The sequence below is a fragment of the Flavobacterium sp. 1 genome, from assembly GCF_002797935.1.
In the GTDB taxonomy this organism is placed as follows: Bacteria; Bacteroidota; Bacteroidia; order Flavobacteriales; family Flavobacteriaceae; genus Flavobacterium.
In genome coordinates, this window is record NZ_PGER01000001.1 from 2,191,511 (window position 1) to 2,249,181 (window position 57,671).

Genomic DNA, 57,671 nt, shown 5'->3' on the forward strand with positions numbered 1-57,671 from the left:
TTTCTTGGACCGCCAACATAGTCAAAATGATAATATATTCCGTAACCTCCTTTATGCAAGGGTTTTATTGGATCTGGTAGCTTACGGACATTTCCCCAATTATCATCACAAAACAGTAAAATTACGTCATCGGGAACTCGCATTCCCTGATCATAATATTCCTGAACCTCTTTGTATAAAGCCCAAACCTGCGAAGTTTTTTCAGCTTTTTGTTTAGTTATTTTTTCAATAATCTGACGCTGATTTTTTACGATATTCTCCAGTAAACTGATGTTGGTACCTTCGCTCATTGCTTCATCGCCATCGCCGCGCATCCCTATCGTGACTAATTTTTCCCAATTCTTGCTGCGTTCGATTCCAGTTTTCCAGAATTCATCTAAAACGGTTTTATTTTTGGAATAATCCCAAACATTCGGAAGGTTATTCTTTTGAATATATCGCTTCCAATCTTGTTGTGCCAAAGCCATTGGTTCGTGGTGAGATGTTCCCATTACAATCCCCATTTCATTTGCCAGTGGACCATTGTTGCTATCATCATCATAGAACGCATTTCCCCACATAGCGGGCCACATATAATTTGCTTTGAGACGAAGAAGCAATTCAAAAATTTTTTCGTAAAACTGACTATTAAATCCTCCAAAAGTAGCTTTGCTCCAACCGCTTAAAGCTGGCGCTTCATCATTCAAAAAAATTCCTCTATACTTCACCGCTGGTTCACCATCAGTATAAATCCCTTTTTTAAAATATAGATTCTCCTTATGTTCGACTGGCACATCTGCCCAATAATACCAAGGCGAAACACCTATCTGACGAGATAATTCGTAAATGCCATAAATGGTTCCTCGCTTGTCACTTCCTGCAATAATAATAGCCTCCTCTACTCCTTTGAAAGGATTTTTAACACTTTGAATAATAAATTTTTCATTTTTGCCTTTCAATTCTTTACCATCAATTTTTCTTTGTTTTATTAAATCATCAATTACCGAATTAGTGCCAATTGTTCCAATGATAATAAATGCAGATGAAGGGCTGTTAATTTGACTGAAAATAGCAGGTTTTTCTCCTGTTACTTTTTCAAAATCAGCCTGCAGATTGTTCACTGCACGTACAACACCTTTGTCGGCACCACTATTGACAAACAAAGAAAGCCGTAACGATTTTTCCTTGAGAACAACAGCATCCGGCTTTTTTTCGGTCGTGATAAAAGGTTCGGCTGCTTTTAATGGGCTAAAAAAGCAGATTGTGATAAGTGTTAAAATAAATTTTGCTAAAACTTTCATTGTACTTCTTTTAAAATTTATTGTGATAATCCGTTGGATGAAATAACTATTAGATGCTATTGTATGTTTTTATGCAATTCATTCAAATATACCAAATAATTCAGACAACACAATCGGTTGTTTTTATTATTTTTAAAATATAAAAAATAAGTTGTCAAAATACTAATTTTAAAAAAAACTCCCTTCAATGCCTTTTGAAGAGAGTTAATAATGATTTAAAAATCGGAGGTGAACCTTTAAAGATTCATCTTTTTGGCATCTGCTACAAATTGTGCTAAACCAATATCCGTCAAAGGATGTTTTAACAAACCTTTGATTGCTGAAAGTGGTCCAGTCATCACATCCGATCCAACTTTTGCACAATCTACAATATGCATAGTATGCCTGATTGAGGCTGAAAGAATCTGTGTTTGATAATCGTAATTATCATAAATCTCTCTGATTTCAGAAATTAAATGTATACCGTCTGTTGAAATATCATCTAATCTTCCTAAGAAAGGAGAAACATAAGTTGCTCCAGCTTTAGCCGCCAAAAGTGCCTGACCAGCTGAGAATACCAAAGTAACATTAGTTCTGATTCCTTTTGAGGAAAAATATTTACAAGCTTTGATTCCATCTGCAATCATAGGTAATTTTACCACAATCTGCGGATGTAAGGCAGCAAGCTCCTCACCTTCTCTTACCATTCCGTCATAATCTGTTGAAATAACTTCGGCAGAAACATCTCCTTCAACAATATTGCAAATATCAAGGTAATGCTGCAGAATATTCTCTTTTCCAGTAATTCCTTCTTTAGCCATCAAAGACGGATTTGTCGTAACTCCATCTAAAACGCCCAATGACTGAGCTTCTTTGATATCTCCTAAGTTGGCTGTATCTATAAAAAATTTCATTCTCTTTTAGTTTTTTGGTTATTAAATTGATTGCAAATAGTATTTTTATAATTAGTTTTTCTAAAAAAAATAGAGTTGAAAACTCGTTCTTCAACCCTATTTTTTTTAGAAAAACTAATCAATAAAATTTTAAATATATTGATTAATAATATTTTCGAACAATTCTTGCTTTCCGCTTTTAAGATTTAATTCTCCATTTTCTTGCGCAATTTTATATAATGCCTGTAAATCTAATTTTCCTTCTTCAAAAGCCTTTCCGTTTCCAGAATCAAAAGAACTGTATCTTTCTGTTCTTAATTTTTCGTAAGGAGATGAAGTGATAATTTTATCAGCAGTCAATAAAGCTCTTGCAAAAGTATCTGCTCCGCCAATGTGTGCTAAGAAAACATCTTCCATGTCTGTAGAATTTCTTCTGATTTTAGCATCAAAATTAACTCCTCCTCCTTGTAAACCGCCAGCTTTCAAGAATACCAGCATAGCTTCTGTAGTTTCCTGAATATTGTTTGGGAACTGATCTGTATCCCAGCCATTCTGGTAATCTCCTCTATTTGCATCTAAACTTCCTAACATTCCAGCTTTGGCAGCCACTTCAATTTCATGCTGAAAAGTATGCTGTGCCAATGTCGCGTGGTTTACCTCGATGTTCATTTTGAAATCTTTCTCCAAACCGTATTGACGTAAAAATCCAATAGCAGTAGCACAATCAAAATCATATTGGTGTTTTGATGGCTCCATTGGTTTTGGCTCAATAAAGAAATTTCCTTTGAATCCTTGTGCTCTTGCATAATCTCTAGCTTGTGCCAAAAATTGCCCCATGTGATCCAATTCTCTTCCCATATCCGTGTTTAGCAAAGTCATATAACCTTCACGTCCTCCCCAAAAAACATAGTTTTCTCCTCCTAATGCAATAGTAGCATCCAAAGCCAATTTTACTTGTCCTCCAGCTCTTGCTAATACATTAAAATCAGGATTAGTTGCCGCACCATTCATATAACGCGGGTTAGAAAAACAATTTGCTGTTCCCCAAAGCAATTTTACTCCAGAAGCCGCTTGCTTTTCTTTCAAATAATCTGTGATGGTAGCTAATCTGCTTTCTGATTCTGCGAAAGTTGCACCTTCTCTAACTAAGTCATAATCGTGAAAACAATAGTGACCAAAACCCATTTTTGTAATGAATTCAAAAGCAGCATCAGCTTTCTCTTTTGCAGCTTCAATCGCATCAGCAGGCTGATCCCATGCAAAATGCTGTGTTCCTGGTCCAAAAGGATCGCTCCCTTGTCCGCAGAAAGTATGCCAGTAAGCAATTGCAAATCTAAAATGCTCGCGCATTGTTTTTCCAGCTACAACTTGGTCTGGATTGTAATATTTAAAAGCCAAAGGATTATCGGATTCTTTTCCCTCAAATTTAATTTGTCCGATACCTTTATAGTACTCTTTGTTTCCTAAAACTATCATTTCTCTACTATTTATTTGTTAATATTAATTCTAATTCTTTTTTCCATTTTTGATAAGCTTGTTGATATGGTTCGCTATTTTGCAAAGGCAAAAACGTCATTACATGATCATTTTTTGAAATATTTGAACCAAATTTTTCAAAATCACCATCAGTTAAGCCCACTGCTCTTGCTGCTCCTACTGCTCCTGTTGTATTGTAGATTTCGATTTCGTGACCAATTAAAGAGGCAACAGTATTTGAAAATATTTCTGAACGAAATAAATTATCATTCCCTGCACGAATCACACCAATTGTTGCATTGTCCTCTTTTAAACATTCCATACCGTACACAAAAGAAAAAGCAATTCCTTCTAAAGCCGCTCTGAATAAATGAGAATTACTGTGAATGTTTAAATTTAGATTTAAAAAATGTGTCCCAATATTTTTGTTGTTAAACATACGCTCAACACCATTTCCAAACGGAATTACGACTAAACCTTCGGAGCCAATTTCAATTTTAGCAGCTTTATGATTCATAGATTCGTATGTTTCGTCTCCCATATTGTTACGCAGCCATCGATACTGAATTCCAGCACCATTGATATTTAATAATTTACCGATTCGAGGATTTTTTTCTTCAAAATTAACATGCACAAAATTATTTACGCGTGTACTTTTTCCAATTGTGGCATCGGTTACGGCATAAAAAACACCTGAAGTTCCACCTGTTGCCGCTACTTCACCCGGATTTAAAACATTTAATGAAAGTGCATTATTAGGCTGATCTCCTGCTCTGTAAACTACAGGAATACCAACAGGAAGTCCAGATTCTTTTGATGCTTTTTCACTCAGTACACCTTGATTTGTAAAGTTTTCTACAATATTTGGAGTCAATGATCGGTCTATTCCATAGTAATCTAATAACCAATCCGCTACTTTATTTTCTTTGTAGTCCCAAAGCATTCCTTCGGACAGACCATTTTTTGTGGTCGTGATTTCATTAGTAAGCTTATAAGCTATGTAATCGCCAGGGAGCATATATTTATGAACTTTACTGTAAATTTCGGGTTCATTTTCTTTTACCCATTTTAATTTTGAGGCTGTAAAATTTCCTGGAGAATTCAATAAATGACTCATGCATTTTTCCTGTCCCAATTCGGCAAAAGCTTTGTTGCCAATTTCTACCGCCCTGCTGTCGCACCAGATAATAGCATTTCGCAGCGAATCACCATTATCATCAACAATAACCAATCCATGCATCTGATACGAAATACCAATACCTTGAATTTTTGAAGCGTCAATATTAGCTTCACGAATGGCTCTCTTGGTTGCCACGCATATATGCTGCCACCAAATTTCCGGATCCTGTTCTGCCCAATCCGAGTGCAGAGAAACGATCTCCATTTCGTTTTGAGGTTCATTCAAAACAATTACTTTTTTTCCTGTTGCTGCTTCAACTAAGGCTGCCTTAACCGAAGAACTTCCAATGTCATATCCTATATAATACATAACTTTATAATGATTCTCTTAATATTAAATTTGTTGGCACATAACATTGAACTATTTCGTCATGTGTGATAAATGCTGCTGCTTTTGTTCCTAATGCCGCAAAATCAGTTGATACAACTGAAATTCCTTTATATATAAATTTCTTCATTGGCGTTTCGTTGTATGATAAAAAACCAACATCTGTTCCAGGCTCTAAATTCTTCTCTTTGCATTGTTCTAAAAAATGTCCCAAAATCCTGTCGCTTACACTTATATAGGCAATTCCTTTTTTTATGCTAAACTCTTTTGGATCTTTGATTATTTTATAGTCAAAATCATAATCCACACAGAATTTCTTAAAATACACAACTGTTTCTTTCGGATGACTTGTATAATCAGGAAATACAAACTGTATATTTTTATATTTCCTAAACAAATCAACCGCCTGTGTCAAAGACTCGTAAAATGCTTTTCCAAAATCTTGAAAAATATAATTATTCTCTTTTTTCGAATGTACATTCCAATCAATCAGCAGTAACTTATCATTTGAAATTACTGAGAGCGTTGGGACTATTTCTTTATGATCAAAATTCATGACCACATACTTATAATATTTTCCGACGCTGTTATTAATTATCGTTTTAAAAACATCTATGTTATAATGATGAAACTGTACATCAGTAATCACATTATCAGCCAGATTATTTACAAAAGAATGATATAAAACTTCTTTATACGCTTTGAAAGTATCCAAAACCAAAAGCACTTTTCTCGTTTCGCCTGAAACATAATACCCTTTATTAGGAACTGACTCAATAGCTTTTTGCTCTTTTAATATCGAATACGCTTTAAAAACGGTATCTCTTGACAGCTGATTTGTTTTACAGATGCTATTAACCGACGGCAGTAATTCTCCTTTCTGTAATATGCTCTCTGCTATTGCATTAATGATTCCGTTTACCAATTGCTGGTATTTTGGGATATCACTTTCATGATTAATAACAAAGACAAATTTTTCTTGATTTTCGTCTATCATACTGTTCTGTTCTGGTATGCTAAACTAATTATTTTTATCCAATAAAAAAATAGTTTTTCAAAAAAAATGTTATCTTCTAAAAAAATATTTAACCTTCTTTTTTACGAACTTATCTATCATTACTGTTTGTCCTTTTTCTCTCTATCATAAGGCTCTATTGTAACAATTGAACCATCGGCTAAATACTCTATTTTGGCAGCTTTCATGCTCCGCAGATGCGTCACTCCTTTGGACAGGCTCGAATCATGGTAAAACAGATACCAGTCATTATCAACTCTGCATATCGAATGATGCGTCGTCCAGCCCACAACGGGATTTAGAATTCGTCCCTGATACACAAACGGACCATAAGGGCTCTCCCCGATTGCGTAACAGATAAAATGGGTATCGCCTGTGGAGTACGAGAAATAATATTTATCATTGTATTTATGAACCCATGGAGCTTCAAAAAAACGGCGGTCATTGTCTCCTGCCAGCAGTGCCTTTCCGTTTTCGTCCAGAATCTGGATTTCTTTCGGCTCTTGGGCAAACTCCAGCATGTTATCAGTAAGCTGAGCAATAATTGGTCCCAGTGCCGGTTCGTTATCTAAAGGTTCTTCGTTTATGGAATCGTATTTATTGTTTCGATATTTCTGAAGCTGACCGCCCCAGATACCGCCAAAATAAATATAATGCTTCCCGTCTTCATCCTCAAAAACGGCTGGGTCTATGCTGTAGCTTCCCTTAATGGCTTCTTTTTCGGCAGTAAAAGGCCCTTCGGGAGAATCACCCACTGCAACCCCGATCTGAAAAATGCCGTCGGGACGTTTGGCCGGAAAATACAAATAGTACTTTCCGTTTTTATAAGCTGCATCAGGAGCCCACATCTGCTTTTCTGCCCACGCTACATCAGCTACATGCAGGGCAACGCCGTTGTCAACTGCTTCAGATGTTATGCTTTCCATAGAAAATACATGGTAGTCTTCCATCCCAAAATGATCTCCGTTGTCATTGAACGGAATTCCCGCATCAATATCATGCGAGGGATAAATGTATATCTTGCCGTTAAATACATGGGCTGAAGGGTCAGCGGTGTACATGTGCGACACTAAAGGCTTTGAAATGGCGGTTTTATTAATCTGCTCAAAATTAATCTGTTCAATATTATCTTCAGGCATACTCTTTTTTACGTTTTATAATTAATTTCTTCTTTCTTTTAGCTCACTCTCTATCTGAACCTCCATTTTCTTGTCTATCTTATAGAAAAACAGCAGACCGCATCCTATTAAAAAGGGAACCGCAGGAAAAACGCTCACCAATAGTTTGATGCCGTTTATCGTTACGTCGGACTGAGTCAGGGAATTGGGAACATACTGAAAATAGCCTAAGAATAAGGTCGTTAAGGCTCCTCCGATGCTCAGTCCTGCTTTTAGCCCGACCATCATCGCCGAAAATATAATGGCGGTCGCACGGCGGTTATTGAGCCATTCCGAATAATCGGCAACATCGGCTATCATCGCCCACAGCAGCGGAATGGTGATTCCGTAGAAAAATCCATGCAGAATCTGGGACAGAAAGATAAGCCCGATATTCTCTGGCGGAAAGAAATAAAAAGCCAGAATAAAGATTGTTGAAATAAACAAAAATAGTCCGAAGATGTTTCGTTTCCCGTATTTATCAGCCAAACCTTTAGACAGCGTGATTCCGACAATCATAAAAATGATTCCGCCCGCATTAAACAGTCCAAATCCTGCCGCAACGGGATCATTCCCAAAATGGTTTAACCCAACGCTCGACAATGAATCCAATATCGGCTGAATAAACAGAGCCAATTGTGCCTTATCCACATAGTTTTCGAAATAGTACACATAGGAACCGCCTTTCAGGGCCAGAGTGATAAACACCAAAGTCGTCAGCGACAGCATGATTACCCAAGGCTTGTTTTTTACCAAATCGGCTAAATCTTCCTTAACGCTTGACTTTTGTTCCGGTTTTGGAATGATACGTTCTTTGGTGGTCAAAAAGGTGATCAAAAGCATGATAGTGCCAATGATGGCCAATACCGTCATCACTTTTTCAATACCCACTGCCTTGTCCCCGTTGCCGGCGCTTTTGATAATCCCCAGCATAAAAACCTGGACAAAAAACTGTGCAAACATTACTGCCACAAAACGATAGGACGATAAACTGTTCCTGTCTGACATATCTCCCGTAATCACGCCGCTTAAAGCCGAATAAGGCAGATTGTTACTGGCGTAAAACAGCAGCAACAGCGTATAAGTCACTGCCGCATAAATTACTTTCCCGCTGTACGAAAAATCAGGTGTGGTAAATGCAGCCAAAGCAACACATCCCAAAGGCAGTGCCGTTATCAGGATCCAAGGCCGGAACTTTCCCCATTTTGTAGAGGTTCTGTCGGCCAAGACACCTATTATCGGATTGAAAACAAAAGCTGCTATTAAGCCGACCGATAGCATAATTATCGACGAATGGGTGGGAGACAGTCCATAAATATCGGTATAGAAATAGGCCAGATACGTCATCAGGGTCTGAAAAACTAAATTTGCCGCTAAATCGCCCAGGCTGTATCCGATTTTTTCCTTAACGGATAATTTTTGTGAAATGGTACTCATTATTTGTAATGGTTTATTGATGGGTTAATGCCGAAATGGATTCTTCCTAACTTTTTATTTAATCAAAACAATCGGTTGTGTAAATGTATTAAAAAAACTCAGCTTATTTTATATTATAACTTGATAATACTGTAGATTACTGCTAATTTTTAAGGGCGTGTTTTTTAACTAGCTCTTTGTTTTGAAGTTCTTTTAGCCGCATAACACTATTGTACGCTTTTTTAGGTTTTAAATTAGAATCAAACAATAATGGATAATTTGTTCTTCCTTTTATTGGCCAATCGTTTAACCATGATTGTCCATCATGAACGCCCCAAAAAGTTACACGGCAAATTTTATCTTTATGTTTTAAAAATAATTTAAAAATTGAAGCATAACGTTCTGCTAATTTAGTTTGGATGGAATCAGGAAGGGTTTTAGGATAAGGATTCATTTCAGCACTACCCTCAAAATTCTGATTTACATCTGCTCCTTGTAAGTCCCAAGGGTTTGGCAATACCGTAACATCCAATTCTGTGAAGGCAACTTTAAGACCCAATTTCGAATAAGCCAAAATACTTTTTTCGATTTCTTCTAATGACGGACTATCTAATCTCCAATGCCCTTGGATGCCCACTCCATCAATCTTCCCGCCATGTGTTTTTATATTTTCTACCAATTTAATTACGCCCTCTCTCTTTTTTGGCTCACAAATATTGTAATCATTATAGTATAAATCAACATTAGGATCAGCTTGTGCTGCAAGTTTAAAAGCATCAATTAAATAGTTTTCACCAAGTGTATTTAAAAAAACAGATTTTCTCAAAGTTCCATCTTCATTCAATGCTTCATTGACAACATCCCATGAATTAATTCGACCTTTATACTTAGAAACAATAGTAGAAATATGATCTTTCATAAATGCTTTCATTTCGGTGCTGTCCTTAATTTTAGCCATCCAAGGTGCCAGCTGGCTGTGCCAGATCAAAGTGTGTCCGTGAATAAACATTTTATTTTTTTCACCATAAGCAACAAACTTATCGGTCATCGCAAAATCATACCTGTCTTTTTCAGGATGAACAAACATTGATTTCATGATATTTTCGGCAGTGATACTATTGAACTCCTTTCGAATTAAAGCATCGGCCTTAGTGTCCTTTTCTTCAATCTGACTTGCATTTATTGCAGTTCCAATGTAAAAATCGCCTTTGAAATTGTTTTTTAAGGAAGCCTGAGCCGTTTTTGTATTTTGTGAATTACAGATGCCTAATGTGAAAAGAAAACCAAGCAGTATACTGTTATTTATTAATTTCATTATTTATGGTTTTTGATAATAATTTAAAGTTATTTATTTTTAAAACTTCCAGCAGTCTTAAAAGTTGCATATTAATTTCCAGGCGCAAAAGGAAATTTTAAAGATTGAAAATATTCTAAAGATTGTGTTGGATTTTCAACTCCTTTCGGAAGCTCTTTGCCAGAATATTGCTGAAAATATAGCAGACAGGCATCCCGCCACCATTTTGCTTCTTTATATTGGATATTCAACAACATCTGAACTTCTTTAAAACGATCGCTGTCAACATGTTTTTCGGTTGCATTCCAAGTTTCCTGCATTTGTTGCACCTGATTTACTCCTTGCTGGTATTTTAAAGCTATTCCATCCCAAAGATTATGACCGTCTTTCAGTTTATAATCCCAGGAAACATGGTGAAACCAAAGCAAATATTGTTCAGGACAAGTCTTTATATTGTCAAAAATATCTGCAGCTTCTGGCGCATATTGCGAAACAGCATTTGTACCTGTTTTGGATCTATCGAAACCAATACCGTTTTTATCCGCTTTGTGATAATAAACAGGGTTCCATTCCGGTCTTGATAAATTGCTTACCCACGGTCCTGGTCCATAATGATGACCAGTATCCATAATATGATGCAGTCCCAAAGGTGTCATATAATTAACTACTGCTTCACGAGATTGAATCATCATTTCTTTTACTGGACGAATAAACTTTTCATCATTAGAAAAAGTGCATCTTAACCATTCATCGGCAATGGTTTCGGCATCCAAATAGGGATTCCAAGCCAATCTCCCAAATCCGTACCAATTAGCCTGTGCAAAAGGATGTCCTGTCCAATTCAGATCATTTCCTATATTGGCAACGCCAGCAATTCCTGTAATTTTATTTTTATACAAAGAACCATCAATTGTTTTTGCAACTGTAGCTCCTTTTCCTTTTTGATAGGTATCAGATTCTAAAACTTCCTGAAATAATTTAGGCAGAAATACCAAATGCGTACTAAATCCTAAATATTCCTGTGTTATTTGAAACTCCATCATTAAAGGTGTTTTTGGCATAGCGCCAAATAATGGATGAAAAGGTTCTCTTGGCTGAAAATCAATTGCTCCATTTTTTACCTGAACAATAACATTTTCTCTAAATTTTCCATCGTAAGGCTGAAATTCAGCATAAGCCTGCTTAGCGCGGTCATTGACATCATGCTCAGAATACACAAATGCCCTCCACATAATAACGCCTCCAAAAGGGGCAACTGCATCAGCAAGCATATTGGCTCCATCAACGTGATCCCTTCCATAATTTTGCGGTCCTGGCTGGCCTTCCGAATTTGCTTTCACAAGAAAACCTCCAAAATCTGAGATTCTTGCATATATTTCTTTGGCTTTGGATTTCCACCAATTGATTACTTCAACATCTTTTGGGTCGGCAGTTTTTAAGCCTCCAATTTCTATCGGAGCAGAAAATCGGGCTGTTAAATATACTTTTATTCCATAAGGTCTGAAAACATTGGCAAGAGCCTCAACTTTTTCTAAATATTGAGAAGTCAAAATCAAGGCATTCGCATTTACATTTGTCAAAACGGTACCATTAATTCCTATCGAAGCATTTGCCCGAGCATAATCGATATAGCGCTGATCTATAAAATCCGGTAATTTTTGCCAATTCCATAAAGAGAATCCTGCATACCCGCGTTCTACGGTGCGGTCCAAATTATCCCAATGATTTAATATACGGATATTCATTTTTGGAGAATCAACGATATTCAGTTTTTCAATGCTTTTATTTGTTTGAATCAATCTTAAAAAACTATAAACACCATACAAAACGCCGGCATCTTTTTTACCGCTTATAATAATATGATTCTTATTATTAATGCTAATAGATTTAATAATATAGCCTTCCTCATTTATTTGATTAAAATCAGAATCGATTGCTTTTTGAATTTCAGAACTTAAAGAGGCTTTAGAACCAATTATGATATTATTATTTCCTTCTAATTTTGTTGCAACAGTGATTTTTTTTGCAAGCATATCTGTCAAAGCTAACTGCAGTTCTTGTGCAGCAATCGCCATTGTTTCAGAATTTCCTAAATCAATGATTCCTTGAATATTAGACAAATATTTCAATTTTAAATCCAAATTACTTACTGCATCATATTGAAGCCATAATTTATAATCCTTTTGAGCAGATGCAGACCATGATATTCCCAGCACGAGGACAATCAATCTCACAAAGACTATTTTACTATGTTTCATTTTGCGTTTATCTTTATTTTTAATTTATGCTTAAATATCTCTTTTATACAAACACTACTATTTTGATAATAATTTACATAAAAAAATACATTTTATAAAACAACCAGCTTCATGCAATCGGTTGTGTAAAAATATAAGATTGTATTATAAGAAAAAAATTTTTGTTCCCTTTTTTTCAAAAAAAAACCTGCTTGACCGAAAATTGGTATCAAGCAGATTAAATAAGATATTTTTTATACTTATTACACTAATAAATTATGATTTCTATCAGATGATTCACGAACAAGAACTTCAGTATTGAGGAATGTAATTTCTTTGGCATCATCCTTTTTAAGAGAACTAAGGCTCGTAATGATAATTTCTGCAGCAGTTTTTCCCATTTTTTCAGCAGGGTGCGTAATCGTAGATATATTAGGATCGATTATCTGCGAAATTGGGTCATTGTTAAAACCAATAACAGCAATATCATCCGGAACTTTTAATCCTCTTTTTTTAGCCGTCTGCACTGCACTTACCGCAATTATATCTCCAGGGGCAAAAAGACCATCAGGAATTGGGTCTAAATCAAATAGCTTATTGCATGCCTTTACACCTTCTTTATATGTAACTGATTTCAAATTAATAATCAGTTCTTCATCTATTGGAAGATTATGGTCTCTTAAAGCTTCCATATAACCGCGTTTTCTTTCACTGTACAGATTTCCTAATTCAGATCCAGCAGTTAAATGTGCAATACGGACACAACCTTGCTCTATAAGATGTTTGGTAGCTTTATATCCCGCCGAATAGTTATCAATAACCACTCTAAACGTATTGTAATCCTTAGGAACCCTGTCTACAAAAACGAGCGGAATTTTATTATTAGTAAACTGCTGGAAATGTGAGGTGTCTTTGGTCTCCATTGCCAGTGAACAAATTACGCCGCTCACTCTATTGCTATATAAAGACTTAGCCATATTTACTTCTTCGAGATATGAATCGTGAGACTGCATGATTATTACCGTATAATCTGATTTTTGAGCTGTAATTTCGATACCGCTAATTAAAGAAGACAAAAAGGGCTGTGTAACAGTTGGTATTAACACACCTATTGTCTTAGTGTTATTACCACGAAGGCCTGCCGCCAGAGTATTGGGAACAAACCCCATTTCTTCGGCAGTTTTTTTAACCTTTTTGATGGTTTTATCACTTATAGTATGATGATCTTTTAATGCTCGAGAAATAGTGGACGTAGCCAAATTTAATCTCTCTGCAATATCATAAATTGTTACATGCTTATTTTCTTCCATTAACTCAATACACTTTTAGCCGTAAATATATGTATTTTAGAAACACTCCTAAGAATCAAAAATAAATTTTATTTGCATCAGGGAATTGCTCAAAAATAGTTTTGATCTAATTAAACTCTTCTAACCCTTACCATAAATACTATTCTCCAGCGATATGGCTTGACCTATATTGTTTGCTTTAGAACAGCAATTAAACAATCAATTATCTAGCAGCTTGAATTAATTAATTATATTTGCGCCGTCTTAAAACTATGTTAATTCAATCTAAAAAATAATTAAAATTTAACTGCTATTAGAGACAAAAAACAAATACTTAATTTTAAATCCAATGTAAATTGGTTATCTTTTAACAGCATTTAATTCATAAAATGAATCCATTTAAAACCGTTTTATTCATTATTTTACTTTCACAAAACATTATTTTTGCACAACAAGTAGAAGAAACACAAATAAACCAAAATCATCTGCCTGTATTTATTACACCAAACTCAATTGCATATTCAGACTATCAGATAGAAAAAACATACAACTACAATATCCTTACACTGGGAGACAGTACTGTAATCCTAAAAAATGGTAATACTTATCCGCCGGATCACAGAGATTATAAACGATTAGGAATAACAAGTGGAATGTATGTAGGAAGTGCTGTCCTTGCTTTTGGAATCCTATGGGCTATGCCAGAAAGTGACAGTAATTGGGACAAAGAAGAAATTAAAGAGAAGGGGGTTTCATGGAAGTGGAAGGAAAATGTAAAAGCTGGTCCAGTTTGGGATGACGATGATTGGGTTCTAAACTACATGACGCATCCTTATTCTGGGAGCGTGTATTATATGACTGCAAGAAGCAGTGGTTTTAATATTTTTGAATCTTTTCTATATTCAGCATTTATGTCCACTTGTTTTTGGGAATATGGAATCGAAGCTTTTGCCGAAATCCCTTCCAAACAAGACCTTATTATAACCCCTGTTTTGGGATCTGTTATTGGTGAAGGTTTCTTTTATGCTAAAAAAAGTATTTTAAAAAACGATCACCGAGTTTTAAAATCCAGATTATTAGGATATACTACCCTATTAATAATAGATCCATTTAATACCATATTGGATGGTTTTGGCTATAAGGAAAAAGTAAAAACACAGCTTAATGTAGCTCCCATAGGTTTTGATCAAGGAGCCAATAAAACGATTTGGGGATTAAATTTCAACATGCGATTTTAATTCATTAAGAACTTTTAATACACTGAAAATCATTTTATTAAATCATTTCTTTCATTAAAATTCAAAGTAAAATTAAAGCGTTAAATTTAAAAAAAAATCTGTTTTTAACAGCAGTGATAAAAAATAATTATTACTTTTATTTACTGCTAATCAATACTTTATAATAAAACCAATCGTTAGTTATTAATTCAGATTAGCACTGATTGTTCACTAATTTATTAACCTTTAAAAACGATTTTTTTGAGTGAATTTAAAATTATTGTCGCTTTTATTTTTATGGTTTTAAATTATATAATTTCTTCAAAAACTATTTTAAAATATAAGCCGATAGATGAAGTGTCTGTTAAAAATTATAATTGATAAAAAGTAACACCTAGAGGTTCAGTAAAAGATTTACCATCCCATAAATTTGTAACATAACAAAGAAAATAGCGGATATAAACTTTAAATGTATAGATAAACCAATGGCTGTAATGTGAAATTTAGACTTTATTGATTAATAACAATACTTTGATTTATAGACAATCCATTTAATAAAGTGATTTACAAACAGTAATACTGGTACACATATACCAATAGTATTAAATGCAGTTAAACATACTTTTGAAAATGTACAAAAAAGTTTTACTTTTAATTAAACCTATAGGGTATAAATAAAAGTAAAAAGAGAAAGACTAGCTAAAATACTAGTCTTTCTTTTTTTTATTCCTTAACCAAGTAAATCCCATCTTCCTTTATCTCAATCAGTTTTTCTTTGTACAAAGAGCCAATTGCTTTTTTAAAAGTCTTTTTGCTCATCTTTAGCACAGTTTTGATATCTTCGGGATGCGAATTATCCGTTAGGCGCAAAAAACCTCTGCTGGCTCTCAGCTCATCGAGAATTTTTTCGGCATTTGGTTCTATACTTTGGTATCCTTGAATTTGCAGTGCAACATCAATTTTATTGTCAGGTCTGATATTTTTTATATACCCACGCATACGGTCGCCTGTGCGTATAGCATCATCATAGACTTCATCTTTATACAGCAAACCTTTGTGTTTCTCATTGATAATGACATTGATGCCCAATTCTGTAATATGCGATACAATTAAATCTACTTCTTCCCCTTTTTCAACAGTAAGGTGATCGTTTTTTAAAAATTGATTTAATTTGCTTGATGCGACTAAACGATTGGTTTTTTCATCTATAAACAAATACACTAAATAGCGTTTTCCTTTTTCCATAGGACGAGCCTGCTCTTTGAACGGAACCAAAATATCTTTTTCCATTCCCCAATCCATAAACGCCCCAACCTGATTGATATAATTCACCCGCAAAAGAGCAAACTCATTGAGTAAAATATAAGGTTCTAAAGTTGTAGCTACTGGCCGCTGTTCATGATCCAAATAGGCAAAAACAATAAGTTCCTCCCCTATTTCAAATTCATTAGGCACATATTTATTGGGTAAAAGTATATCGTGTATTCCTTCCGGATCTTTTTCAGGGTTACCTAAAAACAAACCAACTTTGGTATCACGCAGTATGGTAAGTGTATTGTATTTTCCTATTTCAATCATTATCTTGAGATTCGTTGCCGTTTTGGCAAACTATTTTTCGAATGGCAAAGATACGAAGTTTAAACTAAGAAATGTAAGGAGATTTCTTGATGCAAAAATCTCCCTCAGAAATTTTATTTGTTTTTGACCAATGTAATATCATCAATCATACAAAAGGAATTTGCTTTAGCAGAAGCTAAAAAACCGATTTCAACGCTTCCATTTTTTATAGCAATATTTGAAATAGAAATGGTTTCCCAAGCAGCATTCTCTTTAGTCACTTTCAAATTAAATGTTTGGTTTTTACTTTTAGCATACATTGTCAATTCTTCAAAACCATTGGAGTTTTTCACTCTGGCAGTTAAAGTATACAAACCGTCTTTTAAATAAACATAAGGGGTCGAAGAAATAACTTGTGTGATTTTTCGGCTAAAATCAATTTTATCACTTATCTGCAGGCTTTTTTCACCGATAACTTCTTTTCTGTCCTGCTCTGTATTAAAATAATTTAAAGTTGGCGAACTTTCATCAGTTGTACTTATTTTATTTCCTTTTATAATTATAGTGTTCCACCCCAAGAGCTGTTCTTGAATGGGTTTAAAGTTGCTTGGGATTTTATTTCTATCGGCTTCGAAACTGCCGTTCATTACAAAATTATTATCGTTAGCAACTGTCCATTCTCCCGTTTTTTCATCGAGATTCCAAGAACTTAATGAATTAAAATGTGGCACATCTCCATCAAAAGACATTGGAAACCATTGGTTATATCCCAAGCCATTTCCTGCAAAATCAGCCCAACGATCACCACAATACAGAACAGTTTCCTCTTTTTTCCCTTTTATAGTGTAAAAAAAGCCAGTTTGTGTGACATGAGCATAATCTTCGGCAGATCCTTTCATAATCTTCATGTCATTTGTTGGAACATAAGGTCCACGAATGTTATCTGAAACCAAATAATAAGCAAACGAAGAATCCCAGCCGTATATATTTGAAGCCACCATATAATACTTGTTTTTGTATTTAAACATACAATTTCCTTCACGGCTTTCCCCTTGAAAAACTTTGTTGCAATCTAACAAAGTTACTTTCCCGTCGACAACTCCAATTTCGGAAACATAGATTTTATTGCGCCCTTTTCCGTAAGAATAAATAAGATACGATTTACCGTCATCGTCAGTAAATACGGTTTGATCACCAGTATTTGTTGTGCCAATTAGAGGCTGCATATTAATTTTTTGATACCATGAAAAATTGCCTGTTGGAGAATCGGACAAAGCAATAAGCACTTGTGTATCATGCTGAACAAATAGTGCATACTTATTGATTGTACTAATAAAAGCAACTCCCAATCGTCCAACCCACGTATTTTTCCCATCAGGATTTGCCGTTGCCTTTGTCAAAACATCACCTTCAAAATTCCAATTTACAAGATCTGTAGAACTATAACAGGTAACCGACTCAAAAGTGGCATTTTTTAATGTTACTGACGGATTTTTTCGGTAAACATCGGCTTCTTTATACTGCACTCCATACCAATAGTATTTTTTTACGCCTGTTTTGGGATCTGCAAAACGAGAAATCCCTCCTCCCTGACTGTAGATAGGCATCCCTTTTTGAGTATCCCAAAACATATCATTTTTAATGTTTTTTAATTGTGCAGTTACTATAATCGGCAAACCAAACAGCAGTATAATTAAAAATATATACTTTATCTTCAGTTCCAATGCATTCAGATGATTCTTCATATTTATTTTGAGTATTTTTTCCAATGCTAAAATAAATTCATTGTTTTAACAAAATCATCCTGTACTGTCCCGAATGATTATTACGAGATAATCATCATCAGATAATCCTTTTTACTTTTTTGTTTAATATTTAAATCTGACGGCTTGCTATTAACAGGTTCTTAAACTTTGGCCGCCAATCAATATAGCCATTATTTTATGATTATTCTAATTTAAAGATCTGTTCCATTGCTGTCCATTTTTCACCTTTTTTAGCTTCAGGAAGTATTTGCTGAAATCTATCCATCATTTTTTTTCCATTCCTGAACCTTAGAATTTAGTGCATCCATTTGTTGTTTTCTTTTATGAGAATAACTTTCATCCGTTTCAATGATCATAAAAAGATGGTCTGCCGCCAAATAAATTTCCATATCTAAAATACCTGATGCTTTTATGCTCTCGGTAATTTCAGACCAAGCCTTACCTTGAGCATGATGTGCTTTATATTCTTCAATTAATTGAGATTCATTTACTAAATTGCAAGCAAAACAAAAACGTTTTTTATTCATTATCATTATTTTAAAAAATTCAGTTCGTAAACTATTTTAATTTGACTAATAATACGAATCGAAAGGTAATGAAGCTTGAAGCTACTAAAATTGATCTTTTACTTATCAAAAAATGCTTCAAATTAACCCTGGAAGAGGAATTAATCTATCTAATAATCCTAAAGTTTACGAAAAAGAGGCTTACTGCAAAGAATATCGTTCGTTAAATAAAGAAATGAAAACACATCTGAAATTTGAAAACCAAGGCATTCTTCTGCAATTAATTTCTAGATTTCTTGAAGCTAATTATTTCAAATCAGGTCACAACAATAGTATTCCTTCGAAAATTCTTGACAATATGAATTACATACAACTCAACTTGAGCGGTGATCTTGCCGTAGAGCAATTAGCAGCGTGAGCCAATCAGAATAAAGATTATTTTTCAAAACAATTTCTTACCCATACTGGTCTGAGACCTTTAAACTACATTCACGAAAAGAAAATTGAAAGAGCACAATACCTGATTGAAACCACAAACAAAACATTTTTAGAAATTGCCATAGATACAGGTTTTTCTAATTTACCTCACTTTTCAAAAATTTCCAAACAAATAGTGAGTTTGACTCTTGGTGAATACCGTCGTCAAAATACTGAATTAAAATAATTTAGGCAACCTATTAAACAAAAAAAAGCGTCTCAATGAGACGCTTTTCAAATAATCTGAAACTCTAATTGTAAGCACTTTCTCTTCCAAAATGAAGAGTTAACAAATAATAAACAACTGCACGATATTTATTTTTATTGGATTCTCCATATTGCTTTAATACTGCGTCAATTCCTGCTTTAAGGGCTGGACTATCAGGCAAGCCTAATTTTTTAATTAAAAAATTTTTCTTTACAGTAACTATTTCTGATTGCTGTGTTCCTGCAATAACTGAAGAATCTGGATTATATATTGACGGACCGCAACCTATAGTTACCTTGGTCAATAACTCCATATCAGGATTAATTCCGCACTTTTCTTTCAAGTCCGTTGCATATTTAATAATTAATACATCTTTTGCGCCCATAATAATAAAATTAAATTTATTAACTATTTTATAACTGACTCAAATTTAGTAATTTATTATTTATGTGTGCGATTTTTATTCATTATTTTTTCATAAAATTATCATCTGCCTGATTTTACAAGTAAGATTGTTCTTGTATAAAATTTAAATCAAATTACTACAATTTACAATACCTCAAAAAAAATGTAATAAAATGGCATCATTCTTAAATATTGACTCAAAAATTTTTAACTCCAAAAAATTCAGCAAAACCCAGAACACCCTTATTTATTAATCGTATAATATGCCTTTTTTACGACAGGAATACCACTGCCAGTAATACCTTCTAAAACTACTTTTACTTTGGTTTCGACACCACTATTATAATAATTTACACTAACATTGCCCGTTTTATCGGGATGCACATACGGATTCCAATAAAGCGTATTTCTTACGGCCGCTTTACTATCCAACTCTAAATTGGGTTTTTCAGGATTTGGCACATAAAAAACACGCGCCGTATAAAACCCTTCTAATTCTTGTTTAATAGAATGAAAAGTTTCTTTTTTACGCTGTTGACCAGTATTCCCTTTTGTAGTAATTGCAATAACCCCATTTGCTGCCGCATTTCCATAAAACACTGTTGCTTGTGTCCCTTTGACTGTTTCTATTTTTATTACATCTGCAGGTATAACAAAACCTACTTGCAACTTATCAATCACTTCAATACCATCTAATATAAAAAGCGGACTCCCTTCATAACGTGTAAATCGAACAGAGTCAACATCAACAGTCACACCCGGAACAGTTTTTTCAATAAGCTGATAGATATCTGTAAATTGAGCTGTGCTTTCGTCTGCAACATAACTAAAATCAGGTATTCCAAGCATAGAAGGCCTACTGCTTTTCTTTTGGACACTAATTGAAACTTCTTTTAAAATATTTTCAGGTTTTATGCCAAAAGCTATAAATTTCCTGTACACATTTTCAACTACTCCGAGTGTTGTTTCAGGTAAACTGCTTGTTTCACTTTTAAAAGACACAGGGATTGGAGGCTGTTCAATAGGATTTGCTACTATTTCACCCCTAAACTTCCCTTTTTCATTTCTGGAATTTAAATACATGGTAGTTTTTCCAGAAAACATAAGGTTTTCAAATTTATAAACCCCATTAGAATCTGTAGCTGCATTAAAAAAATTAAAATGCTTTTTATTCATTAATGCCAGTGTCATATTATTATTTACTAATGGCTTATCAGCAAGAAGCTGCTTTACCCTGCCGGAGATTGTAATTCCTTTTTCTGCAATATAGCTAATGCTTTCGTTAGCCATTGGAGCTGTTTTCCATAAAAAATCCCGCCAGCCCTGTGTTAAAAGCAAATTATCTAAGTATTCCTGTCTTTTTAAATTAGCCGGATCAAAATAATAGGCTGGATTATGAACCTTACCTCTAATATCCGATTCCATCAAGAAATAAGAACTAATATTTGTACCAAAATCTTTATCCTCTAAAGCTCCGTTCATGTCCGTTACGCTTAATGAAAAACTTGCCGATTTTACCACGCCTGTTTTAGATTTTGAAGTAACATTAATCGTAGTTTTTTCTTCCGGTTTATAACTCAATTTATCTGTCGCTAACTGTACATCTAAATCATTCTCCTTTTCAATATACACTAAGCGCTCGCTTTGTGGTTTAGAATTACTGTCATACAGTGTTATTTGGCTTACGCCCTCTGGAGTTTTATCTTTAGGCAATTCAAAAGATAATGCGGTTTCCGCTAAAGTTTGTACAGTTTCTAAATATGTAATCCCTTTTGCTTTACCAACCAATCTAAGTGCTGTATTAGGATTATGTGATAAAGTTTCTGGATTTGTAGTAATGGTTATAATATTTTTGCCTCTGAACACCCTAAAACTTAACAAATACCCTTCCTTGGACGCTATTGGGAGTTCTGCGCGGATTTCTTCGCCTGCAAGGGTTTTAATTTTTGCATAATAGTGTTTCCCTTTAATAGGAATAATTTGAAATTTTCCCATACCATCATGAGAACTCGCAAAAGAGGTAACCAATTCGTTATCCGAATCAAAAATTTCCCCCTTAATATCTATTGGGTTTCCATTACTATCGACAGCCTTAAATCCCACAACACTTGCATTATTTTCTAAAAGCGAACCGCCTTCAGGAAAAAAATCAACCTTAACCGTGTTTTCGACATCAGTTGCAAGGGCTTTGATTACCTCAGCATTAGATTGAATTACACTAGCTTTAACATCAAATATTTCAATATCTTTTTTAAATACAAAATCTTCACCAAAATTTCTATTCCAATTTGTGTAAGCTCGTATTTGGTAATGCCCTGGTTTTACTCCAAGTGAATCGGCCAATTTAAAATCGCCGTTCCCTAAACCTATTTCTAAATTTGTTTTGTTTCGCGCAATTATTTTAAAATCAGGAGATATTAATTCCACATATAAAATATTACTGTTATCAAAAAGCAAGTTATTGCTGGCACGCACATTATAGGCTTTATACCATAAATCTTCACCCATAAAATAAGTTGCCCTGTCTGTGTGAAGGTATGTTTTTTCAATATCGGGGTTCTTTTTTTCTTGGGCCTGCAAAAAACCAATTGATAATACAATCCATAGAAAATAAAGAAAACTACGATTACTACTATAAGATTCAAACATGTATAATCTAAATTTATATTAAACAATTTAATAAAAATTAAAGATATATAAAAATCTTATTAATTTACAATTTAAAAAAACATTACAGAGAAACACAAACAATTAGGTTTCAATTACAAAATCAAAAAATAGTCTACTTAATTTTTTTTAAAAACTAAATCAAACCAACTCCTTAAAATACTGCAGCAATACAGAATTATTATTCAATGTAGGCGTAAAAACTTCCAAAATACTTGGCCTGTCATTTTGAACATACAAAGAGTTTAATCCATTTATTAGACTAACTTCATCATTGGCACACAAATAATCCAATCCATACATTTTGGACAAGTGCTCGGCTGTTAAGTTATGGCTTGTTTCAAAAAAAGTATTAAAAACAGGTGTTTCTTCATGTCCGGGCAAAATCCTAAAAATACCGCCGCCTCCATTATTAATCAAAATGATTTTAAAGTTTTTTGGAATATAATTGTTCCAAAGTGCATTGCTATCGTATAAAAATCCAATGTCCCCAGTAATAAAAACTGCTGGTTTAGCATTGCCAACCGCAGCACCGATAGCAGTAGAAGTGCTTCCGTCTATCCCGCTGGTTCCTCTATTGCAGTATACTTCGATTGAACTGTCAATAGGAATTAATTGTGCATATCGAATAGCTGAACTGTTGCTTATTTGCAGCTGACTATTTTTTGGCAGACTTTGAATCACTTTTTCAAAAACCTTAAAATCGGTAAAAGGTATTTTGGACAAATAGATGTCGTGTTTTTCTTTGCGCAATGCTTTTACGGCATTCAATTGAGTGAAATAATTGCTTTCATTTTTTGAGGTTAATGGCAAAAAGGCATTGAAAAAAGTATTTGGTTCAACCTCAAAATGTTTTGTCAAACAGCCAAAAGTATCATAGGCTCTCAAAGTATCAATATGCCAATGGTGTTCGGGTTTGTATTTTCTAAAAAAAGCTTTAATACGTTTGGAAACTACCATTCCGCCAAAAGTCACCAAGATTTCCGGACGAAAAGCCTCAAAATCTTCGGCGGTAAAAGGTGTTATAATGGTGTCAATATTACTTATAAAACTTGGATGGCACACATTAGAAGTGTTTTCGGTCATCACCACAACCGATTTATCATTGGCGAAAGCTTCAATCGTTTTATCATCAATTGCATTAGGATCGTTTACGCCAATCAATATCAATTTTCGGGCTGATTTGTTCCAAAGATCAGCATATTGTTTTAACTCCTCTAAATCAACAGTCTGCGGTACATTTGTGGAAGCGAAAACCAAACTATTGACACTTAACTCCGAAACAGTTTCATATAAAGGCTCTTCAAAAGGCGCGTTGATATGAACTGGTCCTTTTTTATCAATCGCGGTATTGATAGCTTCATTGATTTTTTGATCATTCTCTGCCGAAACTTCCTCCAATAAATTAGCATTATACAAGGAATGATTAACAAAGACGTTTTCCTGTCGAATGGTTTGTCCGTCACCAATATCAATTTTACTCTGCGGTCTGTCTGCAGAAACCACAATTAATGGAATCTGGCTATAGAACGCTTCCGCAAAAGCAGGATAATAGTTCAATAAAGCCGAACCCGAAGTACAAACTAAAACGGTAGGCTTACGGGTTTGCTGGGCAATTCCCAAAGCGAAAAAAGCGGCAACGCGCTCATCGGCTATGCTGTAGCATTGAAAAGCGGGATTACTTGCAAAACCAATAGTAAGGGGTGCATTTCTTGAACCGGGAGATATAATGATGTTGGTGATTCCTTTTGCTAAAAAAATTTGAAGTATGCTTTGGGCTAAAGGTATTTTGGGGTAAGTCATTTAAAAGATTTAAAAGTTTAACGTTTAAAAGTTTAAAACAAAACTTCTAAAATTGTTTTGCAAAGTTACAAAGTTGCTGAAGCTTTTCTGTTCATTTTGGTCATATTTTCATAATTTTGAACAACAAATAATTACAGATGAAAATCAAATTAAGACCTTATCAAACCGAGGACACTCAAGCCATATTGGACATTATAAATTATAACATTCTAAATTCGACTGCCTTATACGATTATAACATTCGGACTTACGAACAGCAAAAGGCAATATTGGAAGATAAAATCAATAAACATTTTCCTGTAATTGTTGCAGTAGAGGATCGAAAAGTAGTTGGTTTTGGAATGTACAGTGAATTTAGATTCCGGGAAGCCTATAAATATACCGTAGAGCATTCTGTTTATGTGGAAAATGCCCATCACGGAAAAGGAATTGGAAAACTATTACTGTACGAATTAATCCAATTGGCAAAAAAACAAAATCTTCATACAATGATTGCCGTAATCGACGCCGAAAATCAAAGCAGTGTTGAATTTCATGAAAAATTTGGATTTAAAACCGTTGGGATTATAAAAGAATCAGGTTATAAATTTGAACGTTGGCTGGATTCCGTATTTATGCAGTTGATATTGGAATGATTTTTTGAGTAATTAGTGAATAGCAATTTGTAATTAGCTTTAATCATACAATTAAAATGTTATACCTAAAACAGGAAACCTGTTAGGCATAAACAGCATAAAAACATAATTACCACAGTAAATCATATCCTCATAAAGAATAGTATCTTTGCGCTTTTACAAATACTATGAGTTTCACACTGCTTTCTTCTCCTTTGCAAGGATTTACCGACTTTCGTTTTAGAAATGCTCAAAATAAATATTTTGGAGGAATAGACACTTTTTATTCTCCATACATTCGACTGAACGGAAAACTGGTCATAAAATCCTCTTACGAACGTGATTTGCTTCCCGAAAATAATATGGGATTGGAAGTAATTCCGCAGGTGATTACAAACGATGCTGATGAATTTTTATTTGTGGCAAAATATGTCCGTGAACTGGGATATAAAGAACTGAACTGGAATCTCGGCTGTCCGTATCCTATGGTTACCAAATCTGGTATGGGTTCCGGTCTTATCAGCAATACCGAAAAAATCAATCATATTCTGGATAAGGCTCATTCTGAAACCGATATTATTGTGTCTATGAAAATGCGTTTGGGCTACGACACCACCGAAGAAATTCTGGATGTACTGCCTATTTTAGACCAATACCCAATTAAAAATATTGCCATACATGCACGTATTGGTAAACAGCTGTATAAAGGCGGTGTTCATCTGGATGCATTCCAGCAATGCATTGACAATACCAAACATAAATTGTATTATAACGGTGACATCACTTCGGTGGCCAAATTTCATGAAATGCAGGAACGTTTTCCTTCAATTGATCATTGGATGATAGGAAGAGGTTTAATTGCTGATCCTTTTTTACCAAGTATGATCAAAAGTAATGCCTTAGAATATCCAAAAAATAAGATGGAATTATTCGGTGCTTTTCACGATACACTTTATGAAGGTTACAGCGAATCATTGTCCGGACAAACGCATATTTTATTGAAAATGCATCATTTATGGGAGTACTTTTCGGTTATATTTTCAGATCCGCACAAAGTGCATAAAAACATTAAAAAATCCAAAAGCATCCGAAATTACGAAGCAACAGTCAAGGAAGTTATAGCTAAAGGTTAGTTTTTAAAGTCAAAATAAATAATTCATAAAAAAAGAGTCTGCCTCGCAAACTCTTTTTTATTACTGATCACTAAAAACCTGACCATTGCTTACTTTTTCAAAAACTACGCCTTAATCCAATTCACCACTTCAGGATCCGTTGGTAATGTTTTTGGAGAAATTACTTTTTCTAATTCTCCTTTTTCATTAATAAGGTATTTTTGAAAATTCCATTTAACTTCAGAATCCTCTAAACCATTTTTAGATTTTTGAGTCAAAAATTGATAAACAGCACACATATCGTCCCCTTTTACCGAAACTTTATCCATCATAGGAAAGGTAACTCCATAATTCAACTGGCAAAAACTTGCAATTTCTTCGTTGGTTCCTGGTTCCTGCGAAGCAAAATTATTGGCAGGAAAACCAACAATTACAAAACCTTTTGCAGAATACTCTTTATACAAAGCCTCTAAATCTTTATATTGTGGCGTTAAACCGCATTTTGAAGCTGTATTTACAATCATGACTTTTTTACCTTTTAGTGACGCAAAATCAAAAGTCTTGCCGTACAAATCTTCTACTTTGAATTGATAAATGTTTTGTTTCACTTGTGCTTGAATTTGGATATTAAAAAGGAACATTACACAGATAACGGCTACTATTTTTTTCATGGCTTATTTTTTTATAAAATTAAAAAAATATATGTTTCTCCGAGTATTATTATCAGATATCTTAAAAAGAAAAAAACGCTCCTTTTTGGAGCGTTTTTAAACTAAACAATAACCAAATTTAGATCCCCCAATCTAAACTAACTTTAAATCTACTAACCAAATAGATTAAAAAAACACAAAATCATTCCAATTTTGCATTTATAAATTATCAAATAACATGCCAAAATGCAATTTAAATTAAAAAAGATAAATTTAAATTAAGCTCATTACTCTTAATTATTTGCACAAAAAAAGAGGCTCTAAAAAAACCTCTTTAATTGATAATTTTTATCAGATTCCCCCATGTAATTTATTTCCCTAAACCTAACCTACTAAATCTAAAAAAATTACAAATCCTTACAAATCATCTTTTTATGAATAGATATGCAAATATATAATTTTAAATCTTTTATCCTACTAAAATACCAATTTTATCGATTAAATACATTATTTTACAATAAAAATAAGATTAAAGCTACAAATAATAATAAATTTACTTAGATGAAATTAAAATTCATTACTGTACTAAAAGTTTTAAAAACTTCACATTGATTATTCAAACAATACGATGACTGGAATGGAAAACATTTAATGTCATAAAAAAAAGATGCTTCTGACAGAAACATCTTTTAATGAAATAATTGATAGTCTTATTGGACGCCCCCATGTACTTTTATTTTCCTAAACCTAACCTACTAAATTTAAAATTAATCCTTAAAAATACAAATCCTTAAAACTATCCCTATCTCTAAATGTATAAAACAAATTTAGGACAATAAAATTATAAAACACCTATTAAAAACTAAAATAATCGATGAAATACATTAAATACTAAATAAAGTAAGATTTAAGCTTCTAATATGTATTACAAAATATAATCTTATACTCTAACAGAATTTCAAAAAACAATCTATAAAAATCCATAACAATAAAATCAAATAAGGCCTTGTTCTTTGAACAGCAGCTTGTAAACAAATCATGATACATAACTTACTAATCTAAACCACAATTATTATTTAGAAAAAAATTACAAACACCTGACAAAACCTTTAATCAACATTTTTTGCTCAAAACAAAAAAAGCTAATCTTTCGATCAGCCTTTTTAAACATTCTTATAGAATTCTATTTTTTATAAAACTTCCTGTATTTGGGATATGTCACTGCCCCTATTAATGAAATTGTACCCAACGAATACCAAATCCAGCTCAATGAATGTGCTTCACCGCTTGCGTAGGAATGCAATCCTACTAAATGGAAATTCACCCCATAATAGGTAAATAAAATGGAAATAAAAGCAAACATACTCATTAGGTTAAAAATCCATTTCCCTCTTAATGAAGGAACGAATCGAGCATGTATTACAAAAGCATAAACCATAATACTGATTAATGCCCAAGTTTCTTTTGGATCCCATCCCCAGTAACGCCCCCAGCTTTCATTGGCCCATTGTCCTCCGAGAAAATTTCCTATAGTCAGCATTATCAAGCCCACCGTTAATGCCATTTCGTTAATATAAGTGATCTCTTTAATATTTAAAAACATCTTGGCTTTGTTCTTTTCATTGGTAAAAAGAATCAAAAGAAGCGATACAAAACCTAAAATCATCCCTAAAGCAAATGGTCCATAACTGGCCACAATAACAGCTACATGAATCATTAACCAATATGAATTAAGGACTGGCTGTAAATTAGCTATTTCTGGATCAATCCAATTAGCATAAGCAGCCGAAAGTATCATTGCTGTGACAAACGCAGCCGAAGCAACTGTCAATTTTGATTTTATATCAAATACCAATCCAAAAAACATAGTCGCCCAAGCCACATATACAATGGCTTCATACGCATTACTCCAAGGTGCATGACCCGAAATGTACCAGCGCGCTACCAAAGTAATGGTATGCAGCAGAAAAAATACTGCAATAATCACATGCATCGAATTGACTAAAATACGCAACAGTTTTGAATCTTTAAAAATTTGAAGAATCGTAAATATCAGCATTAAAATCGCAGCAAACAGATAGGCAAAAGGCAGTTTCTGAAGCAGATCATATTTGTTGTAGGCAATTTCAAGATTAATTTTATCCTCGCTTGGCATTACTTTGCTTCCAAATTTTTTCTGAAAACCATTGATGCTTTCCAATAGCTCATCGGCTGTTTTATAGTTCTTAGTTTCTATAGCATGTCCTAATGTTCCAAAATAAAGAGGCAAAATACTTTTGGTATAAGTAGAATCCATTCCTTTTAAACCAGCATGTTCCAGTTCCAAATACGAAATCCATTTATTGTTTGGCTCATTCGGTATTGGAAAAATCCTCAATATGCTGCCGCTCAAGGCCGATTCCATTAGGTTTACTTTCTTATCGGTTTCTACAAAATCTTTCTCAAACTGATTGGGATTTCCGGCTTTGTAGGCTCCGTCCAAATATGGAGATAATTTATAATTTCCTTTTTTGTCAAAGAAAGCAATAAAAGGAGCATAAGTATCTTTGGAATCAACTCCGATAATTTTTCGAATACTGTCATTTCCGGGTTTAATATAAATAAGCGGAATTTCAATCCACAATTGTGCGCTTTGGGTCATCGATAAAAATACCTGATCCGAATTCATTCCGTTATACGTATCTGAATGACTAACTTTTCGCAACAACTCAGACGAGAAAGTATTGATTGGTTTCATTCTTCCGCCGGCATCCTGAATAATCAATCTACCAAATTTTGCCGCATGTTCTTTGGTTACAGTATAAGCCGTCAATACCGAATCCAATTGTTTCTGAGTTGGCTTTACCCTCACATGAGCCGGACTTTCGATAGGCGATTCATCAGCCTTTTCTGTTGAATGGTCATGATCGTGTTCTTGCGCAAAACCACACAAACTAAACAGCAATATAAAAATCGTTAGCAGTTTTGCTTTCTTATTTTTCACCACATCCAATTTTCTTTTCAAATCAGCAAAACGGGAATTTTTTACAAACAAAATAGCGAGCATACTGAAAAACAGCAAAAAATATCCAATATAAGTGATAGTTGTCCCCCAATAATCATGATTTACTGACAATACAGTTCCTTTTTCGTCCGGATCAAATGAAGACTGAAAAAAACGATATCCTTCATGATCCAATACGTGATTCATATAAATTCTGGCATCAAATGGTTTCACAGAATCCTGAACGGTTACCTGGCTTTCGAAAGAAGAATAACTTTTCTCAGTTCCTGGATATTTTTGAGCAATAAAATCATTTAGTTTTATTTTAAACGGCAATACATACGCTTTGCTTCCGTAGAAAAAGCTGTACTCCTGCCCTCCTATTTTTACCGTTTTAGAATCACCTACTTTTCCTTTTGAACCTAACAACGTTATTAATTCTTCTTTACCATTCGCAATTAATTTTACAGCTAAAACATCTTCATGATTCTTTTCTTTAAAATTATTTTTGGTTTCATAATCAATTACACCCGTGACAGCTGGCTCAGGAAAAACAAAACGAATGTCCCCAATGCTGTACAAAGAACGCATCATTAAAGGCTGCGCAATGTCTTTAACTACTTTGCCCTCTAATTTATCAGCCATTCTCATAAAATTTCCTTCAAAAGGCATTTGAATCGTATAATCACTTCCTGCTGTGCTGATATTTATAGCGCCTTGGGTAAATTTATTTAACGCAAAAAGTACATTATGAATGTTCTGCACCTCGCCTGATTTCAAGAAATGTTCCTCTCTGCCGCCAGCTCCAGCTTCGACCAATTTAAAATACTGACTCCCCTTCGGATCTGGTTTCACATATTCTTTGGCACCCATAATAAATTTTTCGTAGCGTACTTCAAAAGGATTTCCTGCAAAATCACCTTTCATTGTAAAATTATTATCAGTAACGGGAGATAATAACAATGGTTTTTCAAAAACCCTTCGTTTCATTTCCCCTTTATATTCTCCATCAACAAAAAGAGTCAGGAATGTTTTATCCGAATAAAACTGATTCTCTGCAGCGCCTTCGCGAATAGGCATCATTCCTTCAAAACTAATATAACGTGTGATAAAAGCTCCCGCTATAATAAATACAAAAGACAAATGCAGTAACAAAGTCGCCCATTTTTCTTTTCTCAACAATTTATAACGCTTGATATTTCCAATAAAATTAATCATGAAGAAGCCCATAATAGCTTCAAACCACCAAGTGTTATAGATTAAAATTCGAGCGGTATCAGTATTGTATTTACTTTCTATAAAAGTTCCAGTACCCATTGCTATTGCAAAAGTTAAAAACAATACAGCCATTAATCGGGTTGAGAAAAGGACAGAGAATAATTTTTTATCCATTTGGGAATAAATTACGTTTGTATAAAGTGTCGCAAAAGTACTTAAAAATGTCCACTTGTTTAAGGACTTAATTGTTAATTTAATCCAAAATTAAGGCACCTTTATTTCTAAACGGAAGGCATAAATACAAGTAAATGAAGTGATAATTAGGGCTAAAAATAATAAGATGAATGAGACTGCTCAAAAAGAAGGAACAGCCTCAATAATTATTTTTTGTAAATTTCTGTTCCAAAATATTTTTTTCTGAACCAAAAAGCAACGTTTACAAGAGCAATTAATGCTGGAACTTCAACCAAAGGTCCTATTACACCTGCAAATGCCTGCCCGCTATTGATTCCGAAAACACCAATAGCTACCGCAATTGCTAATTCAAAATTATTTCCTGTTGCCGTAAATGCAATTGCAGCAGATTTTGAATAATCTGCACCAAAATATTTCCCGATGAAGAAACTAACAACAAACATTACAACAAAATAAATAACTAAAGGAATGGCAATCCGGATTACATCCATTGGAATCTGTACAATCAGTTCGCCTTTTAGGCTAAACATAATCAAAATTGTAAATAATAATGCAATTAAAGTAATTGGCGAAATCACTGGAACATATTTTGTCTGAAACCATTCTTCCCCTTTTAATTTAATTAATGTATATCGGCTGATGATGCCAAGTGCAAACGGAATTCCTAAATAAACACCTACACTTTCAGCAATTTGGCCAATGCTAATATTTACTTCAAAACCTGTATAACCAAAATATGGGGGCAAAACAGTAATAAAAAAATAAGCGTAAACACTGTAAAGCAATACTTGAAAAATACTATTCAAGGCAATTAATCCAGCTCCATATTCCCGATTTCCTTCAGCCAAATCATTCCAAACAACGACCATTGCGATACAGCGTGCCAAACCAATTAAAATTAAGCCTATCATATATTCGGGATAGCCTTTTAGGAAAAGTAATGCTAATGAAAACATTAATACAGGACCAACAATCCAATTTAGAAATAAGGATGCACCAAGAATTTTTACATTCTTGAAAACTTCGCCCATTTGCTCATATTTTACTTTTGCCAAAGGCGGATACATCATTAAGATCAATCCAACTGCCAAAGGAACATTAGTCGTTCCGCTTGAAAATGAGTTGATAAAACCACTGCTTGATGGTATGAAATAACCTATTGAAACTCCAATCACCATTGCAAGGAATATCCAAAGTGTTAAATAACGATCTAAAAAGCTTAACTTTTTTCTCCCTGCCACTGGCACACAATTATTTGCTGACATAACTATTACTTAATTTGTGAGAAAACGTAAAACATTTCGGCCGCAATCTGCAGACTTCTTTCTTCGTATTTTTCTGCCTGCAGCGGTGTGTTATCAAATGCTTTTGGATCTTCAAAAGTAATCGGAATACGTTTTTCTGCACCCGCGATAAAAGGACAGCCACCATCGGCCTGCGAGCAAGTCATTATTGCTGCAAATTCTTTTTCTGGGTTAAAATCATCATCATAAGCTTTAGAAAAACCAATAATCGGATGCTCATTTTCGGCATATTTTATGCTATAAATCGGGTTGTTTCCATCCGCAATGGTTTTGATTTTGAAACCCTGCTTTTCCAATGTTTTTGCAACCATCGGAAACATTGCTGTTGCTTCTGTCCCTCCCGAATAACAAAATACATTTTTTATATTGAAATATGCCGATGCTGTCTGCGCCCAGACTTGTGATAAATGGCTTCTTCTTGAATTGTGGGTACAAATTAGATTTAGTCTGATTTCTTGCTGGTTTATAGCTTTTGTCTGAATAAAATCCACAAGAGGCCGTAATATTTCTTTACGTTCTGCTGTGATGTTTTCAATCTTTAAATTCTTAATTACATTTTCTATTTCTGAAAAGAGCATACTTTTGGCTGTCGTCATTTTTTTTACTTATAGTTAGTTATTTAACAGCATTTTCCACCAGGAACACAAGAAGCATTATTGTTCATATCTGACAATTTCACTTTTTGCTTTTCGGTTGGAATTCCGCAATCGTCTTGCGCTAAACAAGCCGTTTGCTTGTTTAGCAATTCAAAATTTTCGCCATTGAATTCTAAATCGTATTTACCAATTGTGGTATTTTGATATTCGACTTCAATTTCAAAATCTTCAATGCCTAACACTTTTTCTGACAATTGAATTATGTCTAAAAGTTTTTTAGGTTTCAGTCTGTGTTCAAAATCGTTTGCATCCCAAAGCTGGAAATTCACAACTGTCTCGTTACGGACAGTTCCGCCACAATCGATAAACTTTTTGCTTATCAAACCCACTTCAGTAACATGAAAATGCTCTGGAACAAATGTTCCGTTTGGCAATTGAAAATTTACGGTTTCAACTTTGCTCAATAGCTGTTTAATTTGTGATAGTTTCATAATCTTATTTTTTTAATTTTAACAACAATCAGTTTTCTTTTTCTCAATATGTTCGGTTACATTTTGAAAAAAACTTTTAATTTTCTCAAAACCTTTTTCATCAACACAATAGCAAATAGCGTTTCCCTCAACACTTCCTTTTATTAGTCCTGCATTTTTAAGTTCTTTCAAATGCTGCGAAATCGTTGGCTGTGCCAATGACAATTCATTTACGATGTCACCGCAAATACAAGTATCAACCTTTAGAAGATATTCAATAATTGCAATTCGGGCAGGATGTCCTAATGCTTTTATCAAAATTGCCAGTTCGTTTTGATTATCTGTATAAAAATCCGTCTTAGTCGCTCCCATAGTAATATATTTATATTGCAATATTACGATATTATTTCAATTTTCCAAAAAAAATAATGCTTATTTTTCAAAATTATTCTTAAATAAGATTTGTGTGCACAAGCAATAAACCAGACATCTTATAGTTATACTATGGATTAAAAATTGAATCCAACACTTCACTTTTTTTTTCTAATTTTGTCAAATGATTAAAATAACGATTATAGGTTCTGGGAATGTAGCGCAACACCTGATTGATGCTTTCATGAAAAATAAGGCAATAGAAATCATTCAGGTTTTTTCAAGAACTCAAAAACAAATTACTCCCAATCTCGATTCGGGCAAAATTATCAATGATTGGAATGCTTTGGCAGAAGCCGATTTGTATATTATAGCCGTTTCTGATGATGCTATCGCCGATGTTTCTTCACAATTACCATTTGAAAACAGACTAGTTGTTCATACTTCTGGCAGTGCGCCATTGACATCATTAGATAATAAAAACAGAAAAGGCGTGTTTTATCCTTTACAGACTTTTACCAAAGGAAAAGAAATTGACTTTAAAACTATTCCTTTTTGTTTGGAAACAGAGTTTGAAAATGATTATGAATTGCTGGAAAAAACAGCATCTGCTATTTCTGACAGTATTCATAAAATTGATTACCATCAACGAAAAGCATTGCATGTAGCTGCCGTTTTTGTGAATAATTTCACGAATTATCTGTACCAATTAGGAAACGATATTTGTCACGAAAACCATGTCTCATTTGACATTTTAAAACCTTTGATTCTTGAAACTGCCGAAAAATTATTGACGCTTTCACCAAAAGATGCACAAACAGGTCCAGCAAAGCGCAATGATATTTCGACTATCGAAGCTCATGAATCTTTTTTATCCAATGAAAATCAATCAACAATTTATAAAATACTAACACAATCTATACAAAATCATGGCAAAAAGCTATAAAGAAATAATGAATGATATTACTGCGTTTATCTTTGACGTAGATGGCGTACTTACTGACGGTTCGGTATTTGTTTCTAATGAAGGAGAGATGCTGAGAACAATGAATATACGCGATGGTTACGCATTGAAAGCAGCTGTAGAGAGTGGTTATCATGTATGCATTATTTCGGGCGGAAGCAATGAGGGTGTTAGAGTAAGATTACGAAATTTAGGAATTACCGATATTCATCTAGGAACTCCAGATAAAGTAGAAACATTCAAAGAATACACAGATGTTTACAGTATAAATCCTGAACAAGTTTTGTATATGGGAGACGATATTCCAGATTATCACGTTATGAAATTAGTAGGTTTGCCTGCTTGCCCTCAAGATGCAAGTCCCGAAATTAAAACAATTTCAGGTTATATTTCGCATAAAAATGGCGGTAAAGGCGCTGTTCGCGATGTGATTGAACAAGTGATGAAAGTACAAGGAAAATGGACAACACACTTTAACGGAAAACTCGATTAAAAAACCTATAAATTATATTTTCTACCTAACCCAACCAACCAATTTCTGATTACTTAAAATGAAATACCTAAAATTAATACGTTTCCGAAATCTACTGATGATTGCTTTAATGCAGTTGCTTATCAGATACGGTTTTTTAAATTATCAAAGTATCCCTTTGGCTCTTAACGATTGGCAATACCTATTATTAGTATTTGCAACGGTAATGATTACTGCTGGAGGCTACGTGATTAATAATATTATGGATCAGGCAACTGACAATTACAACAAACCTAAAAAAGTTGTTGTAGGCAAAAGCATATCCGAAGTTAATGCCTATAATATTTATTTTTTTGTAACTGTACTGGGTGTTGGTACTGGTTTTTATTTATCGAACGTGATTGCAAAACCAGGGTTTGCCGCTATATTTATTATCATTTCGGCTACATTATATCTTTATGCGACAAACTTAAAACAGATGTTGCTTATCGGGAATTTTGTTGTTGCTTTTTTACTTTCTTTTAGTGTCATTATTATTGGACTTTTCGATCTTTTGCCAGTCATCAATCCAGAAAACAAAATCGTTATGCGTGATTTGTTTTCGATACTTTTAGATTATGCACTATTTGCTTTTGTCATTAATTTTATCAGAGAAATTGTAAAAGATATGGAAGATATTAGTGGCGATTACAAGCAAGGAATGAATACCTTACCTATCATTTTGGGATTAAAACGTACATCAAAAGTAATCTTTGTTTTAAGTTTGATTCCTCTGATTATGATTGGATATTACATCAAAAATTATTTTTTACCCAATGATTTGCATTTAGCAACACTATATGCTTTGGCATGCATAATCTCTCCATTAATCTATTTTACGATAAAAATAGATCATGCAAAAAAGAAGAAAGATTTTCATCAGCTAAGCACTATTTTAAAACTGATTATTTTATTCGGTCTGTTTTCTATTGTTGTTGTCACTTATAATATTCTTCACCATCACCATGCTTAAAGAAAAACTAAAAAACTATAAACTCATTTTAGCTTCTGGTTCTCCAAGAAGACAGCAATTTTTTAAAGATTTAGATTTAGATTTTGAAATTAGGCTGAAAGAAATTGAAGAAATTTTTCCGCCCGAATTAAAAGCAGCAGAAATCACTGATTACCTTGCACTCCTGAAGGCCAACGCTTTTGAAGACGAATTACAGCAAAATGATATATTAATAACGAGCGACACTATTGTTTGGCATAAAAATTGTGCTGTAGGTAAACCAAAGGATCATCAAGACGCTTTTGAAATATTAAAATCATTATCGGATAACACCCACGAAGTCATAACGTCAGTCTGTTTTAAAACAAAAACATCTTTTCATACGTTACATGAGACAACAAAGGTTACCTTTAATGCGTTAAGTGACAAAGCGATTCTTTATTATTTAGAAAATTATAAACCTTATGACAAAGCAGGAGCCTATGGAATACAAGAATGGATTGGTTTTATTGGAGTCTCAAAAGTGGAAGGATCCTATGCTAATGTAATGGGAATGCCCACGGATAAAGTATACGAATATTTAAATAATTTGTAAAAAAACCGAAAAAACAAATGATTTTTTTTGATCAATATCTAAAAGAACAGATCAGCACAGGGATTTTGCTGTTGGTAGTCATTTTGCTACGTACGCTTGTTTCTAAATTAGTCAGACGATATGCAAAGACAAGCCATATTATTGAAAGAAGAACAAATTTGGTTATCAAATGCATAAATATACTCATTACGATATTAGCCATAATTACCTTTATATTAATTTGGGGAGTCAAACCAGAAGATATTTTCATTACAATTTCGTCTGTAGCCACGGTAATAGGAGTAGCAATGTTTGCGCAATGGTCTATTTTAAGTAATATTACTTCGGGAATTATTTTGTTTTTTTCGTTCCCTTTCAAGATTGGCGATGTTATTTTAATTCACGATAAAGATTATCTGGTAGAAGGCGAAATTGAAGATATTGGCGCATTTCATGTAACGATACGTTCAAAAGAAGGCGAAATTGTTATCTATCCCAATAACTTATTCTTTCAAAAAGGGATTTCAATTATTAAAGAACCATTAAATACAAATAGTGAATTTGTTGATTAACTAACTTCTGATTATTTCTAATTTATTAACCCAACACAAATTTAAATATTATGAAAACAATCAAATTAATTATTATAGCAATCCTGTTTTTTGCGGGAAGCTCAACACAAGCACAAGTTTCTGTTGATGTGAACATAGGTACCCCAAACGTAAATGTGCATGTAGGCACACCTCCGGTTTGGGGACCTGTTGGTTATGACGAAGTAGAATATTACTATTTGCCTGATATTCAAGTTTACTATGACATTAGATTAGCACAGTATATTTATTTTGGAAATGGAAGATGGATTCGTTCCAGATATTTACCTAGCTACTGCAGAAACTATGACTTATACCGTGGCTACAAAGTAGTTTTAACTGATTACCATGGCCATTCCCCTTATACTTATTTCAATTCCCACAAAGTGAAGTATTACAAAGGCTATAAAGGAAAACCTCAAAAAAACAGAAGAGATTATTATGATCATCATGATAATGGAAACCATGGTAATGATAACCAAGGAAATCAAGGAAATGATCATCATGATAATGGTAATCACGGTAAACATGAAGGAAAAGGAAATAATGGAAAAGGGAAACATTAATTCCAGCTTTACATAACAACAATAAAAATAGCACTATAATTCAGTGCTATTTTTGTTATATATAATACAAATAAAATAATCAACCTCAGATTAAAACAGTAAAACCATCATTTAAAACATTCTCCCAGCCATTCAAAAATAGTTTTAAATACCAGATTCCGAACTGGCATTTTTGATAAAACCAAATCATGAATAGCCCCTTTAAAACCAATAACTTCTTTGCATGGAGATTCAATTAATTTTGACTTTTCAATAATATCGTTCACACTCAAAATAGCGTCGCCATCAAACATATCTTCACTCCATTTCGAAGGATAAACAGAACGTGAGGAATGCAATATCAGAATTGGTTTAGGCACATAAATTCCTTTTGCTATCTGCAAATGTCCCTCGTGTACCGCATTTATCCATCCTGCATTTATGGATGGAGCAATATGAGGTTTCCACAGCAAATTGTAATTCCACTCACCATAATCGTTTTTATGCAGACTTTTACCATAAAACTTCGAAAAACCAATTGGCAAAGCCAGATTGGGACTCAATCGTCCTAATAATGAAAGCACAGGAATAACAGTTTTCTTTTGGATCCAAGGCACATTAAAATCATAAAAAGGGCTATTACAGATTAGAACATCAAAAAGATCAGTTTCCTTTCGGTCAGCAGTATATAAAGTGATAATGAGACCTCCGGTAGAATGCCCATAAAGCACTGCCTCGGAATTGCCTTCAGCTCTAATTATACGCAGTGCCTGGTCAATATCTTCATAATACTCAGACAAATGTCTTACATTATTAGGCTTCTGATTCCGTAAAATTGACCGTCCATATTTTCTTAAATCCAAAGCATAAAAATGATAACCATTCTTCAAAAATTCTTCTGCCAATATTTCCTGAAAAAAATAATCATTAAAACCATGAATACATAAAACAGCTTTATCCGATTGTGATGTTCCTCTTTTCCTTATTAATGTAGCAGCAACTTTACCCTCATAATCATCAGGCTGAAAAATAGTCGTTTGTTCAAAACCATGCTTCAAAGTATCTTCCGTGTAGTGTATATTCATTTTGAGGGCAGATTAATTATAGATTTAAGAGGAAATTTAAAATTATTTCTGAAAAAGACAATTCACAGCATTCTCAAATTTAGCATTCTAATTTTAATTAATTAACATAATTAGCGTTATTTTTCATCAATTTTAAGAAATATTAAGCGATTATTTTCAAAAAACAACCTTACAAAACAGTAAACATTAACATAACTTTTGGAATTGCACGCAAATATTCCCATTATTTAATTAGTATTTTTGAAGTTGAACTAATCTATTTTGTTTAAAAAATAATAAACCTATTATATGCGAAAGCTTTTTTTAAAATCATTTTTGCTTTTTTTTCTTTCTATACAAATAACAAATGCCCAAAAACCACAAAAACCAAGTTCAGCCGAAATATACAATCAAATTCAGAAGCTCAATTTTCTAGGCACTGTCCTTTATATAGCCGCACATCCCGATGACGAAAATACCCGTTTAATATCCTATCTAGCTAATGATATTCATGCCACAACCGGCTATTTGTCACTAACGAGAGGAGATGGCGGGCAAAATTTAATAGGTCCGCAACTGAGAGAATTACTGGGAGTTATCCGAACACAAGAGCTTTTGGAAGCTAGAAAAATCGATGGAGGCGAGCAGTTTTTTTCCAGAGCCAATGACTTTGGCTATTCCAAAAATCCTGAAGAGACACTGCAAATTTGGGACAAAGAAAAAGTGCTTGCCGACCTTGTTTGGACAATCAGAAAATTCCAACCCGATGTAATCATCAACCGTTTTGACCACCGATCGCCCGGAACCACTCACGGTCATCATACTGCATCGGCAATGCTGAGCGTAGAAGGCTTTGATTTGGCTAATAATCCGGCCTCTTTTCCGGAACAGCTGCAGCTTGTAAAACCTTGGCAGCCCAAACGCGTTTTTTTCAATACTTCATGGTGGTTTTATGGAAGCAAGGAAAAATTTGAATCGGCCGACAAAACCAATTTAGTTTCAGTTTCCACAGGAATTTATTACCCTACTTTAGGAAAATCCAATCAGGAAATTGCGGCTTTAAGCCGCAGCAGTCATAAATCACAAGGATTTGGAAGCACGGGATCCCGCGGAGAAGACACTGAATACTTGGAGTTTTTAAAAGGAGAACCCTTAAAAGAAAAATCATCACTTTTTGATGGAATAGACACGAGCTGGAACCGTGTAAAAGGCGGAAAACCAATTGGTGAATTAATCACAGTTATTGCCAATCAATACGATTTTAAAAACCCATCGGCCAGTATTCCAAATTTAGTGAAAGCTTACACGATGATTCAGGCATTAGATGAAAACCATTGGAAAGCGCTAAAATCAGAAGAAATAAAAAAAATAATTACTGCTTGTTCCGGTTTGTATCTGGAAGCAGTTTCTACATCACAAGAAGCAACACCTGGAAGCATTGTAAAACTTAACTTAGAAGCCATCAACCGAAGTGCTGTTCCAATGCAACTGGTAAGTGTTACAGCTTTACCCGAGCAAAAAACTACGGTTTTAAACACTGATCTAAAAAACAATTCAGTACAAAACAGCACAATCGATTTACAGTTGCCACAATCCTTAAACTATACGCAGCCATATTGGCTAAAAGAAAAAGGCACAGTGGGACTTTACACGGTATCCGATCAAAAAAACATTGGAATTCCTGATATAATTCGGGAGACTAAAGTTGTTTTCAATGTAAAAATTGATGGGACAGAAATCCCATTCGAAAGAACAGTGGTTTACAAATACAACGATGATGTAAAAGGAGAAATGTATAATTTTTTAGATATTGTTCCAATTGTGACTACTGCAATTCAAGATAAAGTATTGCTTTTTCCCAATACCAAACCAAAATATGTAGGCATCACCATAAAAGCCGGAAAAAATGATATAAAGGGAAATTTAAAACTGGACTTGCCTACAGACTGGAAAATTTCACCAGCATCTATTCCTTTTCAATTAGACAAAAAAGGAATGGAACAAACCGTTTATTTTGAAGTTACACCTCCTGCGCAAATGAGCGAAATTATTGGAAAAAGCATAGCAACTATTGATGGCATTCCATACGATAAAGAGCAAATCAACATCAATTATGACCATATTACAAAACAGCAGGTTTTAAAAACTTCTGAGGTAAAATGCATTCGGGTGGATTTGAAAACGAATGAAGAAAAAATCGCCTATATCATGGGAGCGGGTGATGAAGTACCTAAGAGTTTGACACAAATGGGATATAAAGTAACACTCGTAAAACCAGAAGAAATAACTCCTGAAAAGCTTGACTCTTTTGATGTTGTCATGACTGGAGTGCGCGCTTATAATACAGTTCAAGCATTGGCAAACAAACAAGATATTTTATTTGATTTTGTAAAAAGCGGTAAAACAATGATTGTCCAATACAATACTACCGATGATTTGGTAACCTCAAATATTGCTCCTTATCCGCTGAAAGTTTCGAGAGACAGAGTTACAGAGGAAAATGCTGAAGTCCGTTTTCTGGCACCTAATCATCCTGCACTGCATTACCCTAATGTGATTACGCAAAATGATTTTAAAGGCTGGAAGCAGGAACAGGGATTGTATTATCCCAAAGAATTTGACAAAGCCTTTACTCCTATCCTATCGTCGAATGACAAAGGAGAAAGTCCAAAAGACGGTGCACTGCTGATTGCTCCTTACGGAAAAGGAAATTATATTTATACAGGATTGAGCCTTTTTAGAGAATTGCCGGAAGGGGTCCCTGGAGCTTATAAATTATTATCCAACCTTATTTCGATTAAGCCTTCGGTAACTATTCCTAATCAAAAAATAAAACAATAACATGGATCCAAACAACCCAAAAATTTGGTCAAAAAGCTACACACTCGTTCTGATAGCTAATGCCCTGTTTATCATTATTTTCTATTTAATTATGAAATTATACTCTTAAGCTATGCAATTATTTGACTGGATTGTACTGATAATAACACTATTGTTTATTGTAATTTATGGCGCTTGGAAAACTCGGGGCAGCAAAAATGTTGAAGACTATATTCTGGGCAACAATGAAACACCTTGGTTTACAGTTGGTCTTTCGGTGATGGCTACACAAGCGAGTGCCATTACTTTTCTATCAACACCTGGTCAGGCTTACCATGACGGAATGGGATTTGTACAGTTCTATTTTGGGCTTCCTATTGCGATGGTCGTAATCTGCGTAACTTTTATTCCTATTTATCACAAGTACAAAGTCTATACTGCTTATGAATATTTAGAAAAAAGATTTGATCTTAAAACCCGCTCATTAGCTGCTATTTTATTTTTGGTTCAAAGAGGTTTAGGAACTGGAATTACTATTTATGCTCCTTCTATCATTTTATCGGCATTATTAGGATGGGATCTTACGTATATGAATATCATTATTGGTATTTTGGTCATTATTTATACTTTTTCGGGTGGAACCAAAGCTGTAAACGTTACTCAAAAACAACAAATGTTTGTGATTTTGTCTGGAATGGTAATTACATTTTTTCTTATTCTAGATTATCTGCCCAATGATATGACCTTTGACAACGCCTTGCATATTGCCGGTGCCAATCAAAAAATGAATATCGTAGATTTCTCCTTTGACTTGGATGAAAAATATACTTTTTGGAGTGGAATCACAGGTGGTTTCTTTTTGGCATTAGCTTATTTTGGAACTGATCAATCACAAGTAGGCCGTTATTTATCGGGGAAGTCCGTACGAGAAAGCCAAATGGGATTAATCATGAATGGACTTTTAAAAGTACCTATGCAATTTTTGATTTTGCTTACCGGAGTAATGGTTTTTGTTTTTTTTCAATTCAACGGAACTCCTTTAAACTTTAATCCAAACAATAAAATCACGGTTGAAAACTCAAAGTATAAAAGTGAATATCAAAAACTGCAAAAGAATTTAGATAAATTATCTGAAGATGAAAAAGTAGTCAATTTGCTATACATCGACCAGCTCAATCAGGATTATGACAATCCCACTCTACGAAAAGAGTTGGTCGATCTGGCTCTCAAAGAGAAAGAATTAAGAGCACAAGCTCGGGAAATTATTTCAAAAGCTGATAACAAAGCCGAAACCAACGATAAGGATTATGTTTTTTTCTATTTTATCCTTCACTATTTACCCAAAGGGCTTATCGGTTTACTGCTTGCTGTAATTATTTCGGCAGCAATGTCTTCAACTGCTTCGGGACTTAATGCATTGGCATCAACAACGGCCATAGATATTTACAAACGCAATGTTAAAGAAGAAAAAAGTGAAAAGCATTATCTGAATATATCAAAACTCTTTACGCTTATGTGGGGAATTATTGCAATCGGATTTGCATGCATTGCTACACTTTTTGAGAACTTAATTCAATTGGTAAACATTATAGGCTCTATTTTTTATGGAACCGTTTTAGGAATTTTTCTTGTTGGTTTTTACATTCAAAAAATTCGTGGAAAATCTATCTTTTACAGTGCTGTAATCAGCCAAATTGCAATTTTTATCATTTATTATTTTACCAACTTAATTTACCCAAGCGGGTCGGAAAAACTAGGTTATCTGTGGCTCAATTTTATTGGGGCGCTACTCACCATCGTATTATCTTACTTATTTCAAATAACTGTATTTAAAGGTGAAAAGCAGACTCTATTAACAGACAATGTAACTTCATAAAATCATTTGTACTGAAATGATTAACAAAAAAAATCCCGATTCATAAAAATTATGAATCGGGATTTTTTTAATAAATAGTAAGATGCACTGCAGTGCATCTTACTACGAAGATCTATTTATTTTTTACTCCACTCAGCAATGCTTTCTCTGTTCATTTTTACATAATCCTGATTTTTTGCAGTTTCTGCAGCTGTAAGAGAAAGATTTGCGGTTTCAATAGCTCCTTTTTTGTCTCCGGCTCTTGCTTGAATCAATGATTTTAAACGAGTGTACCAATAGGGTTTCTCAGTGCTCATCTCCATAGCTTTATCCATATAAGTCAATGCTTTTGCATTATCACCATTGGATTGATAAAGATATTGCGCAGCCGAAAAATAATCAGCAGATGTCGGACCGGCCAGCACTTTTTCAATATTTGCTAATACTTCTTTTTGTGTAGGAACTGTAAATTTCATTGAAACAGACGAGTTTTCCCAAGCCATATCTAAGTCAGCAGTATCAGCAGTGATATTACCAATATTTATTGTGAAAGATTCAACTGGTTTTGACATTGCTTCTTCTTTTACAGTAGTCCTCAATACAACATTTGCTTCATTCCATACTTCAGGATTTCCCCAATTGTTTGTGGTTGAATAAAAAATCACTTCCCAACTTTCAATTTTTGGAATTGTATATAAAGCATATTTTCCTTTTGGTAAAGTTTTACCATCGATTACAACATCTTCACTAAAAGAGATTGTAGTATTTTCATTGGCACCTGTTCTCCAAACTTTCCCAAAAGGAACCAAATTACCAAAAACAGCTCTGCCTCTGGCTGCAGGCCTGCAATACACAATTTCTACATCTGTCAATCCAACAGTTTGGAAAACCGTAGCTTTTGGACTGGCTTGAGGCGTTTTCAGCTGAGCCTCAGCAATTAATGGCACTATTATAAAAGCCAAAGCAATAAGAATCTTTTTCATACATGTTTTTTTTGTTTGTGCTCAAATTTACAAATTCGAAAAATCAATGATGTTAATATTTCCTTAATTCAAATTGCTAAGAATTTTATAAGCTTTTGTGAAAATTATGTAACAGAAAACAACAGTACGACAATTATGTTTGTAAGTACAATTCTATTATACTGATAACTAAAACGCTGTTTAAAAAAATCGGATAGACAGCGCTAAAACGCTATTGCCATGGAAAATAAAAAAATAATGCTTACAAAAATGAAATATATTATTTATAAAAGTATGTATTACTGTTTTGAGATCCGCTCTCTTTTTAATTTATAAAAAAGCTTGAACATAAAATCTAAAATGAAAAAGACAAATTCGATTATCAATAAATTTGATGCATTTGCTACCGCCACTTCAAAAGCAATGGGAAGCACAACTGCTTTTACAATTGCTTTTTTAGTTATATTGGTTTGGGCGGTAACCGGTCCTATTTTTGATTACAGTGAAACCTGGCAGCTGATCATCAACACCGGAACCACAATTATTACTTTTTTGATGGTTTTCTTAATCCAAAAAGCACAGAATAAAGATTCACTTGCTCTTCAGATTAAATTAAATGAACTGATTGCTTCATCCAAATTTTCGAGCAACAGCATCGTGGATATAGAAGATATTACCGAAGAAGAAATGGAAATCATTCAAAAATACTATCGGCATTTAAGCAATTTGTCCAAAAAAGACAAAAATCTTCAAACTTCACATTCTATTGATGAAGCCAACGAAAAGCACAAATTAAAAACTAAAACAGTAAAACCAACTGCTAAGGCTAAACCTGCACCCAAAAAAAGTACCAATCAATAGTTTGATACTTTTTCAAAATTCAATTCATCAAAATGATTAACGACTACATCAGCCAGTGATAAATCCTGATCTTTGGAATGGAAACTGTTATATCCTACACAAAATATATCGGCTGCTTTTGCAGCTTTTACTCCATTGGTACTGTCTTCAATCACAATACAATTTTCTTTTGGCGCATTTGACAAAGAAGCCGCATGCAGGAAAATTGCAGGATGCGGTTTAGATTTTGGAAAATCTTCTCCACTTACAATATGTGAAAAATATTGATGCAAATTAAAACGTCTAAAAACTCTGTCAATCGTCACTTTTGATGCCGACGAAGCCACAATAAGCTGCATTCTGTTTTGATGAAAATCTTTAATTAAATTCTCAACACCATCCAATAAAGCCAAATCTTCTTTGCTGTCGAAAGCATCATTGAAAATAGCTCTTTTTCTCAAAATCAAATCTTCAACTTCCTGTTCCAATTGATAATGATCTTTTAACTTCTGAAAAGTATTGCGGGTTGACAATCCAGTAAATGAAGTGTACATTTCCTCTGGAACTTCAATATTGAGTTCGCCAAATTGTTTAAAATAAGCATAACGGTGTACAAGTTCTGTATCGACAATTACGCCATCCATATCGAAAATTACGGTTTGTATCATTTTTTTAAAGACTCTAAGATGCTGAGCATTTTGTTTATAGTTTTGTTTGAATCGGTTTAATTTTGTTTAAAATGTTTTAATTCTGTTCAAAGTCGTTTAAACAATCTTAAACTTTTAAACTTTTCACTCTTTTTTAAGCAAATATCGGATAACGGTTTCTGCAGCGTAAAGACCAAATAATCCTGGCATATAGCTGTTAGTTCCGTAGAAAGATTTTTTAAAATTGGAGCCATCGGTCATACGCAGACTGCATTCATCCTGAATTTCAGAAGAAAAAACTACTTTCACTTTATTGATTTTCTCTTTTTTCAAACGCTTTCTGATCGTTTTAGCCAAATGACAATTTATAGTTTTTGAAATATCAGTTACTTTCACTTTAGAAGCTTCCATTTTTCCTCCAGCTCCCATACTGCTTATGATTCGGACTTTTTTTCTTCTGGCCGAAATAATCAGATTCAATTTTGGTGTTACGCTGTCGATGCAGTCTAAAACATAATCATATTCATTAGATACAATTTCATAAGCACGTTCTGGCGAAAGAAATTCTTTTACTCTAATCAAATTCAATTCAGGATTAATGTCCATCAATCGGTCTCCCACAACGTCAGCTTTTGGCTGTCCAACAGTAGAATGCAAAGCTGGCAATTGCCTGTTTATATTGGTAATATCCACAACATCACCATCGACAATAGTCATCGTTCCCACTCCCGCTCTTGCCAAAAACTCGGCAGCAAAGGACCCCACTCCGCCTAGTCCTACGACCATTACGTGAGCCTTTTGCAGATTCTGTAATCCTTCTTTTTTAAATAATAATTCGGCTCTTTCTGTCCACTCTGCCATATTAAATATATTTTAGTTTGTAACTCCTTTGTCTAAGGGTTTAAAAGTTTAAAATTGTTTAAAGCTGTTTTTTAAAAACTGCTGCAAAATTACTGTTTATTTGCTGTTTAAGTTCGTATATACTCCACTTTTTATATTTGGAAGCCAAATCATATACAGCTTCGATTCCATCTTCAACTGTATCGGTTTCTAGAAAAAATTGATCATTGGGAATATTTAGAAAAACAGTTTCAAGTTCAGGATTGAGTAATAAATATTTCCCAAACGAAATATAAAATCCGTTATCAATCAATTCCTTAGCGACTTGTTTGTTCTTCGAAAAACCGTGAATAAGCATTGGAACGGTAATTTTCATTTTTTTCTTTATCGCAATTACCTCTTGAAAAGCGGCCACACAATGTATCACAACCGGCTTATTGTATTTTTGTGCCAAAAGCAATTGTTTTTCAAAAACCATTTGCTGTAACTCCAGCGGCATTCCAATACGTTTGTCTAGTCCGCATTCGCCAAGAGCGAGACAATTCGTTTCCTGCAGTTTGCTTTCAATAATCTTCAGATCAAGTTTCAGCCTTTCTTCATTAATATACCACGGATGAATCCCAATGGAATAATATGGAATTGAAGCATCAAACTCTTGTGGGTATTGATTTACCAATTCTAAAACTGTTTCCCGATTCGTGAATTTGTGAGTATGTAAATTAAAAAACTTCATTAATCATGAAATTTCTTTACACCCGCTTTTATTTCGACAGCCAAATCGTTTTCCAAAGGCACTTTTGGACATGAATATTTGTGACTGTAAGCACAATAAGGATTGTATGATAAATTAAAATCAATCGCAATCGTATTTCCGGAAGGAATTTTCAAATCAATGTATTTCCCCCCAATGTAACTCTCCTTCCCCGAGGTTAAATCCGAGAAAGGCAAAAACAAATAATCCTTGTATTCCTCTTTTTTGGATAGTTCAATATTGCGGTAAATATTCAGTTTTAATTCTTTTCCTTCCAGCTGAAAATGAGCTTCTCCGTATTTTACATACAGCGGTTTTTTTGGACCAGAAGTTGGCATCACAAACGGTCTTTCGTCCTCGGTTCTAATGAATTGAGCCACCACAAAAGCCTTTTCATTGATTGGATAAAAGTCCAACGTCTTGAAATGTGCTAAATCTTCCGGCAAAAGCGGACTTGTTTTTGCATCAGCATATTCGGCATTAATTTCTTTTTGAAATTTTTCGACAACAGCAAAATCAAATTTTTCTTGGCCAAACCCAAAATTGAATCGTGTCAGCAAAACCAAAGTCAATACAACTTTCATATAATTTAAATTTTATGCAAAAATAGTTTAAAGTTAGAAAGGTACAAAGTCATAACTTCTTAAAAATAGTACAACGCATCAACATATTACCCCAAAGAATGCAAATAATTTAGCTAAGTACGCTAAGCTTTACGGACATTGCGCTTCCTTTGCACCCTTTGCGGTTAAATATATAAGTTTTACCTTTGAAAAAACTCAACATTTTAAGATGCTCAAAACTGCCCTCGGCCGCTACGTTAATAATTTCAAAGGCTTCACTCGCGAAGTTTGGATACTTGCCCTGATCACTTTTATCAACAGAGCGGGAACAATGGTTCTGCCATTTTTATCCAAATATTTAAAAGAAGATCTGAATTTCAGCTACGGCGAAGTGGGATGGATTATGGTTGCTTTTGGTTTGGGTTCCATGTTGGGTTCTTGGATTGGAGGTAAACTGAGCGACAAAATCGGGTTTTATAAAATCATGATTTTCAGCCTTTTTACAAGTGGAATCCTGTTCATTCTACTGCAGTATATTACCAGCTTTTGGGGGTTATGCTTTGGAATGTTTTTCATTATGGCCATTTCCGATATGTTTCGTCCTGCCATGTTTGTATCGCTGAGCGTATACGCCAAACCCGAAAACCGAGTTCGTGCACTGTCTTTAGTTCGCTTAGCGGTTAATCTCGGATTCACAGCCGGTCCGGCATTGGGCGGACTGATTATTATTGGAATGGGATATTCAGGTTTGTTTTGGGTCGACGGAAGCACCTGCATCATCGCAATTCTGATATTTGCTTTGTGTATTAAAGAAAAAAAGAAAACACCTGCAATTATCAATGATACAGCAGTTGAAATTGTCCCAAAATCAATTTTTAAAGACAAACCTTTTTGGCTGTTGCTCTTTATCAGTTTTGTAACCTTTATGGTTTTTCTACAAATATTTTCGACTTTGCCTTTATATCACAACGAAAAATTCGGACTCAGCGAATTCCAAACCGGAATGCTTCTTTCGATCAACGGGTTGTTAGTTTTCCTTTTAGAAATGCCAATCGTAAGCACTTTAGAAAGAAGAAAAACGAACAAAATAAAAAGCATTGCCATTGGATCATTGTTCATTACGCTTGGATATTACATTTTGCTATTCGATTCTTGGGTTGGAATTTTGGTCATCAGCATCATACTGCTCACTTTTGGAGAAATTTTCTCGTTCCCTTTTGTCAATGCCGTTGCTCTCAACCGCGCGCCAAAAGGACAGGAAGGACAATACATGGGCTTCTACACCATGAGTTTCAGTCTGGCGCATATTGTCAGTTCCAAAACAGGTCTGGAAATCATTGCACATTATAACTATCAAATCAATTGGCTTGTCATGGGAACTTTGGGTGCACTATCTTTCCTTTGCTGTTTTTGGCTAAACAAAATAATTCACAAAGAGTCAAAATAATACCTAGATTATAATTGGGGCGTGCCATCATTATGGAAAGGGGCCAAATATGCTAAACCGCTTATTCGGCCCCTTTCCATAATGCTGTCGTGCTATCCGCGCTACTTCGGTAGCTTGCTTCTATCACTCACGCAAAAAATCACAACAGTCGTATTTCAAAGGACATTTTTGGATACAAATCCTAACAGGTTTTGAAAACCTGTTAGGATAACCAACATAAACCTCAACAAAACCAATACGAAACTAAAATTTCAGTTAAATAACTATATTTATAGTTTGTTAACTAAAAATATAGTTGTAAGTTTGTTTCAAATAAAATCATCATGCAAAAACTAACAAATAAAGAAGAAGAGATCATGCACATTTTATGGAAGCTCAAAAAAGCATTCGTAAAAGAAGTCATGACAGAAATCACCGAAGAACAGCCACATTATAATACGCTGTCCACCATTATTCGGAATCTGGAAGAAAAAGGATATGTAAATCACAATGCCTTTGGAAACACACATCAATATTTCCCAATTGTAAGTATTGAGGATTACAGAAAAGGATTTATGAGTACGGCAATCGATAATTATTTCAACAGTTCCTATAAAAACATGGTTACCTTTTTTGCCAAAGAAGAGAAAATTTCTGCAGCCGAACTACGTGAAATCCTTTCTATGATCGAACAAAAACAATAAAAATATGGAAACACTATTCATATATATAGCAAAATCGAGCGGACTAATAGGAATGTTCTATATCGCTTATTATTTCCTATTGCAAAAAGAGACTTTTTTTACTGCAAATCGTTGGTTTCTTTTAGCAGGTTTGTTTACATCCGTAATTTTGCCATGGATAGTTTTTACCACAATTGTTTGGGTAGAACCAACGCCAACTGATTTTGACTGGTCAAAACTTCCGATGCGACCTGTCCAAAAGGAAAGTTTTGAAATCAACTGGTATCTCGTTCTCGCAATTACTTATATAATTGGAATAACGTTGCTTTTAGTACAGTTTGCAATGGACTTTTATAAACTTAATCGCGTTTTAAAAGGAAAGACCACCCATCAACAGGAAGACCATAAATTCATTGACCTAAAAGAAAACATTGCTCCATTTTCTTATTTCAATACCATCGTTTACAACTCATCACTCTACAGCGAAGCCGAAATGGAAAGCATTCTTGAACACGAAAAAGTACACAGCGAACAACACCACACGATAGACGTCTTAATCACGCGTTTCTTTTGTATCCTTTTTTGGTTCAACCCTTTTATGTGGCTGTACAAAAAAGCCATTCTGCAAAACTTGGAATTCATCGCCGACAGTGAAGCAGCCAAAAACATATCAGACAAAAAAGCGTATCAATTGACGCTTTTAAAAATTACAACACATGAAAATTGTGTTGTGCTTACCAATCATTTTTATCAATCATTAATCAAAAAACGAATCGTTATGTTAAACAAAAATCAATCAAAAAAATGGAATTCCTGGAAGTATGCCTTAGTAATTCCAGCTTTAGTTGCCTTTGTGTTTTTATTCCAAATGGAAGTTATTGCCAAGGAGAAAAATGTGAGCCCAAAAGTAGAACAATCAGCCTCCGATGATGTAGATGTCTATAAAATTACCAAGAATACTACAGAAGCCGAATTAAAAGAAAAAGCAGAGACAATTTCTAAAAATTATGGCATAACAGTTCATTTTTCAGCTACAAAAAGAAACTCAAACAATGAACTGACAGCTATAACTGTCGAATTAAAAAAAGGAAAGGAGATTTCCAATAACAGAAATGTAAACAGTTCTGATGCCATAAAACCTTTTGGAATAGTTATTTCTAAAGATTCAAAAGGAATGCTAACAATCGATTTTGTTGAAGACGATAAAACAATTGAAAAATTAGCCATAAACAGTAAAGTTGTTGCACCTAATGAACCAATTCCAGCTAACGCTCAAATTTATATTAATGAAGTAAAAGCCGAAAAAGCCGAAATGGACAAATTAGATCCAAAAGAAATTACTTCTGTTAACGTCACCAAAAACGATGAAAAAAAAGAAATCCGAATAATTACAAAAAATTATGCCAAAATATCTAATGATACCATTTACATCAATGGCAAAAAAGTCACTCAAAATGAATTAGATCAATTAGAACAAGGATCAATTGATAGAATAGATGTCACTAATAATTTTGGAAAAAAAGCAATTCGGATTACAACAAAAAACGGAACGTATTATCAAGACAAAAATATGCCAGTTCCTCCTGTCCCTCCTACTCATCCAGTTATGAAATTTAAAGCACCTACAGCTCCTGTGTTCCCAAAAGCGCCAAAGGCGCCAAAAGGAGACCCGGTACATGGAGACCAAAAGGCTTGGAAAGAGTTTGATAAGAAAATGGAAGAATTTGATGCTAAAATGAAAAAACTAGAACCTCAAATGGAAGCTTTCGACAAACAAATGGCTGAATTTGATAAGCAAATGGAACCATTCAATAAAGAAATGGAAGCTTTTGATGAAAAAATGAAAGTTTTTGACAAACAAATGAACGAATACATTTCCAAAAGAGAGAAAGAGAAAAAATAACAGTATTTTCCAAAATATAAAACAACAAAAGACGGTCACTCATCAAAACCGTCTTTTTTATATCTTTGAAAAAAAATATTTAACTATGTTTAAAATTCTAGCCCAAATCAACAAACTCATTTTACCAAGCTTCACCAAGCAAAGACTGGACATATCCAAAGCTAAGAAATGGCAAATGGCTATTATTGGATATCGTTATTATGTAACCACGAGAGCTCTTCGCTGAAGATTCCTGAATAGTTCAAAATCGTTTAAAATGGTTTATGAGAATTTAATATTGTTTAAACACTCCTGCTAAAACAACATCAAACAAAAGTTAAACAATATTAAACCAGAAGCTTTAATATGTCATAGCCGCAAAAATATCGTTTCCGGCTATCTTTTCTCTTCCGTTCAAGAAAGTGAGTTCCATCAGGAAATTGCACTGGACAATAATACCACCCAGCTGTTCAACTAATTCGCAAACTGCTTTTGCAGTTCCGCCAGTAGCCAAAACATCATCATGAATAAGAACTCTGTCTCCCTTTTGAATAGCATCAGCGTGAATTTCCAGCGTATCTGAACCATATTCTAAATCATAAGAAGCCGAAATAGTATCAAAAGGCAGTTTATTAGGTTTTCGAACAGGAATAAACCCGACATTCAGTTCCTGTGCCAAAAGCATCCCAAAGAAAAAACCACGGCTTTCTACCCCAATTACCTTATCAATTTTTTTATCTTTTACCGATAAAACCAATATTTCTAAGCATTCTTTCCTTGCTTTTGCATCAATTAGCAATGGAGTGATGTCTTTAAATACAATTCCTTCCTTTGGAAAGTCCTGAATATCACGTATGTATTTTTTTAAACTCATTTTTTTTAATTTTTATACAGAATCATACTTGCAAGTTACACATTTATTCCTATATTTGCACCCGCAAACAAGTTCAATGTACAGCATTGAAAACAATGAATAAGTTAGCAAAATGGCCTTGTGGCGCAACTGAATAGCGCACTTGATTACGGCTCAAGAGGTTACTGGTTTGAATCCAGTCAAGGTCACTCTTAAAAAACGTTAAATCGAATGATTTAACGTTTTTTTTATGCCTTTATCGTATATTTTTATAAGTTTTTACTGGATCAGTAGCAAAAGTTGGGGATTATGCAAAAAGATTGGATAATCTGAATAAGAAGAAATCTATATTTCTCACTCCTCTAAACTGACTTCTAAAAGCTTTTATTTTTGCATTGAAAGATTCGGCAGAAGCATTTGTGCTTCTATTGTCAAAATAGTTTAAAATTGACTGGTAGTTAAAAGTTATAGTATTGAGCAGAATATTAAAGTTTTTAAAGCCTGATTCCTCTACATTTCTATACCAATGCGCCAGTTTGGTCATGGCAATGTGTTTGTCATTGTTGTTATTGTAAATCCCTCGAAGTTGTTGATTTAGATTATATGCTGTCTTTATATCGGGGTATAATTCAAATAACATTTGAGCCCTTTCTTTTTGATTTTCAGTCCATTTTTCGCGAGATTTATAGAGTAGATACCTGCTTCTGGCCAAAAGTTGTTTTAGAGAATCTCCATTAGGCAAGAGCTCTGGGATATATGTTTTATTCTCTCTTTTTGCCTGCAATATCAATTGATTCTCAAAATCCATAGCTTCCCATCGATGCTTGATTCTAATCTCTTGTAAAGCTTCCAATGCTAATTTTTGAACATGAAACCTATCGGTCACTTGTATTGCTTTTGGAAAGCATCTCTTAGAGATTAGTTTCATGGAATTAGCCATGTCAAGTGTTATCTCTTTGACACAGCTCCTCTTCTTATAATCAATCTTACTGATGTGTTCTATAACCTGATCAGCCTTGGTTCCAGCAACAATAGCAACTAATGAACCTTTTTTGCCTTTGAATTTCTTGTTGGTTACAATAGTATAAAGTTCACCCTGAGATAAAGCTACTTCGTCAATTGATAAATGAGTACCTATATTTTCAGGATAAACAATCCATTGATGTGCATGTTCTCGTGGATCCCAAGTATTAAAGGAACTCAAGTGCTTTTTGTATTGTCTTTGGAGCTTCTTTCCGTTCACTCCGAAAAAACCTCCAATGGTATGACAATCGGTAGCGCTGTTATCTATTAATTTCTTTTAAAAAAGCCGCAAACTCTTGAGTCATGCGGGTTCCTTTGGCAACTAAATTCCAATCTCTTTTAATAATTTCTCCTGTGGTTTTATTAGTCCAGCGACGTCTTTTGATATGCAAATACACAAACTTACCTCTTAGAGGAAAATCCTGAATAGTGATCTCATCCAAAAAGCCCTTTGATACCAGTTCAAATGTATTAAACTCTTGTGGAGGCTTAATTTTTTCCTCAAAATACAAGTGTAATATTTCTTCTGTATTAGTAGTAGAAACCACTTCAAAGTGGTCTACTAAAAAATCAGGCAGCATCAATTTTAAAAGGTCAATAGGAGTCATCTCAAATTATAAGATTACAAAGTTCTTATTTTATTTTAACATTTCCTCCCCAGGTTTTGTTCTTGATCCTTTTTACTTATAAATATTAACGGTTTGGAAATCCTGTTGAGGTGACTACTCAGGATTCAAACCGCACTTAACTCACTGACAAAGAGCTAATAATTTATTTCACTACCTTTATCTTAACAATAAATAGTAAATTATGAAATATGGCGAAGAAGATTACAAAGGGAAAATTTCACCAAAAAAGACACAAAAAATGCTTAAAGAGGAAGGATTAAATGTAACATTTTAGCAAACAGAAGAAATATTATACTTTCTTCGGAAGCTGGCTAATATCCAAGTAATAAGTTATTTATATAAAAATGACAAGAAGAAATAATAGGACTACTAACGCTGTAATGCTCCACGAAAGGATTAAAATCTTCTTTCTTTTAAGACCCTGATTTTCCTTTGCTATACTACTTGCAATTCTAGCTTTTAAATCAGACTTATCTTTTTTCGATAAAATCTTAAAATTTGGCTTCAAAATAATTCTTTTTTTTATTTATTAGAGCAATCCTATTATCACTCTATTCGAATTAAAGCAACAAAAGCTAAAAGGACTCACGCCTCCTAAGACGTGAGCTCTATTCTAGACAATATCCCTTTGATTTTATTGTTTTAAAATTGTCTCATGGCCGCCATGTGATGGACAACTTAAGAATCAATCTTTCAGCAACGGATAATCTGTATATCCCTGTTCACCTCCACCGTACATTGTTGCATAGTCAAGGGGATTAAATTCTGAATCCAATTCAAATCTTCTTGGAAGATCAGGATTAGCCAGAAACAAAGAGCCGTAAGCAATTATTTTAGCAATCCCTTTTTCAAGTTCTGCTTCCCCGGTTTCCTTATTGAACCCTGCATTTGCAATTACCAGATGTTTGCTTATACTGCCAAAAGTTTCCACTGCGTTTTTAGGATAATTTGGATGATTATCCAGAGGCAGCATCCCATTCATAAGATGAACATATGAAAGCGGTAATGCATTCAAAGCTTCTATTAATGGTTTGAATTGTGACTCAGGATCACTGTTCTCAATATTATTATAATAGACCGTTGGCGATAGCTTTACGCCAACTTTGTCGTTTCCGATAGCAGTAACTAATTCATGCATTACTTCAAGCACGAAGCGATTCCTGTTCTCTACGCTTCCGCCATATTCATCAGTTCTAAGGTTTGCACTTTCAGATAAAAACTGGTTAGGCAGATAACCAAATGCGGCATGAAGTTCGACACCATCAAAACCGGCTTCGATTGCTTTTTTGGCGGCCTGACCGTAATCTTTCACGATCTGCTTGATCTCTAATATAGTCAACTCCTGAGGAGTTTCATACTCTTTCATTCCCTGAGATGTGAAATGCTGCTGTCCTTTTATTCCTATGGCCGACGGCGCAACAGGAAGTTTCCCGTTTCTATCCACTGAGTGTCCTACACGACCGGTATGCCAAAGCTGCGCGTAGATCACTCCTCCATTTTCATGAACTGAATTTGTCACTTTCTTCCATGCATCAATCTGCTCCTGGCTATACAAACCAGGTGTCAATGGACTGCCAACTGCCTGCTCTGAAATATTTATAGCTTCTGTAAGAATAAGCCCTGCACTTGATCGTTGCGTGTAGTAGGCTACAGTCAGTTCTGATACTACACCAGCCATGTTAGCACGGCTACGGGTCATAGGCGCCATCGCCATTGCATTGTTTAATGTGTGCTTTCCTAATGTTACTTTTTCTAATAATTTCATGATATATTGTTATTTAATTATCTTGTAGTTGTATGTAAGTTGTCTTTAATGGAACCTCTCTTAGATCAGTTTTCGATCACGGCAATACTGTCCGATACTTTCTTCAACAGTTGGCAATTCTCCAAAAAGTTCTTTTTGCCTTTGTGGATTTGTACTGATATACACACCAGTATCGATCCACTTAATCATTTGACGCATATCATGAATGTTTTCGCTAAATTTTGCGATGACCGGCAGGATAAATTTCAGTGCAAATGGCGGAATAACGGCCTTGGCCTGGATGTCCTTTTTAAGGATACTTGTAAATGCTGCCAATAATATCTTCTCGTTTACCGGCCTATCCCAGCCTACATCAATGGATGTATTCAGCTCTTTATCAGGTAAAGTAACGGCTGCCATGGCAGTATATTTGGCTAGCTGCGGGGTATAGATAATCCCGTAAGTCCCTGTCAGGAAGGTCGGCAGTATTCCTTTGGTAATCTTATCGATTATAAAATCGGGTGTCTGATCCAGGAAAGCCCCCGGTCTTAAGGCAATAAAAGGCTGCTTTTTTTCTGCCAAGTATTTCTCTATCTGATATTTATTGTAAAAATGAGGTACTGATTTGGCCTTATCAGATTCAAGAATGGAAATCAATACAAAACGTGGAATTCCTGCTTCTTTGGTAGCATCCACCAGATTTCGGTAACCGATTGTATCTGTTTTAGAACTGTCTCCTTTTTTTCTGCGTGTATATCCTGCCGCACTGGCCACTATGGCATCAAAACCATGCTTAGGGGAAAGAGCCTGCCTTAGAGAAGGTGCATCCATCATATCTCCGATTACAAAATTTTTGACACCCATTTTGATAAGTGCACTTCTATCGCTGCTTGCTCTGACCATCGCAGTTACTTCTGCACCTTGGATAAGCAATTCTTTTACGATCTGACTTCCCAGCATTCCTGTTGCTCCTGCAACAATGACTTTTTTACTCTTCATTTTTTTTATTTGTTTTAAATTATTTTTACCGCTTTTTAGTGTTTTTTATTCTACAGCGAGAACAACCTTGCCGTTTACTCCGCCGGCCGTCAGGAAATCCTGGGCTATGGCCGCTTCTTCAAGCTTAAATACTTTGGAAACAACTGTTTGTAATTTTCCAGCTTCTATCATTTCAATTCCGTTCTGCAGGGTCTTAGCCGATATATCTGAAGCTACAAAATAGGCATTCACATTGTATAGCTCTGCCAGTGCCTGTGAGGGCGGTGTGGCGATACTCAATAGTTTGCCGCC

Annotated in this window: 52 protein-coding genes and 1 tRNA gene (2 of these 53 running past the window's edge); 19 read left to right on the top strand and 34 right to left on the bottom strand. The window is 34.3% G+C overall.

The window, feature by feature from the left end; genetic code table 11:
• The 10 genes from CLU83_RS08685 to CLU83_RS08730 all read right to left on the bottom strand — a co-directional run.
• Nucleotides 1–1,280, bottom strand: the 5' portion of a protein-coding gene (locus CLU83_RS08685) for a glycosyl hydrolase 115 family protein (protein WP_100431236.1). Its footprint begins 1,246 nt before the window's first position; 1,280 of the gene's 2,526 nt are visible here — the first part of the coding sequence; the start codon lies at nt 1,278–1,280; the stop codon falls past the left edge of the window.
• 236 nt (nt 1,281–1,516) lie between these two features.
• Nucleotides 1,517–2,173, bottom strand: a complete 657-nt coding sequence (gene fsa, locus CLU83_RS08690; protein WP_100431237.1) for a fructose-6-phosphate aldolase — start codon at nt 2,171–2,173, stop codon at nt 1,517–1,519.
• A 129-nt stretch (nt 2,174–2,302) separates the two neighbouring features.
• Entirely contained in the window at nt 2,303–3,628 is a 1,326-nt protein-coding gene (gene xylA / locus CLU83_RS08695) for a xylose isomerase (protein ID WP_100431238.1), read from the bottom strand.
• 7 nt (nt 3,629–3,635) lie between these two features.
• The gene (locus CLU83_RS08700) at nt 3,636–5,117 is read right to left on the bottom strand and encodes a xylulokinase (RefSeq protein ID WP_100431239.1); all 1,482 of its coding nucleotides are present in this window, start codon (nt 5,115–5,117) and stop codon (nt 3,636–3,638) included.
• A gap of 4 nt (nt 5,118–5,121) precedes the next feature.
• Nucleotides 5,122–6,132, bottom strand: a complete 1,011-nt coding sequence (locus tag CLU83_RS08705) for a GntR family transcriptional regulator (RefSeq protein WP_100431240.1) — start codon at nt 6,130–6,132, stop codon at nt 5,122–5,124.
• Between the two features lie 119 nt (nt 6,133–6,251).
• Nucleotides 6,252–7,289: a glycoside hydrolase family 43 protein gene (locus tag CLU83_RS08710; RefSeq protein ID WP_100431241.1), complete on the bottom strand. Its 1,038-nt coding sequence runs from the start codon at nt 7,287–7,289 to the stop codon at nt 6,252–6,254.
• 21 nt (nt 7,290–7,310) lie between these two features.
• Nucleotides 7,311–8,744: an MFS transporter gene (locus CLU83_RS08715; RefSeq protein ID WP_100430407.1), complete on the bottom strand. Its 1,434-nt coding sequence runs from the start codon at nt 8,742–8,744 to the stop codon at nt 7,311–7,313.
• A 142-nt stretch (nt 8,745–8,886) separates the two neighbouring features.
• Complete coding sequence (locus CLU83_RS08720) at nt 8,887–10,038, bottom strand: endo-1,4-beta-xylanase (protein ID WP_100431242.1); 1,152 nt, start codon at nt 10,036–10,038, stop codon at nt 8,887–8,889.
• Nucleotides 10,039–10,109: 71 nt separating this feature from the next.
• A complete protein-coding gene (locus tag CLU83_RS08725) occupies nt 10,110–12,275 on the bottom strand; it encodes an alpha-glucuronidase family glycosyl hydrolase (RefSeq protein WP_100431243.1) in 2,166 nt (721 codons plus the stop codon).
• Between the two features lie 242 nt (nt 12,276–12,517).
• Nucleotides 12,518–13,564: a LacI family DNA-binding transcriptional regulator gene (locus CLU83_RS08730; RefSeq protein WP_100431244.1), complete on the bottom strand. Its 1,047-nt coding sequence runs from the start codon at nt 13,562–13,564 to the stop codon at nt 12,518–12,520.
• Between the two features lie 368 nt (nt 13,565–13,932).
• Between CLU83_RS08730 and CLU83_RS08735 the strand changes: the two genes are divergently transcribed.
• The gene (locus CLU83_RS08735) at nt 13,933–14,781 is read left to right on the top strand and encodes a DUF3943 domain-containing protein (RefSeq protein ID WP_100431245.1); all 849 of its coding nucleotides are present in this window, start codon (nt 13,933–13,935) and stop codon (nt 14,779–14,781) included.
• Between the two features lie 702 nt (nt 14,782–15,483).
• Here CLU83_RS08735 and CLU83_RS08740 read toward each other — a convergent pair.
• From CLU83_RS08740 to CLU83_RS08750, 3 genes are all read right to left on the bottom strand, one after another.
• Nucleotides 15,484–16,338 carry a S1 RNA-binding domain-containing protein gene (locus CLU83_RS08740; RefSeq protein ID WP_100431246.1) on the bottom strand — a complete coding sequence of 285 codons (855 nt, stop codon included), beginning with the start codon at nt 16,336–16,338 and terminating at the stop codon, nt 15,484–15,486.
• A gap of 113 nt (nt 16,339–16,451) precedes the next feature.
• On the bottom strand, nt 16,452–18,062 hold the full coding sequence (locus CLU83_RS08745; RefSeq protein ID WP_100431247.1) for a family 43 glycosylhydrolase: 1,611 nt from the start codon (nt 18,060–18,062) through the stop codon (nt 16,452–16,454).
• A gap of 278 nt (nt 18,063–18,340) precedes the next feature.
• A complete protein-coding gene (locus CLU83_RS08750; protein WP_369828759.1) occupies nt 18,341–18,610 on the bottom strand; it encodes an L-rhamnose mutarotase in 270 nt (89 codons plus the stop codon).
• A 112-nt stretch (nt 18,611–18,722) separates the two neighbouring features.
• Between CLU83_RS08750 and CLU83_RS08755 the strand changes: the two genes are divergently transcribed.
• Complete coding sequence (locus CLU83_RS08755) at nt 18,723–19,007, top strand: hypothetical protein (protein ID WP_100431248.1); 285 nt, start codon at nt 18,723–18,725, stop codon at nt 19,005–19,007.
• A 69-nt stretch (nt 19,008–19,076) separates the two neighbouring features.
• Nucleotides 19,077–19,253 (top strand): helix-turn-helix domain-containing protein, encoded by a 177-nt coding sequence (locus tag CLU83_RS22820; RefSeq protein WP_369828799.1) that lies wholly within the window; start codon nt 19,077–19,079, stop codon nt 19,251–19,253.
• A 64-nt stretch (nt 19,254–19,317) separates the two neighbouring features.
• Here the strand turns inward: CLU83_RS22820 and CLU83_RS08765 are convergent, their stop codons facing one another.
• The 3 genes from CLU83_RS08765 to menD all read right to left on the bottom strand — a co-directional run bounded on the left by CLU83_RS08765 (nt 19,318) and on the right by menD (nt 24,149).
• Nucleotides 19,318–19,659: a DUF2853 family protein gene (locus CLU83_RS08765; protein WP_100431249.1), complete on the bottom strand. Its 342-nt coding sequence runs from the start codon at nt 19,657–19,659 to the stop codon at nt 19,318–19,320.
• Nucleotides 19,660–19,922: 263 nt separating this feature from the next.
• Nucleotides 19,923–22,328, bottom strand: a complete 2,406-nt coding sequence (locus tag CLU83_RS08770) for a hypothetical protein (RefSeq protein WP_100431250.1) — start codon at nt 22,326–22,328, stop codon at nt 19,923–19,925.
• A 159-nt stretch (nt 22,329–22,487) separates the two neighbouring features.
• The gene (gene menD, locus CLU83_RS08775; RefSeq protein ID WP_100431251.1) at nt 22,488–24,149 is read right to left on the bottom strand and encodes a 2-succinyl-5-enolpyruvyl-6-hydroxy-3-cyclohexene-1-carboxylic-acid synthase; all 1,662 of its coding nucleotides are present in this window, start codon (nt 24,147–24,149) and stop codon (nt 22,488–22,490) included.
• A 137-nt stretch (nt 24,150–24,286) separates the two neighbouring features.
• On the opposite strand from menD, the gene CLU83_RS08780 reads away from it, so the two are divergent.
• Both CLU83_RS08780 and CLU83_RS08785 read left to right on the top strand, forming a co-directional pair.
• Entirely contained in the window at nt 24,287–24,784 is a 498-nt protein-coding gene (locus CLU83_RS08780; protein ID WP_100431252.1) for a GNAT family N-acetyltransferase, read from the top strand.
• A 167-nt stretch (nt 24,785–24,951) separates the two neighbouring features.
• The gene (locus CLU83_RS08785; RefSeq protein ID WP_100431253.1) at nt 24,952–25,896 is read left to right on the top strand and encodes a tRNA-dihydrouridine synthase; all 945 of its coding nucleotides are present in this window, start codon (nt 24,952–24,954) and stop codon (nt 25,894–25,896) included.
• A 104-nt stretch (nt 25,897–26,000) separates the two neighbouring features.
• Here the strand turns inward: CLU83_RS08785 and CLU83_RS08790 are convergent, their stop codons facing one another.
• From CLU83_RS08790 to CLU83_RS08815, 6 genes are all read right to left on the bottom strand, one after another.
• Complete coding sequence (locus CLU83_RS08790; protein WP_100431254.1) at nt 26,001–26,546, bottom strand: glutathione peroxidase; 546 nt, start codon at nt 26,544–26,546, stop codon at nt 26,001–26,003.
• 1,162 nt (nt 26,547–27,708) lie between these two features.
• A complete protein-coding gene (ccsA, locus tag CLU83_RS08795; RefSeq protein WP_100431255.1) occupies nt 27,709–30,900 on the bottom strand; it encodes a cytochrome c biogenesis protein CcsA in 3,192 nt (1,063 codons plus the stop codon).
• Between the two features lie 206 nt (nt 30,901–31,106).
• Nucleotides 31,107–32,186 carry an ACR3 family arsenite efflux transporter gene (gene arsB / locus CLU83_RS08800; protein WP_100431256.1) on the bottom strand — a complete coding sequence of 360 codons (1,080 nt, stop codon included), beginning with the start codon at nt 32,184–32,186 and terminating at the stop codon, nt 31,107–31,109.
• 5 nt (nt 32,187–32,191) lie between these two features.
• Nucleotides 32,192–32,821, bottom strand: a complete 630-nt coding sequence (locus CLU83_RS08805) for a low molecular weight phosphatase family protein (RefSeq protein WP_198512273.1) — start codon at nt 32,819–32,821, stop codon at nt 32,192–32,194.
• Between the two features lie 23 nt (nt 32,822–32,844).
• Nucleotides 32,845–33,312, bottom strand: a complete 468-nt coding sequence (locus CLU83_RS08810; RefSeq protein ID WP_100431257.1) for a DUF6428 family protein — start codon at nt 33,310–33,312, stop codon at nt 32,845–32,847.
• Nucleotides 33,313–33,330: 18 nt separating this feature from the next.
• Entirely contained in the window at nt 33,331–33,663 is a 333-nt protein-coding gene (locus CLU83_RS08815; RefSeq protein WP_100431258.1) for a helix-turn-helix transcriptional regulator, read from the bottom strand.
• A gap of 184 nt (nt 33,664–33,847) precedes the next feature.
• Here CLU83_RS08815 and CLU83_RS08820 point away from each other — a divergent pair, with 184 nt between their 5' ends.
• From CLU83_RS08820 to CLU83_RS08845, 6 genes are read left to right on the top strand one after another with little or no spacing between them, the layout of a single operon-like run.
• Nucleotides 33,848–34,609 carry a Rossmann-like and DUF2520 domain-containing protein gene (locus tag CLU83_RS08820; RefSeq protein ID WP_100431259.1) on the top strand — a complete coding sequence of 254 codons (762 nt, stop codon included), beginning with the start codon at nt 33,848–33,850 and terminating at the stop codon, nt 34,607–34,609.
• Entirely contained in the window at nt 34,593–35,120 is a 528-nt protein-coding gene (locus CLU83_RS08825) for an HAD family hydrolase (protein ID WP_100431260.1), read from the top strand. The genes CLU83_RS08820 and CLU83_RS08825 overlap by 17 nt, the downstream gene beginning before the upstream one ends.
• Before the next feature lie 58 nt (nt 35,121–35,178).
• Nucleotides 35,179–36,111 (top strand): geranylgeranylglycerol-phosphate geranylgeranyltransferase, encoded by a 933-nt coding sequence (locus tag CLU83_RS08830; protein ID WP_100431261.1) that lies wholly within the window; start codon nt 35,179–35,181, stop codon nt 36,109–36,111.
• Nucleotides 36,104–36,685, top strand: a complete 582-nt coding sequence (locus CLU83_RS08835; RefSeq protein ID WP_100431262.1) for a Maf-like protein — start codon at nt 36,104–36,106, stop codon at nt 36,683–36,685. Before CLU83_RS08830 ends, CLU83_RS08835 begins: the two co-directional genes overlap by 8 nt.
• Before the next feature lie 17 nt (nt 36,686–36,702).
• The gene (locus CLU83_RS08840; protein WP_100431263.1) at nt 36,703–37,236 is read left to right on the top strand and encodes a mechanosensitive ion channel domain-containing protein; all 534 of its coding nucleotides are present in this window, start codon (nt 36,703–36,705) and stop codon (nt 37,234–37,236) included.
• Nucleotides 37,237–37,286: 50 nt separating this feature from the next.
• On the top strand, nt 37,287–37,820 hold the full coding sequence (locus CLU83_RS08845) for a hypothetical protein (protein WP_100431264.1): 534 nt from the start codon (nt 37,287–37,289) through the stop codon (nt 37,818–37,820).
• 107 nt (nt 37,821–37,927) lie between these two features.
• Here CLU83_RS08845 and CLU83_RS08850 read toward each other — a convergent pair whose 3' ends face one another.
• Nucleotides 37,928–38,884, bottom strand: coding sequence for an alpha/beta hydrolase (locus tag CLU83_RS08850; RefSeq protein WP_100431265.1), 957 nt, complete (start codon nt 38,882–38,884; stop codon nt 37,928–37,930).
• 288 nt (nt 38,885–39,172) lie between these two features.
• Between CLU83_RS08850 and CLU83_RS08855 the strand changes: the two genes are divergently transcribed.
• Both CLU83_RS08855 and CLU83_RS08860 read left to right on the top strand, forming a co-directional pair.
• Nucleotides 39,173–41,704, top strand: coding sequence for a PIG-L family deacetylase (locus CLU83_RS08855; RefSeq protein WP_100431266.1), 2,532 nt, complete (start codon nt 39,173–39,175; stop codon nt 41,702–41,704).
• A gap of 112 nt (nt 41,705–41,816) precedes the next feature.
• A complete protein-coding gene (locus CLU83_RS08860) occupies nt 41,817–43,559 on the top strand; it encodes a sodium:solute symporter (protein ID WP_100431267.1) in 1,743 nt (580 codons plus the stop codon).
• Between the two features lie 116 nt (nt 43,560–43,675).
• Here CLU83_RS08860 and CLU83_RS08865 read toward each other — a convergent pair whose 3' ends face one another.
• Nucleotides 43,676–44,521 (bottom strand): DUF2911 domain-containing protein, encoded by an 846-nt coding sequence (locus tag CLU83_RS08865; RefSeq protein ID WP_100431268.1) that lies wholly within the window; start codon nt 44,519–44,521, stop codon nt 43,676–43,678.
• Between the two features lie 339 nt (nt 44,522–44,860).
• On the opposite strand from CLU83_RS08865, the gene CLU83_RS08870 reads away from it, so the two are divergent.
• The gene (locus CLU83_RS08870; protein WP_100431269.1) at nt 44,861–45,361 is read left to right on the top strand and encodes a low affinity iron permease family protein; all 501 of its coding nucleotides are present in this window, start codon (nt 44,861–44,863) and stop codon (nt 45,359–45,361) included.
• Here CLU83_RS08870 and CLU83_RS08875 read toward each other — a convergent pair.
• The 4 genes from CLU83_RS08875 to CLU83_RS08890 all read right to left on the bottom strand — a co-directional run bounded on the left by CLU83_RS08875 (nt 45,355) and on the right by CLU83_RS08890 (nt 48,162).
• Complete coding sequence (locus CLU83_RS08875; RefSeq protein ID WP_100431270.1) at nt 45,355–46,008, bottom strand: HAD family phosphatase; 654 nt, start codon at nt 46,006–46,008, stop codon at nt 45,355–45,357. The genes CLU83_RS08870 and CLU83_RS08875 overlap by 7 nt on opposite strands.
• A gap of 123 nt (nt 46,009–46,131) precedes the next feature.
• On the bottom strand, nt 46,132–46,848 hold the full coding sequence (locus CLU83_RS08880) for a ThiF family adenylyltransferase (RefSeq protein ID WP_100431271.1): 717 nt from the start codon (nt 46,846–46,848) through the stop codon (nt 46,132–46,134).
• A 58-nt stretch (nt 46,849–46,906) separates the two neighbouring features.
• The gene (locus CLU83_RS08885) at nt 46,907–47,560 is read right to left on the bottom strand and encodes a TatD family hydrolase (RefSeq protein ID WP_100431272.1); all 654 of its coding nucleotides are present in this window, start codon (nt 47,558–47,560) and stop codon (nt 46,907–46,909) included.
• Complete coding sequence (locus CLU83_RS08890; RefSeq protein WP_100431273.1) at nt 47,560–48,162, bottom strand: DUF1684 domain-containing protein; 603 nt, start codon at nt 48,160–48,162, stop codon at nt 47,560–47,562. The genes CLU83_RS08885 and CLU83_RS08890 overlap by 1 nt, the downstream gene beginning before the upstream one ends.
• A gap of 208 nt (nt 48,163–48,370) precedes the next feature.
• On the opposite strand from CLU83_RS08890, the gene CLU83_RS08895 reads away from it, so the two are divergent.
• The 4 genes from CLU83_RS08895 (at nt 48,371) to CLU83_RS22440 (ending at nt 52,379) form a co-directional block, all read left to right on the top strand.
• Nucleotides 48,371–49,588, top strand: a complete 1,218-nt coding sequence (locus CLU83_RS08895; protein WP_100431274.1) for an MFS transporter — start codon at nt 48,371–48,373, stop codon at nt 49,586–49,588.
• A 323-nt stretch (nt 49,589–49,911) separates the two neighbouring features.
• A complete protein-coding gene (locus tag CLU83_RS08900) occupies nt 49,912–50,271 on the top strand; it encodes a BlaI/MecI/CopY family transcriptional regulator (protein ID WP_100431275.1) in 360 nt (119 codons plus the stop codon).
• A gap of 4 nt (nt 50,272–50,275) precedes the next feature.
• Nucleotides 50,276–52,153 carry a M56 family metallopeptidase gene (locus CLU83_RS08905; RefSeq protein WP_100431276.1) on the top strand — a complete coding sequence of 626 codons (1,878 nt, stop codon included), beginning with the start codon at nt 50,276–50,278 and terminating at the stop codon, nt 52,151–52,153.
• Nucleotides 52,154–52,238: 85 nt separating this feature from the next.
• On the top strand, nt 52,239–52,379 hold the full coding sequence (locus CLU83_RS22440) for an SsrA-binding protein (RefSeq protein ID WP_100431277.1): 141 nt from the start codon (nt 52,239–52,241) through the stop codon (nt 52,377–52,379).
• Nucleotides 52,380–52,493: 114 nt separating this feature from the next.
• Here the strand turns inward: CLU83_RS22440 and CLU83_RS08915 are convergent, their stop codons facing one another.
• The gene (locus CLU83_RS08915) at nt 52,494–53,006 is read right to left on the bottom strand and encodes an adenine phosphoribosyltransferase (protein WP_100431278.1); all 513 of its coding nucleotides are present in this window, start codon (nt 53,004–53,006) and stop codon (nt 52,494–52,496) included.
• A gap of 114 nt (nt 53,007–53,120) precedes the next feature.
• Here CLU83_RS08915 and CLU83_RS08920 point away from each other — a divergent pair.
• Nucleotides 53,121–53,194: transfer RNA gene (locus tag CLU83_RS08920), tRNA-Arg, on the top strand.
• A 98-nt stretch (nt 53,195–53,292) separates the two neighbouring features.
• On the opposite strand, the gene CLU83_RS08925 is transcribed toward CLU83_RS08920, so the two are convergent.
• From CLU83_RS08925 to CLU83_RS08945, 5 genes are all read right to left on the bottom strand, one after another.
• On the bottom strand, nt 53,293–54,246 hold the full coding sequence (locus CLU83_RS08925; protein ID WP_198512334.1) for a transposase: 954 nt from the start codon (nt 54,244–54,246) through the stop codon (nt 53,293–53,295).
• A gap of 22 nt (nt 54,247–54,268) precedes the next feature.
• Complete coding sequence (locus CLU83_RS08930; RefSeq protein ID WP_100429739.1) at nt 54,269–54,616, bottom strand: transposase; 348 nt, start codon at nt 54,614–54,616, stop codon at nt 54,269–54,271.
• Nucleotides 54,617–55,322: 706 nt separating this feature from the next.
• Nucleotides 55,323–56,402, bottom strand: a complete 1,080-nt coding sequence (locus CLU83_RS08935; RefSeq protein WP_100431279.1) for an alkene reductase — start codon at nt 56,400–56,402, stop codon at nt 55,323–55,325.
• A 60-nt stretch (nt 56,403–56,462) separates the two neighbouring features.
• Nucleotides 56,463–57,380 (bottom strand): NAD(P)H-binding protein, encoded by a 918-nt coding sequence (locus CLU83_RS08940; protein ID WP_100431280.1) that lies wholly within the window; start codon nt 57,378–57,380, stop codon nt 56,463–56,465.
• Nucleotides 57,381–57,425: 45 nt separating this feature from the next.
• A protein-coding gene (locus CLU83_RS08945) for an NADP-dependent oxidoreductase (protein WP_100431281.1) crosses the window boundary here: on the bottom strand, nt 57,426–57,671 show its 3' portion. It continues 678 nt past the right edge of the window; the window shows 246 of its 924 coding nt (coding positions 679–924); the start codon falls outside the window, past its right edge; it ends in the stop codon at nt 57,426–57,428.

Excerpts from the sequence above, each read along its gene's own strand:
- fsa (WP_100431237.1), bottom strand. The coding sequence starts at position 2,173 with ATGAAATTTTTTATAGATACAGCCAACTTAGGAGATATCAAAGAAGCT.
- xylA (WP_100431238.1), bottom strand. The coding sequence starts at position 3,628 with ATGATAGTTTTAGGAAACAAAGAGTACTATAAAGGTATCGGACAAATT.
- CLU83_RS08700 (WP_100431239.1), bottom strand. The coding sequence starts at position 5,117 with ATGTATTATATAGGATATGACATTGGAAGTTCTTCGGTTAAGGCAGCC.
- CLU83_RS08705 (WP_100431240.1), bottom strand. The coding sequence starts at position 6,132 with ATGATAGACGAAAATCAAGAAAAATTTGTCTTTGTTATTAATCATGAA.
- CLU83_RS08710 (WP_100431241.1), bottom strand. The coding sequence starts at position 7,289 with ATGCCTGAAGATAATATTGAACAGATTAATTTTGAGCAGATTAATAAA.
- CLU83_RS08715 (WP_100430407.1), bottom strand. The coding sequence starts at position 8,744 with ATGAGTACCATTTCACAAAAATTATCCGTTAAGGAAAAAATCGGATAC.
- CLU83_RS08720 (WP_100431242.1), bottom strand. The coding sequence starts at position 10,038 with ATGAAATTAATAAATAACAGTATACTGCTTGGTTTTCTTTTCACATTA.
- CLU83_RS08725 (WP_100431243.1), bottom strand. The coding sequence starts at position 12,275 with ATGAAACATAGTAAAATAGTCTTTGTGAGATTGATTGTCCTCGTGCTG.
- CLU83_RS08730 (WP_100431244.1), bottom strand. The coding sequence starts at position 13,564 with ATGGAAGAAAATAAGCATGTAACAATTTATGATATTGCAGAGAGATTA.
- CLU83_RS08735 (WP_100431245.1), top strand. The coding sequence starts at position 13,933 with ATGAATCCATTTAAAACCGTTTTATTCATTATTTTACTTTCACAAAAC.
- CLU83_RS08740 (WP_100431246.1), bottom strand. The coding sequence starts at position 16,338 with ATGATTGAAATAGGAAAATACAATACACTTACCATACTGCGTGATACC.
- CLU83_RS08745 (WP_100431247.1), bottom strand. The coding sequence starts at position 18,062 with ATGAAGAATCATCTGAATGCATTGGAACTGAAGATAAAGTATATATTT.
- CLU83_RS08750 (WP_369828759.1), bottom strand. The coding sequence starts at position 18,610 with ATGAATAAAAAACGTTTTTGTTTTGCTTGCAATTTAGTAAATGAATCT.
- CLU83_RS08755 (WP_100431248.1), top strand. The coding sequence starts at position 18,723 with ATGCTTCAAATTAACCCTGGAAGAGGAATTAATCTATCTAATAATCCT.
- CLU83_RS08765 (WP_100431249.1), bottom strand. The coding sequence starts at position 19,659 with ATGGGCGCAAAAGATGTATTAATTATTAAATATGCAACGGACTTGAAA.
- CLU83_RS08770 (WP_100431250.1), bottom strand. The coding sequence starts at position 22,328 with ATGTTTGAATCTTATAGTAGTAATCGTAGTTTTCTTTATTTTCTATGG.
- menD (WP_100431251.1), bottom strand. The coding sequence starts at position 24,149 with ATGACTTACCCCAAAATACCTTTAGCCCAAAGCATACTTCAAATTTTT.
- CLU83_RS08780 (WP_100431252.1), top strand. The coding sequence starts at position 24,287 with ATGAAAATCAAATTAAGACCTTATCAAACCGAGGACACTCAAGCCATA.
- CLU83_RS08785 (WP_100431253.1), top strand. The coding sequence starts at position 24,952 with ATGAGTTTCACACTGCTTTCTTCTCCTTTGCAAGGATTTACCGACTTT.
- CLU83_RS08790 (WP_100431254.1), bottom strand. The coding sequence starts at position 26,546 with ATGAAAAAAATAGTAGCCGTTATCTGTGTAATGTTCCTTTTTAATATC.
- ccsA (WP_100431255.1), bottom strand. The coding sequence starts at position 30,900 with ATGGATAAAAAATTATTCTCTGTCCTTTTCTCAACCCGATTAATGGCT.
- arsB (WP_100431256.1), bottom strand. The coding sequence starts at position 32,186 with ATGTCAGCAAATAATTGTGTGCCAGTGGCAGGGAGAAAAAAGTTAAGC.
- CLU83_RS08805 (WP_198512273.1), bottom strand. The coding sequence starts at position 32,821 with ATGACGACAGCCAAAAGTATGCTCTTTTCAGAAATAGAAAATGTAATT.
- CLU83_RS08810 (WP_100431257.1), bottom strand. The coding sequence starts at position 33,312 with ATGAAACTATCACAAATTAAACAGCTATTGAGCAAAGTTGAAACCGTA.
- CLU83_RS08815 (WP_100431258.1), bottom strand. The coding sequence starts at position 33,663 with ATGGGAGCGACTAAGACGGATTTTTATACAGATAATCAAAACGAACTG.
- CLU83_RS08820 (WP_100431259.1), top strand. The coding sequence starts at position 33,848 with ATGATTAAAATAACGATTATAGGTTCTGGGAATGTAGCGCAACACCTG.
- CLU83_RS08825 (WP_100431260.1), top strand. The coding sequence starts at position 34,593 with ATGGCAAAAAGCTATAAAGAAATAATGAATGATATTACTGCGTTTATC.
- CLU83_RS08830 (WP_100431261.1), top strand. The coding sequence starts at position 35,179 with ATGAAATACCTAAAATTAATACGTTTCCGAAATCTACTGATGATTGCT.
- CLU83_RS08835 (WP_100431262.1), top strand. The coding sequence starts at position 36,104 with ATGCTTAAAGAAAAACTAAAAAACTATAAACTCATTTTAGCTTCTGGT.
- CLU83_RS08840 (WP_100431263.1), top strand. The coding sequence starts at position 36,703 with ATGATTTTTTTTGATCAATATCTAAAAGAACAGATCAGCACAGGGATT.
- CLU83_RS08845 (WP_100431264.1), top strand. The coding sequence starts at position 37,287 with ATGAAAACAATCAAATTAATTATTATAGCAATCCTGTTTTTTGCGGGA.
- CLU83_RS08850 (WP_100431265.1), bottom strand. The coding sequence starts at position 38,884 with ATGAATATACACTACACGGAAGATACTTTGAAGCATGGTTTTGAACAA.
- CLU83_RS08855 (WP_100431266.1), top strand. The coding sequence starts at position 39,173 with ATGCGAAAGCTTTTTTTAAAATCATTTTTGCTTTTTTTTCTTTCTATA.
- CLU83_RS08860 (WP_100431267.1), top strand. The coding sequence starts at position 41,817 with ATGCAATTATTTGACTGGATTGTACTGATAATAACACTATTGTTTATT.
- CLU83_RS08865 (WP_100431268.1), bottom strand. The coding sequence starts at position 44,521 with ATGAAAAAGATTCTTATTGCTTTGGCTTTTATAATAGTGCCATTAATT.
- CLU83_RS08870 (WP_100431269.1), top strand. The coding sequence starts at position 44,861 with ATGAAAAAGACAAATTCGATTATCAATAAATTTGATGCATTTGCTACC.
- CLU83_RS08875 (WP_100431270.1), bottom strand. The coding sequence starts at position 46,008 with ATGATACAAACCGTAATTTTCGATATGGATGGCGTAATTGTCGATACA.
- CLU83_RS08880 (WP_100431271.1), bottom strand. The coding sequence starts at position 46,848 with ATGGCAGAGTGGACAGAAAGAGCCGAATTATTATTTAAAAAAGAAGGA.
- CLU83_RS08885 (WP_100431272.1), bottom strand. The coding sequence starts at position 47,560 with ATGAAGTTTTTTAATTTACATACTCACAAATTCACGAATCGGGAAACA.
- CLU83_RS08890 (WP_100431273.1), bottom strand. The coding sequence starts at position 48,162 with ATGAAAGTTGTATTGACTTTGGTTTTGCTGACACGATTCAATTTTGGG.
- CLU83_RS08895 (WP_100431274.1), top strand. The coding sequence starts at position 48,371 with ATGCTCAAAACTGCCCTCGGCCGCTACGTTAATAATTTCAAAGGCTTC.
- CLU83_RS08900 (WP_100431275.1), top strand. The coding sequence starts at position 49,912 with ATGCAAAAACTAACAAATAAAGAAGAAGAGATCATGCACATTTTATGG.
- CLU83_RS08905 (WP_100431276.1), top strand. The coding sequence starts at position 50,276 with ATGGAAACACTATTCATATATATAGCAAAATCGAGCGGACTAATAGGA.
- CLU83_RS22440 (WP_100431277.1), top strand. The coding sequence starts at position 52,239 with ATGTTTAAAATTCTAGCCCAAATCAACAAACTCATTTTACCAAGCTTC.
- CLU83_RS08915 (WP_100431278.1), bottom strand. The coding sequence starts at position 53,006 with ATGAGTTTAAAAAAATACATACGTGATATTCAGGACTTTCCAAAGGAA.
- CLU83_RS08930 (WP_100429739.1), bottom strand. The coding sequence starts at position 54,616 with ATGACTCCTATTGACCTTTTAAAATTGATGCTGCCTGATTTTTTAGTA.
- CLU83_RS08935 (WP_100431279.1), bottom strand. The coding sequence starts at position 56,402 with ATGAAATTATTAGAAAAAGTAACATTAGGAAAGCACACATTAAACAAT.
- CLU83_RS08940 (WP_100431280.1), bottom strand. The coding sequence starts at position 57,380 with ATGAAGAGTAAAAAAGTCATTGTTGCAGGAGCAACAGGAATGCTGGGA.